The sequence below is a fragment of the Neisseria sp. 83E34 genome, assembly GCF_001308015.1.
Lineage (GTDB): Bacteria > Pseudomonadota > Gammaproteobacteria > Burkholderiales > Neisseriaceae > Neisseria.
In genome coordinates, this window is record NZ_LGYH01000004.1 from 1 (window position 1) to 57,671 (window position 57,671).

The following is a 57,671-nucleotide window of genomic DNA, read 5'->3' on the forward strand; positions in this document are numbered from 1 at the left end:
ACAGCTTTTATAGTTACTATTAGAAAATTTAATTATCTTTAATAATCTTTAAATAGGCGTTATGCATATATTGCTTTTGGTATTTGTTTTTAAAAAGATAAATTGTAAAGAGTAAAAAATAGATGCCTGTCTGAAAATGTTACAATCATGTTTTCAGACAGGCATGTTGAATTTATGGCAAAAGCACCGAAAACCGTTTACCAATGCAGCGAATGCGGCGGTACTACACCCAAATGGCAAGGCAAATGCCCGCATTGCGGCGAATGGAACACCTTGCAGGAAAGCCTTACTGCACCTGAGCCGAAAAACATACGTTTCCAATCGTGGGCGGCGGATACCGCGCAGGTGCAGGAGCTTTCCCAAGTTACCGCCACCGAAGTGCCGCGCGAACCCACCGGCATGGGCGAACTTGACCGCGTGCTCGGCGGCGGTTTGGTAAGCGGCGCAGTCATTCTGCTCGGCGGCGACCCCGGTATCGGTAAATCGACGTTGCTGTTGCAAACCGTGGCGATGATGGCGAAAAACCGCAAAGTGCTGTATGTATCCGGCGAGGAATCCGCCCAACAAGTCGCCTTGCGGGCGCAACGTTTGGGCTTGCAAAGCGAAGGCGTGAACCTGCTGGCGGAAATCCGCATGGAAGCGATTCAGGCCGTCTTAAAACAGCACGAACCCGCCGTAGTCGTGATTGACTCCATCCAAACCATGTATTCCGACCAAATCACTTCCGCGCCCGGCTCCGTATCGCAAGTGCGTGAGTGTGCCGCGCAACTCACCCGCATGGCAAAGCAGATGGGCATTGCTATGATTTTGGTCGGCCACGTTACCAAAGACGGTGCCATCGCCGGCCCGCGCGTGCTCGAGCACATGGTCGATACCGTGCTGTATTTCGAGGGCGACCAGCATTCCAACTACCGCATGATACGCGCCATCAAAAACCGTTTCGGCGCAGCCAACGAGCTGGGCGTATTCGCCATGACCGAACACGGCTTGAAAGGCGTATCCAATCCTTCGGCGATTTTTCTCGCCAGCTACCGTGATGACGTACCCGGCTCGTGCGTATTGGTTACGCAAGAAGGCAGCCGCCCGCTATTGGTGGAAATTCAGGCATTGGTTGATGACGCACACGGCTTCACACCCAAACGCCTCACCGTCGGCCTCGAACAAAACCGCCTCGCCATGCTGCTGGCCGTGTTAAACCGCCATGCCGGCATCGCCTGCTTCGATCAAGACGTGTTCTTGAACGCAGTTGGCGGCGTAAAAATCAACGAACCCGCCGCCGACCTCGCCATCATCCTTGCCATGCTTTCCAGCTTCCGCAACCGCCCGCTGCCTGAAAAAATGGTGGCCTTCGGCGAAGTCGGCTTGAGCGGTGAAGTCCGTCCTGTCGCGCGCGGGCAGGAACGCTTGAAAGAAGCGGAAAAACTCGGCTTCAAACGCGCTATCGTGCCTAAAGCCAATCTGCCGCGCAATCCCAAAGATTTTCCGGGTTTGCAGATTTATGGTGTGAGCAGTTTGCAGGAAGCGGTGGATATTGTGAAGTAACTAAAAACAATGGAATGCAGCCTTTGCGGCATTTTCAGATATTTTTTGTGATGTTGATCATCCGCTTTGCGGAGGAGAATGATTTTTTTCAACATTACACCTGTTACTATGTAAGTGGTTTTATTATAGCTGTTTGGGAGTTTTGAATACGGCGCTTTTTAAGTATATGTATATAGAGAATTTTTAAGTATATGTATATAGAGAATTTTTAAGTATATGTATATAGAGAATTTTTAAGTATATGTATATAGAGAAAAGGTTGGTTTTTCCGTTGGTTAAGTGTCGGGATAGCCGGCAGTATATTGATCGGTTTTATCATCGGTTCGTCTGCGCGGAGAATTATGCCGACTCGTTTTGGATTCGGGTTATTTCCAACAGCGCCATGGCCTTGCCGTATTATCCTTGGTTTTTTGATTTCTCTGCCAACATCGCCCGCAAACCGGCCAAATTGCTCTTGCCTTCCTCTTTGCTCACAATCGGTTCGCCGCCTTTTCTGCCGAGGATTTTCAAATCTTCCTGCGGCATTTCGTCGATAAAGCGGCTGGGGTCGGGAAACTGCCATGTGCCTTGGCGTTTGCGTTTCACACAATGGGTAAGCGTGAGCTGGCGTTTGGCGCGGGTGATGCCCACATACATCAGCCGCCGTTCTTCTTCGACGTTGCTCTCTTCAATACTGTCGGCGTGGGGCAGCATGCCTTCTTCACAGCCTACAAGAAATACATACGGGTATTCCAAACCTTTGGATGCGTGCAGGGTGGAGAGTTTGACCGCATCTGTTTCTTCTTCGTTTTTGCCTTCGAGCAGGGTCATCAGGGCGATGGTTTGGGCGATTTCGATGATGTTTTTGCCGTCTTGTTCACCTTTGCGCGCCAGCCAGTCGGTAAGGTCGGTAACGTTGCGCCATTTGATTTCGCCGGCTTTGCCTTCTTCATTGTTCAGCAGGTGGGCTTCGTAGGCGATGTCGGAAAGCAGGTTGTTGACAAGTTTGCCCGCATCGTCGTGTTCGGCACGGGCGCGGTAATCTTCCATCAAGGCCATGAATTGTTGCAGGTGCTCGCGGTTTTGTGTGTTTAAGACGGCCTGTGCTTCGGGGTTTAACGCCGCTTCATACAGGCTGCATTCGTGGTTGTGGGCATAAGCGTTGAGTTTGCCGAGCGTGGCTTCGCCGATGCCGCGTTTGGGCGTGGTAACGGCGCGTAAAAAGGCGGGGTCGTCGTTGGGATTGGCGAGCAGGCGGATGTAGGACAATATGTCTTTGATTTCGGCTTTATCAAAAAAACTCTGGCCGCCTGAAAGCTGGTAAGGCACGCGCGCGCTGCGCAAGGCTTCTTCAAATACCCGCGCCTGATGGTTGCCGCGGTAGAGGATGGCGAAATCGGCGTATTGGGTTTTGTCGCCGCCTACCAGTTTCTGTTTCACAATCTGGCTGACCACCCATTCGGCTTCGTGCTGTTCGTGCTGGCAGGCGACGATTTTGATGTGTTCGCCCATGCCGAACTGCGACCACAAGGTTTTTTTAAACAATTTGGGATTGTTTTCAATTACCTTATTGGCCACTTTCAATATCCGCGCGGTGGAGCGGTAGTTTTGCTCCAGCTTGATCACTTTCATTTGCGGATAATCTTCTTGCATTTGGCGCAGGTTTTCCATGTTCGCGCCGCGCCATGCGTAGATGGATTGGTCGTCGTCGCCCACGGCGGTAAACATACCTTCCGCGCCGGTAAGCAGTTTCATCAAAGTGTATTGGCAGGCGTTGGTGTCTTGGCATTCGTCTACCAGTAGATAGCGCAGGCGGAGCTGCCATTTGTGGCGTACGTCGCTGTTCTGCTGCAACAATATGGCGGGCAGGCGGATTAAGTCGTCGAAATCGACGGCCTGATAGCTTTCCAGCGTAGCCTGGTAACCGGCATACACTTTCGCCATTTGGCTTTCCCATTCGTTAGAGGCCGTCTGAAGAATCTCTTCGGGCGTTTTCAAATCGTTTTTCCACAAAGAAATCTGATGCTGGGCTTTGAACACGGCTTCTTTGCCGGTGCTGCCGAGCAGCTCTTTGACGATTTTTGCACTGTCGGTGCCGTCAAGAATGGAAAAATTTTTCTTGTAGCCGATGTTGGCGGCTTCTTCTCGCAAAATGCGCATGCCGAGCGAGTGGAAAGTACAGATGGTCAGGCCGCGCGTTTGGCTTTTCGGCAGCATTTTGCCCACACGCTCCTGCATTTCTTTGGCTGCTTTGTTGGTAAACGTAATGGCGGCGATGTGGTGGGCAGGGTAATTTACTTGGGTAATCAGGTATTTGATTTTCTGGGTAATCACACCGGTTTTACCGCTGCCCGCACCTGCTAGAACAAGTAAAGGGCCGCCGAGATATTGCACGGCTTGTTGTTGCTGGGGGTTGAGTTTCATAGAGCGGTCATCAGGAAGAAATGCGGCGGAAATTATATCATTGTGCATTCATGCCTGTCTGAAATGCGGTTTCAGACAGGCATTTTATTGATTACAATATCCAGATATCCGTTTGAAAAAAGAAAGCGCCCAATTATGCAGAAAATCACTTTGGTTGCCGCCTGCGCCGAAAACGGCTGCATCGGTATCGACAACACCATGCCGTGGCACATTCCCGAAGACTTTGCTTTTTTTAAAGCCTACACTTCGGGCAAACCTGTGGTTATGGGGCGGAAAACTTGGGAGTCGCTGCCGAAAAAACCGCTGCCCGGCCGCCGCAATATCGTGATTACGCGGCAGGCGGATTATGCCGCCGAAGGTGCGGAAACAGCCGCTTCTTTGCAGGAAGCGCTTACAGCCTGCGCCGGTACGGAAGAAATCATCATTATGGGCGGCGCGCAGATTTATGCCGAATCCATGCCGCTTGCCACCGATTTGCGCATTACCGAAGTGAAGCTCAATATGGCGGGCGACGCGTTTTTTCCGCCGATTGATCAAACCGTTTGGCAGGAAGCTGCGCGGGAAGAGCATGAAAGCAGCAAAGGCATAGCCTATGCTTTCGTGCACTACCGCCGAGCATGAATGCCTGTCTGAAACACTGTCTATCATTATGCAAAAGGATTTTAGGATGACACAACGATTCTTGTGCGCCGCCTTATTGGCCGCATCGCTCGCCGCTTGCAACGCAGCCCAAAACAAAGAAGACGCGCAAACCCTGCGCGCCCGGCTTGCCGAAGCAGAAACCGCCGCGCGGCTTTCCGCAGAAAATACCAAGCGCGTCGAAGGCATGTATTCCGATATTTACTTTGAACTCAACAGCTTGACCGTTGAAAATTTCGAAGCCAAAGTAAAGCGAGGCGACACGTTTTATGCCTATATCGGCCGCCCCAACTGCGGCGACTGCAACGCTTTCGAGCCGCTGCTCAAACGCTATGTCAGGCAGCATAAGCTGCAAAACAAGCTTTATTTTGTCAACGTGTACCGGCTGCACCAAGACAAAACCGCATGGGCTGCGTTTAAGCAGACTTACGGTTTGAGCGGCACGCCCGTGCTGGCGAAATACAGCAAAGGCAGGCAGGTGAACAAACTGGACTACGAAGACAACGGCGGCATTTCGGGCGATGACCTGGCGTCATGGCTCAAGCAGAACAAGCTCTAATCAGAAATGCCTGTCTGAAAAGGTTTCAGACAGGCATCAACCATCAAACCAAACAACTCATAAGGAGAAACCATGAGCGTTATCTTACAGTTCGATTTCGAACTGCCGCCCGAAGTGCTGGGCGACGCACTCACGGCCAGCGCGCAGGATTTGGCAAAATCCATCACGCAGGAGCCGGGTTTTATCGCAAAAATCTGGACGGAAAACCTGCAAACCGGCGATGCCGGCGGCCTGTATTTGTTTGAAGACGAAGCCAGCGCCTTAAAATATGCCGAAATGCACAGCGCCCGTGCCGTGCAGATGGGCGGCGTTAACCCGCGTTTTAAAATTTATACGGTCAACAAAACGCTCAGCGGCATCACTTCGGGCGACAAGTTTACCCGTATTTTGGCGGAATAACGGGCAGGGTTGCCCATTGTTTATTATGAGCCTGCTGCTTATTGATTTGTTTTAAGTAATTGATTTCAAAAAAATAACAAATGCCTGCCTGAAAACTCTTTCAGACAGGCATTTGTTGGCTTTACTGTGGCAAAAAATTATTTCTTGTTATGGTTTCATCATGCCAGGTCTGGCTCCGGTATCTCCTCACAAGTAACCGGAATTCGAGTTATTCCAATCAATCCCTATGTATAGTTAAAAAACTTAATTTTAGTAGCATTTCCGTCATACTCGGGCTTGACCCGAGTATCTCCTAAAGTTAGCGGAACTCAAGATACTCGGGTCAAGCCCGAGTATGACGAACGTACTATTTTTAAGTTGATCCACTATAACGCAATGTTGTTTCAATTTTATTGGTTGTGGATGTTTTTGAGCATCAAGACCGATTTTAAAAATGATAATAGTTTTGTAAAAACGAAAAATTATGTTAGTATTGATGCAAATCAATAATGATTTTTAATACTATAAAAAATTTAATGAAATATAACTATATAAATTAAAAATATAGTAAGAAAATGTAAGTTGGATTCATAGCTCAAATTCTGTAATTTTTAATTGATGATCAATCCGAATGGAGACAAATATGAAATTCAAGCAACTGCCTTTAGTTGCGGCAGTGTTAGGTGCTCTATATCCTGCGTCGGCATTGGCTGACACTGTTCAAGCCCAAGAAGCCCCTGAAGTTGAGGTAAACAGCGTACAGGTTACCGGCGACCGCCAAGGTGCGAAAGTGAAAACCAATGTGGTTACTACCCGTTCGAAAGACGAAAGCACGGAAACCGATTTGCGCGGCCTGTTTAAAGACGAGCCTGCTATCGGTATCGGCGGGGGTAACGGTACTTCGCAATATCTGTATATCCGCAATATGGGTCAAAACTCGGTGGATGTAAAAGTCGACAATGCCTACTCCGACAGCCAAATCCACTACCACCAAGGCCGGCATATGCTTGATCCTGCTTTGGTAAAAATCGTATCCGTGCAAAAAGGTGCGGGCAGCGCATCGGCCGGTATCGGCCAAACCAACGGTGCGGTGATTGCGAAAACCTTAGATGCCCAAGATTTGCTGAAAAACAGTACAAACCCTAATTTCGGCTTCAAAGTAAACAGCGGCTACAACACCAACGACGGACACAACTACGGCCTGACGCTGTTCGGAAAACCCGGAGCGGTCGATTTCGTGCTCTCCGGTAACCGTGTTAAAGAAAGCAACTACAAAGGCGGTTCGGGTTACCGCAACGGCTTGGACGGCGGCAAGCGTGTGCCGTTTAGCGCATTGGACAAAACCGGCTATTTGGCCAAAATCGGTATCGATGCAGGCGAAGACCACCGTTTTGTATTGAGCCATCTGAACAACGAGCATAAAGGTGACCGTGTAGTACGTGAAGAATTTGCTATAGGCGGAGAAAGGCTCACATTGGCACGCCAAGCGCCTGCCAAACGTAAAATGAGCATCAACCAAACCAACCTCGAGTGGATGGGCAAAAATATGGGTTTTGCCCAATCGGCATCTGCCAATATCTACCGCTTGGAAAAAGGCCGCTGGTCTGTTGACGACAGCAGGAACGGTTATGCTGGCGGCGACAGTAACACGGAACCCACCAAAACCAAAATCGAAACGGTTGGCGGTAATGTCAACTTCGATTCGCATCTCAATGACCGCATTCTGCTGAAATACGGTGTCAACTACCGCACCCAGGAAGTGAAACCCGACCAGATTTTCCGTGCGGGCGTAACCAGGCAGAAGAAACAGGATGTCGGCGTTTATGCTGAAATGATTACCGATGTTGTTGAAGATTTAACGCTAACCACCGGTCTGCGCTACGACCACTTTAATTTCAAAGCGATGGACGGCAAAAAAGTCAGTGATGGCTCTGTCAGCCCGAGTTTGGGTGTGATATGGCAGGTTATCCCTGATTTGAGCCTCAGCGCGAGCCACAACTATGCCACCCGCAGCCCGCGTATGCACGACGGCATTATGGCGCACGGCAAACGCGGTGTGGTTTCCATTGCCGACAACACTAAAGCGGAGAGAGCCAGAAATACCGAAATCGGCTTCAACTACGACAACGGCACATTCGGCGCGGACGGCAGCTATTTTTGGCAAAATATCGGCAACGCATTGGGTACGAGCACAGGCCGCAACAACCACTTGTGCGATGCGCCGACACCGCGAAATCCTAACGAATGCTATTCTGAAATCATTAATGCCGGCAAAGTTAAAAACTCCGGTTATGAGTTGGGTGCATCGTTCCGCAAAGGGGGCTGGACGGCACGCTTGGGCGTGGCCTACAGTAAGCCGAAATTCTACGGCGAGCGTTTGAGTGCAAATCCCGAATACGCCATGCGTATAGGCCGCACTTGGACAGGTTCGCTTGCCTACCGTTTCGGCAACCCCGACTTGGAAATCGGCGTACACCACCGCCAAGTTGAAGGTGTGAAGAAAGAAGACAACTATATCTTGGTCAATCGGGAGGTTACACCTGCCGACACCGGCAAAAAAGCTTACGGCGTAACCGATATTTCCGCCAACTGGAAACCGCTTAAAAACGACAAGATGAATGTAAACTTCGCCGTGAACAATGTCTTCAACAAAAATTATATTCCGCATGCCCAACGCAGCGATTTGCCCGGTGCAGGGCGCGAATACCGCGTAGGTTTGAATTACACCTTCTGATGAGTTTGCCAAACCGTCAAGAAACATTGGATTTGGCATATGGAGAAGCAACTTAAAATAGCACATTTGTCATGCTCGGGCTTGCACCAAGTAGCTTGAGTTACAGTAACTTTAGAAGATATTCGGGTCAGACCGGAGCATGACGGTGTTGTTATTATTTAAGTCGATTCATTATAGAGGCTGCTCGAAAAACATTTTCAGGCGGCCTCTTCATATTATTTGTGATAAAAAATGCCTGTCTGAAAACGGTTTCAGACAGGCATTTCGACAATCCATTACGCTATTGGGTGTGTTTGCCTTCGGCCTTATCGCGTAACACACGGCGCAGGATTTTGCCCACGTTGGACTTGGGCAGCTCTTCCCAAAATTCAATATCGCGCGGCACTTTGTAGGGCGTGAGCAGGCTGCGGCAATAGGCGATAAGCTCTTCTTTATTCAGCGATTCGTCTTTTTTCACCACAAACAGCTTCAATGCCTCGCCCGTTTTCTCGCTGCTCACGCCGATGCAGGCGGCTTCGGTTACTTTCGGATGGCCGGTTACCACATCTTCCACTTCGTTCGGGTACACATTAAATCCCGACACCACAATCAAATCTTTTTTGCGGTCTACGATTTTCAGCCAGCCTTTTTCATCCATCACGGCAATGTCGCCGGTTTCCAGAAAACCGCGCGTATCAATCACTTTGGCGGTTTCTTCGGGGCTGTTCCAATAGCCTTGCATAACTTGCGGCCCGCGTATCCATAATTCTCCGGCCTCGCCTTGGGCCACTTCGCTGCCGTCGGCGGCGCGCAATTCAACTTCCGTGCTGGGCAGAGGCAGCCCGATGGTGCCGGTGTATTCTTTGATATTCAAAGGGTTGCAGCACACGCCCGGGCTGGCCTCGGTAAGCCCGTAGGCATCCACGATGGCTTGGCCGGTGAGCGCTTTCCAGCGTTCGGCCACGGATTTTTGGGTGGCCATGCCGCCGCCCAAACACAGGTGCCAAGTGCCGAAATCCACCTGCTTTAATTCGGCGCGGCTCAAGAGGCCGTTGTAGAGCGTGTTCACGCCGATAAAGACGCTGACGCTTTCTTTTTTCAACTCTTTAATCAAGCCTTTTAAATCGCGCGGATTGGCGATAAGGATATTTTTCGCGCCGGCCTGCGTAAAAATCATCAGGTTTACGGTAAAAGAGAAAATGTGGTAAAGCGGCAGGGCGGTTACGACGGTTTCTTTGCCTTGCGCAAGCTTGGGTTTGATCCATTCGGCAGCCTGCATCATGTTGGCGCAGATGTTGCCGTGGGTAAGCATGGCGCCTTTGGCCACGCCGGTGGTGCCGCCGGTGTATTGCAGCAGCGCCAGGTTTTCGCGTTTCAGGTCGGCGGGTTTCAGGGTGTTTGCCATGCCTTCTTTCAAGGCCTGTCTGAAAGGGGTGAAATGTTTGATTTGGAAAGGCGGCACCATTTTTTTGACTTTGCGGACGATGAAATTCGCCAGCATGCCTTTGAATGTGCCGAGCATGTCGCCTATGCTCGCCATAACCACATGTTTGATTTGCGTGTTGGGCAGAATTTCGGCCAAGGTGTGCGCGAAATTTTCCAATACGATAATGGTGCTTGCGCCGCTGTCGTTTAGCTGGTGTTCCAGCTCGCGCGGGGTGTAGAGCGGGTTGACGTTAACCACCACCATACCGGCTTTCAGTGCGCCGAAAATGGCAATCGGATATTGCAGCAGGTTGGGCATCATCACGGCCACCCGCTCGCCTTGCGGCAGCTTGAGTTTGTTTTGCAGAAAAGATGCGAAGCGGTTAACGCATTCCGACATCTCGCCGTAGCTGATGCTTTTGCCTAAGCTTTTAAACGCCGATTGATTGCGGAATTTGGCCACGCTTTGCTCAAACACATCAATGATGGATTGGTAGCGGGTGGCGTCGATTTCTGCGTCAATTCCCTTTTCGTAGCTCTGTAACCAGATTTTTTCCATTCAGGATCCTTATTATGATGCCCGGCGGGCGGTTCGGGTGATTATAGCGGCTTTAATGTAAAGCTGTGAAAATAGCAATGCCTGTCTGAAACTTTTCAGACAGGCATTGAGGAAATATCCGGTTTGAATCAGGCATGTCGGGTAACGATAACCGGTTTGTCGGTGGCAATAATGATGCCGCCGCCCAAGCATACTTCGCCGTCATACAACACCGCCGATTGCCCGGGTGTTACCGCCCATTGCGGTTCGTCGAATATCAATTGCGCGGTGTCATTGTCTGGATAGCGCAGTTCGCAGGCCGCATCGGCCATGCGGTAGCGGGTTTTGCAGGTATACCTGCCGGCTTTGGGGCGCTCGGGCAGGGTGAAGCTCAAATCGTTCATGGTCAGGCTTTGGGTGTAGAGCAGGGGATGGTCATGGCCTTGCACCACGATTAATTCGTTGCTGGTCAAATCTTTGCCGGCCACAAACCACGGCTCGCCCGCGCCGCCGATGCCCAAGCCTTTGCGCTGGCCTATGGTGTAAAACATCAGGCCGACGTGTTCGCCCACTTTTTTGCCTTCGGGCGTAACCATGTTGCCGTTATTGGTGGGCAGGTATTTTTGCAGAAACTCGCGAAACGGGCGCTCGCCGATAAAGCAGATGCCTGTGCTGTCTTTTTTGGCGGCGGTCGGCAGCTTGGCTTCGGCAGCCAAGCGGCGCACTTCGGGCTTTTTCAAATCGCCCAGCGGGAAAATGGCGCATGCCAGCTGGTGCGGTTGCAGGCGGTAGAGGAAATAGCTTTGGTCTTTGTTGGCATCCAAACCTTTGAGCAAGTAATGCACGCCGTTGCGCACTTCTTTGCGTGCATAATGGCCGGTGGCAATCACGTCTGCGCCTTGCTCGATGGCGTAGTCGAGAAAGCATTTGAATTTGATTTCGGCATTGCACAACACATCAGGGTTCGGCGTGCGGCCTGCTTGGTATTCCTGCAGGAAATAGGCGAATACTTTGTCTTTGTATTGGGCGGCGAAATTCACGATGTCGATGTCTATACCCACAATATCGGCCACGGCAATCGCGTCGAAAGAATCCTGCTTGATGCTGCAATATTCGTCGCTGTCGTCGTCTTCCCAGTTTTGCATAAACACGCCGCGCACTTGATGACCCTGCTGCTTGAGCAGGTAGGCGGTTACGGAAGAATCAACGCCGCCGGATAAACCGACGATGATATTTTGCGGAGCGTGGGAAATGTTCATTGTGAAAATATGGGGAATCATGCTGAATTGGAAAGAGGCGTAACTTTAACATATTTTTCAGACAGGCATGGCCGGATAAAAAACCGGCGTTTTGCTTAAGCCAACGCCGGTTCGTTTTAAGAAGCTTCCGCCCGAATCTGTTTTAAAAAGCGGCGGGTGCGTTCGTGTTGCGGGCGCTCGAACAAATCTTTCGGTTTGCCTTGTTCGACAATCACGCCGCCGTCCATCACCACCACGATGTCGGCCACTTCCATAGCAAACTTGATTTCGTGTGTAACCACCACCATCGTCCAGCCTTCGCGCGCCAGCTCTTTCATGGTGTTTAACACTTCCTGCACAAGCTCGGGGTCAAGCGCGGAAGTCGGCTCGTCAAACAGCATTAATTCGGGGCGGATGGCCAAAGCGCGGGCAATGCCCACACGTTGCTGCTGGCCGCCGGAAAGCTGGAAAGGATAAAGCTCGGTTTTGTCGCCCAAACCCACTTTTTGTAAAAGCTTCACGGCCTCTTCACGCGCTTGGACGGCGGATTTGCCTTGCACGGCCACCGGCCCTTCCATCACATTTTCCAGTGCGGTTTTGTGCGGGAAAAGATTATATTGCTGAAACACCATGCCGGATTTGCGGCGCAGCGCGAGGATGTCTTTTTTACCCGGTTTTTTGCCGAAATCGATATTGAGCGGTGTTTCGTTGTCGAATTTAACCGTGCCGGCTTCCGGCATTTCCAGTGCATTGAGGCAGCGCAGAAACGTGGTTTTTCCGGAGCCGGAAGGCCCCAAAATTACCACGACTTGGCCTTTGGCAATATTTAAATCAATGCCGCGCAAAATGGTGTTTGGGCCGAATGTTTTTTGAATATTGCGGATTTCTATCATATCGGCTCCTTATTTCGCCACATAACGGTCAAGGCGTTTTTCCATTTTGCCCTGCATGTGCGTCAGCACTGTGCAGATTACCCAATAAATCAAACCCGCTTCGGTGTAGATCAGAATAAATTCGTAATTGCGCGCCACAATCACTTGTGAGGCTTTCATCAATTCGGGAATCAGAACCAACGAAGCCAGCGAGGTTTCTTTTACCAGCCCGACAAAGGTGTTTGACAAAGGCGGCACGGCCACGCGCAAAGCTTGCGGTAGCACGATGCGGCGGAAAGTTTGCATATAGGTCATGCCGATGGAAAAACCGGCTTCCCATTGCCCTTTGGGAATCGACAAAATAGCAGAACGCACTGTTTCGGAAGCATAAGCGCCGATATTGAGTGAGAACGCAATAATGGCTGTGGGCACGGGATCGAGCTTCAAACCGATTTCAGGCAGGCCGTAGAAAATGATAAAGAGCTGAAGCAGCAGCGGCGTGCCGCGGATAACCGACACATAAAAACGGGCAATGCCGTAGAAAAACTTGTGCACCAAGCCTTCCTGCGGCACCACGCGAATCAGAGCAACAGCCAATGCAATCAGCAAACCTATGATAAATGAAACGATAGAAAGCGGAATGGTATAAACCAAAGCCGCTTTCAATAAAGGCCAAAATGCGTCGATTACGATTTGGGCCTTCGCCTCATTCATAAACGGCAGAGCCGCCAGAATATTATTTAACACTTATGTCTTCACCAAAAAATTGTTCGCTTAGTTTTTTCAAAGTGCCGTCTTTTTGCAGCTCAACCATTGCTTCGTTCACTTTCGCTACCGCAGCATCTTCACCTTTGCGGAAAATCAGGCCGGAACCGCGTAATTCGCCGGCGTCGGCAACCAGTTTGATTTCCAAGCCGCTGTCGGTATGTTTTTTCAGGTAGTCCAAAATGGCCAGATGGTCGTTTAAGGTTAAATCCACGCGTTTTTGTTTAACCAATTCAATCGCTTGTGCCATGCCGTCTACGCCGGTGATTTTCGCGCCGTATTTTTCGGCCATTTCGCGGTAGTTGCTGGTTAACGATTGGGCGGCATCCAAGCCTTTGATATCGGCCCACGATTTAACGCGCGCATCGTCTTTGCGTGCCAATGCGGCAGGGCCGCTCCAGCTATACGGTTCGGATTTGTCGTATTTAGCTTGGCGCTCGGGTGTGGTAAGGCTCACTTGGTTAGCAACGATGTCGAAGCGTTTGGCATCCAAGCCGGCCAGCATGGCATCCCATTGGGTTTCTTTGAAATCCACTTTCACGCCCAGCTTTTCGGCTACAGCGCGGGTTACTTCTACATCATAGCCGGTAAGCTTGCCGCTTTCATCGTGGTAGGTGAAGGGCGCATAAGTGCCTTCGGTACCGACAGTGATGGTGCCTTTGTTATTGATGCGGTCGATTAAAGGAGCATCCGCGCTCACTTGGGTGCCTGAAGCGGCCTGATTGGTATCGTTTTTACTGCAGGCGCCCAATGCCAAAGCAACAGTTGCTGCCAGTGCGAATTGTTTTAACATGTGTATTCTCCAATTTGGGTAAGACGGTTTTGTCAAAAAATGTAATTTTACGCCAAGCGCGTTTCAACGCAAAGCACGCTTGGTTCTATGCTATAGAACAATTAATTCTAATGCCTGTCTGAAAATGTTTCACATTTTTTCAGACAGGCATTGGCATATTTAAACAAACGGCGGATTGTTTACGTTTTTTAACTTATTATGCATAATCAATACTCTACGCGCCATTCCACTTCGCCGCCGGCGCGCATAGGTACGAGTTCCCCGTCGCCGAAAGGAACGCTCTCAGGCACTTTCGTATTGTGTTTTATCAAAGTAATGGTGCGCGGATTCTCGGGCAAGCCGTAGAAACGGGCGCCGTTTTTCGAAGCAAAGGCTTCGAGCTTGTCGAGCGCACCGGCTTTTTCAAACACTTCCGCATAAAATTCAATCGCATTGATGGCGCTGAACATGCCCGCGCAGCCGCAAGCGTTTTCTTTAGCGTGTTTCGGGTGTGGCGCGGAATCGGTGCCGAGGAAAAATTTGTGCGACTTATCGCCTGTGATGGCGGCAACCAAAGCGGCGCGGTGGGTTTCGCGTTTCAATACCGGCAGGCAGTAATGATGCGGGTGCACGCCGCCCACCAATAAATCGTTGCGGTTGAGCAATAAATGTTGCGGCGTTACGGTGGCGGCCACGTTGTCGCCCGCTTTGCATACCAGCTTGGCGGCATCGGCGGTGGTGATGTGTTCAAACACCACTTTCAAGCCCGGCACTTTTTCTAACACGGGTTTCATCACGCGCTCGATAAACACCGCTTCGCGGTCGAAAATGTCGATATCAGGATCGGTTACTTCGCCGTGTACCAAAAACAGGATGCCTTCTTCCGCCATTGCTTCCAACACGGGAATCAGCTTGAATAAATCGGTTACGCCGGAATCGGAATTGGTGGTTGCGCCGGCAGGGTAGAGTTTGAACGCCACGATGCCCGCCGCTTTGGCTTCGCGCACGGTTTCCGGTGTGGTGTTGTCGGTGAGGTAAAGCGACATCAAAGGTTCGAACGGCAAACCTTCGGGCACGGCATCGAGAATCTGCTGTTTGTAGGCCAGAGCCTGCGCCACGGTGGTAACCGGCGGTTTGAGGTTTGGCATAATCAGCGCACGCCCCATTTGGCGGGCGGTGTAGGGCACTACGGATTCCAATGCGGCGCCGTCGCGCACATGCAGGTGGAAATCATCGGGTTGGATAATGGTGAGGGTTTGCATGGTGTTCCTTTGCTTGAATGGAGGTTTCAGACAGGCATATGCCTGTCTGAAAAAGTTATTTGTGTTTCAAAACCAGTTTGAACACGCAGCCGTCTAAGGTTTCCGAAACCAAAAGGGCGTGGCCGGTTTGCTTGCAGAAGGCGGCAAAATCATCGGGTGCGCCGGCGTCGGTGGCTAAAACGGTTAGCTCGTCGCCCGTCTCCAAAGCGGCCAGCGCTTTTTTAGCTCTCAGTATCGGCAGTGGGCATTTCAGGCCGGTTACATCTAGGGTTTGTTCGGTCATGGTAAGTTTCCTTGTGTCTTATCTTAATATTATAGCTTGTTTCGCCGCGGCGTTTAAGAATGCTACAATGCGCCTTTCTGTTTGATTTCCCGCAAGGAAAACGATATGCAACGCTGGATTCTTCTGTTGGCTTTGGCCGCCCCCGCTGTTTTTGCACAGTCGCGTACCGACAAAGATACGCTGGTTAACACGCGCTATGTCGAGCGTAATCCGAATGAAGCCGATGCTCAGTTTAAAGAAGCGGAGCTGGCATTGCCGCCTATGCCGGGCAAAGATGCGCAATGGTTTGATCTTTATATCAAACCCGATTTTCCGCAGCAGCCGCAAATCGATTTAAACAGCATCACGCTGGCGCCGGACAATACCGTGCGCTATGTGTTGAATATCCGTTCGGCGCGCGGGCATGATAATTTGAGCGCAGAAGCGCTTTATTGCTCCGAGTCTGCTTTCAGCGCCAAGAAAAAATCGTCTTATAAAGTGTACGGCTACGGTGATACGGTGAATAACCGCTGGATACAGCCGCGCAATCCGCAATGGAAGGAAATCGGCGCCATCCTCAATACTGCCGACCCCGTGCGCGGTGTGTTGTACCGCGCATTCTGTGAAGACGGTTTGCCGGGCAGCAAAGAAAAACTGGTGCAGCGCCTGAAAGAGCGCTCGGGTACGCAATCTAAATTTCATTGGACCAAATAACCTCCGCTGTTGATGGACGCCCATTTTCTTTTTCTGCTGCTTATCGGTTTTTTGGCCGGTTTGATGGATGCGGCGGTTGGCGGCGGTGGGCTGCTTCAGATTCCCGCGCTGTTTAACACGTTTCCCGCCGCCGCTCCGGCTTCGATTTTGGGTGTGAATAAATTCGCTTCCGTTTGCGGCACGTTTACCGCAGGCGTTCAATTTGTGCGCAAAATCCGCGTTCCGTGGAAAATGCTGCTGCCAGCCGCATTGCTGGCATATGTTTTTTCCTATATTGGGGCAGGGTTAACCAGCCATATCCCCGTGTATTACATGAAGCCTGCCATGTTGGTGGTGATGGCTGTAATGTTTGTGTACACATTTTTCAAAAAAAGCCTTGGGCAGATTGTGCGCAGCAGTGCGCTTAGCCGCAAAGAATATGCACTAGGCTTGTTTTTCGGTGCGCTTATCGGTTTTTACGACGGCATTTTCGGCCCCGGCACGGGCAGCTTGCTGGCTTTTGTGTTTGTACGCTTTTTCTCGTTTGATCTCATCACGGCCACCGCTTCTTCCAAAGTGATCAACATCACCACCAATCTGGCGGCTTTGAGCTTTTTTATTCCGAACGGCCACATAGTATGGGCATGGGCGCTGCCGTTGGCTGCGGCGAACTTGTGCGGCGGTATCTCCGGCGCGCACCTCGCTATTAGAGGCGGCACGCGGTTTTTGCGCTACGGTTTTATGGTGTTGCTGCTGGTTTTAATCGGAAGGTTCGGCTGGGATGTGATACAAACCATGCCTGTCTGAAATCTTTTCAGACAGGCATGGCCTATATTGTATAATGCAGCCTTTTTTAGCAATGAAATAAAGCACATGAGCCATCATAACGAACAGCAGACATCCGATATTCCCGAAGAACACAAACGCAGCATCCGCAGTTTTGTTTTGCGCCAAGGCCATATGACAGCGGCACAGCAGCGCGCGATTGATATCATGTGGCCGAAATTCGGTATCGATTATCAACACAGTATGGTTAATTTGAATGAAGCATTCGGGCGCGACAATCCGAAAGTGCTGGAAATCGGCTTCGGCATGGGGATGGCTACGGTGGAAATCGCCAAGCGCCTGCCTGAAAAAGACTTTTTAGCGATTGATGTGCACGGCCCGGGTGTGGGCAATATTTTGAAGCTGATTGAAGAAGAAAATGTTTCCAATATCAGGGTGATGCGTCATGATGCGGTGGAAGTGGTGGAAAATATGCTGGCCGACGGCAGCTTAGACGGCATTCATATTTTCTTTCCCGATCCGTGGCACAAGAAACGCCACCACAAACGCCGCCTGATTCAAGCGCCTTTTGTGGCCAAATTGTTGCCTAAATTGAAGCAGGGCGGCTATATCCATCTGGCAACCGACTGGGAAGAGTATGCGGTGCAAATGCTCGAAGTGTTGAGCGGCTTTGATGAGTTGGAAAACACCGCACAAGATTACGCACCCACGCCGGATTACCGGCCGGAGACCAAATTTGAAGCCCGCGGCAAACGGCTGGGGCATGGTGTGTGGGATTTGGTGTTTAAGCGCATCAAATAAGCGGCTTTCAAGCTTTATTGTTAACTGCGCATCCTGTGATCAGAACGTGAAGCCTGTCTGAAAACCATTTTTTCAGACAGGCTTTTTGTTTGCTTATCGCAAATAAATTTATTTTTCCACGGTTTCGTCATACTGTGGGGTAGTGTTTATTTTGTCATGTCTAAGACGTGTTGGAAAAAATGGAAAAGTTTTGATGAAACATTAGGTTAAGCGGGAAAGGAGTGGAAATTCGGAATGTGAAAAAATAGTGCAAAATTGCTCATTTTTGGGTTGATTTTGCACTATTTTTGTCATGTAAATTGTCAAAAAATAGATAGGATTTGATTATTTTGCGATGCCGCAGCTCCATAGGTAGCGTCCTAGTATCTCGAAGTCGTGCGGTTCGGCTTGGGATAAATCGAGTTCTGTTGTCGGGTATATGCCCTTATTAGGGTTGTCGCTGATGACGTTTAAAGAGTTGGTGTTCAGGCGTTGCAGGCGTTTTACCCGCAATTCTTCGCCTTGTCTGAACAGGTATATGCCCTCGCGGGTGTATTGGGTAACGGCATGCCACAGTACGGTGCCTTGGTCGATCAGGGTTGGGTGCATGCTATCCCCTTCTACACGCGTACAGAAACAATCGGCAGGCTTTAACCCTAAGTATTTAAAAAAGGAATCTCGAAACCACATAGCCTCGGGGTTGGTGTCCCACGGGATGGCGCCATTGCCTGCGCAGGCAAACACCTCCCTATAATATTTGACTGGTACGATGTGGTCGCGGTCTTGCACGGCCGCCCATGCTGCATACTCTATATGATCACAAGCCTCTGTTGTCTGATTAGCAGGCTGTGACTCTTGCGGGTTATCGCTCCCTATATCTGGTTCGCACTCTGCATTTTCAGATAATAATAGGTCTATCAAGCCTTTTTCTCTTAATTCTTCAACGATATAGCGCGGAATCGTATATAACTTTTTCATTCCGCCTCTACCGCCTTTCCCCGGCACTAACTCAAATGTCCAATTTTCACGCTCGGCTTTATCAGCAATTCCGGGTTTGCTTGAGGGCAAACCAGAAGCTATGCCCAATTCTTTCGCTTTTTTAGAAATCTCAATGATTTGCGCGATATCAAGTTTAAAACCAGCCATAAAGCAAACCTTTTTATTTACCTTACTACTATGTTGTTAAAGTAGCAAGATTAATCAAAAAATAAATATATTTTAAAAACAATATTTTGAAGAAAAGAAGTAAGGAAAGTTGTAAATAATTGTTGCGTTTAAAATCTTACTACTTTACTATGTTTAAAACAGACAAAAAAACGGCTTTAAACATTATAGCTTGATTTGTCACCGCTCTTTAACAATTTGGAAAAAAGCCGAAAAAACGCAGACAAACGGTCTTTTATGAAGAGACTGTTTAACAGGCCGTCTGAAGAATCGGGCGGCCGATTAAGCAGTTTTGACTGTATTTTGCGAGGCTTCCTCGCTACATATAGGAAAGAAAAATGAAATACGAAAAAAACGGAATCAATTCTCTTGTGAATAAGAATTCAAAGCAGCTATTTCTGCACCTGCATCGAAGCCGGTCGGAGGAAGGAGGTTCAAATGTCCGGCTTCGGCCAACAGAAGCTCAAAGAAATCTGCTGACTGCTCATACGCGCCTTTTTTCGAGCAGGCATCTGCATAACCGTATCGCGAAAGCAGGGTATTCAGCAGCAAACCGTCTTGCAGCCTCATCCATTGAGCATAAACAAATAAAGGGTAGTGTTCGGGGTAGGCTGCTATGGTTTCTTGCCGTGCTTTTCCGCCAGCCTTATAGGCTTCAAATGGCTCGCTATATTCGTCAAGCCATGAACGGAAAGCATCCCAATCATGGATGAAGCCATAAACAAACTGATGTTGCTCGGGATTGAGCTGCCACCAGTCGGTAGCCAACTCATAGAGCTGCACGACGCTTAAATATTGAGACGTTTTGTACTGGGGCATGACGCATCCTTTATTGTGAATGGAAATGCATTTTATATATCTTTAAAGACGAAAGGAAATAAAAAGCGATGAGCGGACTACATCCTGAACTTATCAGAGCGCATCTGCGTATCAAGGGCTATACGTTAGAGGATGTGGCGCGGGAGGCGGGAATCGGTGCGACAACGGTACGGGAAGCCCTAAACAAGCCCTCTAAAGCAGGTGAAGAGGCGATTGCGAAAATTTTAGACAAACCGTTGCACGAGCTGTGGCCGGAACGGTGGACAAAAGACGGAAAGCGCATCCGACCGCGCTACGCACATTTATATAAGGAATCGGCAGCATGAAAACTCACTATTCGATAGCCGAATTGCTCGACATGAAGCTTGACTGCTTGCCCGCGACAAAAGTTGGCTTAGGCGATAAGGCGAAAAGAGAGAGCTGGCCCTACGTTGAGGTAGCAGGCAAAGGCGGGCGCAACGGCAAACGCCGCGAATACACACCACCGCCCGAAGTGATGGCGCAGATACAAGAGCGTGAGATGGCTAAGGTGCTGGCAGAAACGGCACCGCAAGCGCTGTCGGTGTTGGCGGCAAAAAATACGGCGGTATCGACTGAAATACGATACACGCAAACCACCGAGACACAGCGCACCCGCGAGGGAGCGAGGCTCGGAGTGTTGAATGCGGTGGAACGGCTGATGGCTGAATCGAGTGTCGGTAAAGACGCTGCGATCACTACGCTGCTGACACAGGCAAAGCTGTCGCAGTTTGAGCATATCGCCAAGATGTTTGAGCTGGCGTTAGACGAGCGCGGTGCAGGCAGTTTGAAGTTGCCGAGCGCGCGAACCATCAAAAGATGGTTTGCCCAACGGGAAAGCAACACGCTGGTACCGAAAGTAGCAACTGCCGACATGAATATGCCTGATTGGCTGCCGCTGTTTTTGAAGTATTACCGGCAGCCGACAAAACCGAGCGTTCAGATGGCCTATGAAGCGTTTTTAGATGCGCTGGCGGTTGAAATGCCGCTGGTTAAGGTGCCGAGCATACACGCGGTGCGACGGGCGATGAGCAAGGTTGGCAATGTGGCCTTGCAAGACGGCCGCAAAGGCAAGCGTGAGCTGAAAAACGACTTGCCGCACAAACGGCGCGAGTTTCTGCACTTGCCGCCTGCTGCGATTTACACCGCAGACGGCCACACATTTGATGCCGAAGTGCTTAACCCGATGAGCGGACACCCGTTCCGCCCTGAGATCACAACGGTAATCGATGTGGCAACGCGACGCTGTATGGGCTGGAGCGTGGGTTTGGCAGAAAGCAGATTCACGGTGCTGGAAGCCTTATGCCATGCGAGCCGGTCGGCTATCGGTGCGGTGTGGTATGTGGACTGGGGTAAAGGCTTTGAAAACTTGATGATGACCGATGAAGCAACGGGGATTATGGGCAGGCTGGGTATGACGATGAAACACTCACTTGCCTATAACTCTCAAGCGAAAGGTGTATCGGAGCGAAGCCATAACATTTTTACCCGCGCAGCGCGAAAGCTGCCGACTTATGTGGGTAAAGACATGGATACGGAGGCGCGCAAATCGCTGTTTCATTGGACACGCAAGGAAATCAAGCTGCAAGGCAAGATTATCAACTCGCCAATCCCGACATGGGACGAGTTTAAAGCGTTTATCGAAGCGGAAATCGAAGCCTACAACAACCGCCCGCACCGCAGCCTGCTGAAGTTTACCGACGACGACGGCAAAAAACGCCATATGACGCCAAACGAAATGTGGGCGTTGAAGGTAAAAGAGTTCGGCGAACCGCCGAGAGTGTTGCCGGAAGACGAAGGCTGGCTGTTCAGACCGCAAAAAATGTGCACGGTACGACGCGGCGAAGTGCAACTCTTTAATAACGTTTATTTTTCAGCGGTTTTAGAAGAATTTAACGGCGAAGAGCTGCGGGTTGGCTACGACGTGCAAGATGCGCAATGGGTGTGGGTGTATGACGATGCAGGCCGCTTGATCTGTAAAGCGGAATGGCACGGCAACAGCCAAAGCTATATGCCTGAGAGCGTGATTGAGCAAGCACTAGACAAACGCAACGATGCAGCCCTGAAACGGGTGGAACTCAAGCGCGAAAATGTGTTGGCCGAGCGCAGACAAGCGGTTATCGGCTATTCCACTATAACAAACGCTCAATCGGCATCACGGAAAATATTTTGGAAATCAGACGTTTCCATAATTTCGCTTCCGGCTCGTGTTTGCTGACTTGATTATCCTGCGGGTCTTGCCATTGCAGGCGCTTATTCGAGCCGAGCGTAACTTTGTAGGCCATGCGCGGTGCATTTTGCCGGAGCGATTGCTGCATCAGTTCGGCCAGCCTTGGGTCTTCAATCACCACGCCCATTTCGGTGTTCAGGCGGGCGGAGCGTGGGTCAAAATTGAAGGAGCCGATGAATATGCGTTTGCGGTCAACAATAAAGATTTTGGCGTGCAAGCTGGAAGACGAGCTGCCAACCAAGCCTTTGTCGGTAATTTTGGGCACGGAATGGATGGCTTTCAGCTCATAAAGCTCAATGCCTGCCTGAAGCAGCTTTTTGCGGTATCGGGCATAGCCGGAGTGTACGGCGGCAACGTCGGTGGCCTGAAGCGAATTGGTAAAAACGGTAATGGCAACCTGGTTGCGGCTCAATTCGGCAAGGGCTTCCGTGCCTTGTTTGGTGGGAACGAAATAGGGCGATACGATATAGATTTCCTGCTCGGGCGAGCCTAAGGCTTCGTCGATTTTTTCGGTAATCAGGGGTTTGTTTTTGCTTCTATCCAAGCCTTTGGTCGGGTCATCACTGATGTATTTGGTGGGCGCGTAAATCCACGGAATGCCGCTTTCTGTCATCGCCTGATGCAGCGGCGATGATTGCAGCCTGCTTTGATAAAGTGCGCGTAATGCTTGGTCTTCTTCGCTAACATAATCCAACTCCGCCCTGCCTTTTTCAAGGTCGGCATTCTTGGCTATGTCTGCAATCGGGTAGCTGGATTCGCTGGCCCAATAGCGGTCGAAATCGCCGGAAACTTGGCCGACAACGCTGCCGGTTGCCAGGATATCGAGGTCGGCAAAGCCTACATCATTGGAAATATTGAAATATTCATCACCGATATTGCGGCCGCCGAGTATGGTGGCTTTGTTGTCGGCGGTGAATGTTTTGTTGTGCATGCGGCGGTTGAGGCGGGGAAAATCGTGCAGATAGCCCAAGCTGCGCATGCTTCTGCTGGCAAAAGGATTGAACACGCGGATTTCGATATTGGGGTGTTCGTCGAGCGCGGTAAGGATATTGTCCATGCCGCGCGTGTTGTTATCGTCGAGCAGGATGCGCACGCGCACGCCGCGTTTGGCGGCCGCTTCCACCATTTGCATCAGCAGTTTGCCGGATACATCGTTATGCCAGATGTAGTATTGGATATCGAGCGCCTCTTCGGCCGATTCGATAAGGGTCGCGCGGGCGATAAATGCGTCGTGCGGGTCACTGAGCAGATAAATGCCGGATATGTCTGCTTTGTGGGTTTGCGCCGGATTGCCGTTGTGCAGCACGTTGTGCACGCGCGTGGCGTTGGGCGCTTTGATGTAGCGGCTGCTGCTGCGCTTTTCCAGCGGCGGCAGTGATTGGCAGCCGGCAAGCAGAAGGGCGGTGAGTAAAAAAGCGGGAGTGTGTTTCATTACATCTTGGTTGTTTCAGACAGGGGTGGCCATGAGTGATGCCTGTCTGAAAATATAGGATAAATTTTGTTGTGTTATTGTAATGAAGAAAGCTTGGCTTGTTTCGTTGGTTATATTAAAGGGCTTGATTTTGGGATGTAAGGCGCGCTGGTGTTCGGCTTGGGCGCAATGCCTGTCTGAAAAGGGTTTCAGACAGGCATTGTTGTTACAGCACGGTATGCGGCGGCTCGTAGTGGATGATGTCGCGGATTCGGTTGTGTTCGTCGAGTAGAACCACTTTGGGTTCGTGCGCGGAAATTTCTGGTTCGGAAAGCATTACATACGACATGATAATCACGATATCGCCTTTTTGCACCAGCCGGGCAGCCGCGCCGTTTAGGCAGACCACGCCGCTGCCGCGTTCGCCGGGGATGGTGTAGGTTTCAAAACGCTCGCCATTGTTATTGTTGACGATTTGTACTTTCTCGTTAACGCAGATGCCGGCTGCATCCAATAGGTCTTGGTCAACGGTGATGCTGCCGACGTAGTTTAAGTCGGCTTCGGTTACGACGGCGCGGTGAATCTTGCCGCCGAGCATAGTGCGGAACATATTGGTTGGCTTTCTTGGGATGTGTGTGTTTGGAAGAGGCAGGATTATGCCTGTCTGAAAAATGCAAAGGCGGCATTGTACACGCTTGGCCGGAATATTTCTCAAGTTTGTTTCAGACAGGCATGCCGGTATCAGCAGCCCACCTGTTCTTTAAACCATTTCATATAAGGGCGGTGGCCGCGGTGTATCGGCAGCATTAGTATTTGCGGGCATTCGTAGCTGTGGTTTTGCTGGATGATTTTTTCGACCGCGCTGAAGTGGCAGCGGGCGCTTTTGATGGTGATGCGGATTTCATCATCGTTGCATATTTTGCCTTCCCACATATACTGGCTTCGGATGTTTTCGTATTGAACGCAGGCGGCGAGGCGGTTTTCTAATAACAAGCTGCCGATACGCTCCGCTTCTGCGGCTTCGGCAACCGTTGTGGTGATGATAACGGGTTTGAACTGGGGCATTTCAGATAACCTTATCTAAAATTCAACACAGGCCAGCCTTTTTCTGAGGCTTCTTGCTGCAAGGTTTCATCGGGGTTGACGGCTACGGGGTCGCTTACCAGGCGCAGTAGCGGCAGGTCGTTTTTCGAATCGCTGTAAAAATAGGTTTTGCCGTAGCTTTGCAGGGTTTCGCCGCGCGCTGCGAGCCATTCGTTCAGGCGGGTGATTTTGCCTTCCTTCAGGCTGGGCGTGCCGATGTAGCTGCCGGTGTAGCGGCCGTCCGAGCAGGTTTCAAGCTGGGTGCCGATAATATTAGTGATGCCGAAAAGGTGGCAGATGGGTGTGATGATGAATTCATTGGTGGAGGAAATCACCAAAAGTTCGTCGCCTGTGTCCCGATGGCTTTGAACCAGCATTTTGGCCATCATGGAAATGTGCGGCGCGATAAATTCGGCTACGAATTCTTCGTGCATCTTTGCCAGCTCTTCTTTACTGAAGCGGCTTAAAGGCTCAAGGTGGAATTTGAGGAATTCATCGATATTCAGGCAGCCGTTTTGGTAATCTTGATAAAATTTGTCGTTTTGCTTTTGGGTGTATTCGATATCGACCAAGCCTTTTTTCATCAGGTATTGCGGCCAGGAATGGTCGGAATCGGTGTTGATTAAGGTGTTGTCTAAGTCGAAAATGGCAAGGTTTTTCATTCTGCTTCCTGTTGTTTCAGAAGTTGGCGTAAAAGCGGCAGGGTGATGCGCTTTTTCATGGTGAGGGAATAATTGTCTAAGGCGTCGAGCATATTCATCAGGCTGCCCAAATCGCGCCGCCAATGCAGCAGCAGGTAATTGAAGATGGTTGGGTCAACGGGAATGCGCCGAGTGCGGGCGAGGCTTGAGAGGGCTTGGATTTTTTCTTCGTCGGTGAGCGGTTTCACTTCGTAAACCAGGCAATAAGCCATGCGGGTGCGCAAATCTTCGCGCAGGCACAAATGCTGCGGCTTTACATCGGCACTCAGAAGCAGGGAACCTCGGCTGCTGTTGCGATAGCGGTTGAACACGGCAAACAACAGGGATTGTTCTTCGGCGTCTAACAGCTCCACTTGGTCGATGGCCAGATAATCCGCTTCGCAGGCTTCTTCAGTGAGCGGAGCGGTGCGCGCATCAATATATCGGGCGTTTTTGCCGCTTTGCTGCGCTTTATCGGCCCAGGCGCGCAAGAGATGGCTTTTTCCGGAACCTTCTTCGCCCCAAACGTAGAGAAACTGGTTATCCTGTTCTTTCAAAACGTGTACCAGCTCGCTGTTGGCATTACCCAGAAATTCGTCGAAGCCGGGATATTCATGGCTGGCAAAATCGAAAATAAGCTGGTTCACGGCTGGCTCGGGTTGGAAAGGACACGGAATTGTACGTTGTTTTAACGAATAGCTGCAAGCGTGTGCGTTTATCTGAATGAATTTGGCAAGCGGGTAGGTTTGGCTTTAAAATGCGCCGATTTTTGCAAGATTTTAAACACCTTACATCATAGAGAATATATTGTGATTGCCACTGTTATTGATTTCATTCTGCATATCGATCAGCATTTGCAGGCTTTGTCTGCCGATTACGGCCCCTGGATTTACGGGATTTTGTTTCTGATTGTTTTCTGCGAAACCGGTTTGGTGGTCACGCCGTTTTTACCCGGAGATTCTTTATTGTTTGCGGCGGGCGGTATCGCGGCTGTGGGCGGTATGAATATCCATTTGATGGTTTTGCTGCTGCTGATTGCTGCGATTGTAGGTGATGCGGTTAACTTTATGATTGGTAAATATTTTGGTGCCAAGTTATTTGCCAATCCCGATTCCAAAATCTTCAAACGCAGCTATCTTGATAAAACCCATCAGTTCTACCAAAAATACGGCGGTAAAACCATTATCATCGCGCGCTTCGTGCCGATCGTGCGCACGTTTGCTCCGTTTGTGGCCGGTATGGCGCACATGAATTACGCCAGATTTATCCGCTTCAATATCATCGGCGCGGTTTTATGGGTGGTGCTGTTTTCTTATGCAGGCTATTTCTTCGCCAACATTCCCGTGGTTAAAAACAACTTAGGCTTGGTATTGGGTGCAATTATTGTTGTGTCTGTTATGCCTGCGGTGGTTGAGGTGGTTCGGGCCAGAATGGCGGCGAAAAAAAACTGAGCTGTGTTGAATAAATGACAATGCCTGTTTGAAAATCTTGCTGTGAAGCGCAGAGGTTTTCAGACAGGCATTCTGTTATCCGCTATAATTCCGTTCTTCCTGTTTTAAGTATTTCAAAAGATGAATGTTTCTTTGGTTTCGCGCATTGAATCGATTTTGCCGCAAACGCAATGCCGCGAGTGTGGTTATGAAGGCTGCAAGCCTTATGCACAGGCGCTGGCGCAAGGTGAGGCTGCGGTAAACCTGTGTGCGCCCGGCGGCAACGAAGTGATGCAGGATATCGCAGCTTTGTTAGGCCGTCCTGCGCTTGCTCCGGCTAAAATTCAAGAAAAGGTTTTGGCGTGGATTGACGAAGCGGTGTGCATAGGCTGCACGGCCTGCATCCGTGCATGCCCGGTGGATGCGATTATGGGGGCTTCCAAACTGATGCACACGGTGATTGCGTCTGAATGCACGGGTTGCGGCTTGTGCGTAGCGCCGTGCCCGGTCGATTGTATTTATATGCAGCCGGTTCAAGCTGATTATCTGCCGCTTGCCAGAGATCTGGCCCAAGATGAAGAACCGCGTTTTGCAGCAGCCGCTCATGCTAAAGCCCGCTATGAATGGCATGAGGTGCGTAAAACCCGCGATGCTGCCGAACGCAAGGCGTATTTGGCAGAAAAAGAAGCGGCGGCCAAAGCGCGTATGCAGCAATTCGCTGGGCAAGAGCAGCAGAAAGCTGCGTTTAATCCTGCCGACTTGATTGCGCAAGCCATGGCGCGTGCGCAAGCGCAGCAGGAGCGTCGCATTGTTCCGGTTAATAGAGAAACGTTCAAAGAGCAGCAAATCAGAGAGGCGAAAGAGCGCGCAAGTTACCGTCGTGCGCTGCGGGATGTGAAATATGGCAGTGAAGCGGAAAAAGCCGCTGCCATAGAATATTTGCGTGAATATAAGGCGGCGCAAGAAGCAAAAATGCAAGATAAAATTTGAAAGGCTGCTTGAGATGTATGCCTGTCTGAAAAATAAAATTTAAGGAAAAATATGCTCCCTTTTGATTCGGCAGCCCAAAGCCAACTGGCTGCTTTGCTCGACCCGAAAGCCGTAAGCGGCAATACGATGCGGCTGGACGAAGTGCAGGCATTCATGCTTGCCTTATTGAGCGGCCCCGATAAAACAGAGCCGCACATCTGGCTGCCCGAGGTTTTGGGTGGTGAAGATTTGTTCGACCGGAACGAAACAGAAGAAATCCAAATGCTGGTGTTGCGTTTGGCTTTCGATTTGAAGAAAAAGCTGGAAGCAGGGCGGTTGCCTGATTTATTGCTTTACGATGATGAAAACGGCCAAAGCGATTTTTATACTTGGTGTAATGCTTATCTGTATGCTTTGGATGTGGTGAAGACCGATTGGTTTGAAGCGGCGGGTGATGATGATTTTGAAGATTTGTTTTACCCAGTAATGGCACTTGGCGGCATGTATGACGAATACCGCAACGACAATGCCGTGCTCACTTTTACCGAAGCGGAAGCCGCTAAAATGGAGCAAGATCTGCCTTATGCCTTAATGGAAATCTATACCTATTGGCACAAGAAAAAATAGTCTGAATCGATAGAATGCCTGTCTGAAAGCTGTTTTCAAGCTTTCAGGCAGGCATTCTTGAAATATCCTGCGCCAAAATCCGCCAATTCAAGCGGGCTGCGGCTTTCACGTTTTCAGCAGGTTTCTAACTTCAGATTAAATCCACTATAATGCCGATATTATAAGGAAATTGATTACCCTCTATGACACAACAGAACGAACGTTTTATCGCGCCGGATTACGCAAACCACAGCCCGCTTACTTGGTATCAGGCAGCATCGACCAAGCCGGGCTTTATCCGTGATGATGCACAGAAAAAAGCCATCGAGCACCTTGACCGTCTATGGACGGAATTGATGATGTTCAAACGCAAGCGCAACCGTTTTCTCGGCCGCAGCCTGCGTTCCCCGCAATTGCCGAAAGGGCTTTATTTTTATGGCGGCGTAGGCCGAGGCAAAAGCTTTTTGATGGATGTGTTTTACGGCTGCCTGCCTTACCGCCGCAAGCGCCGGGTACACTTTCATGCATTTATGGCAGAAATCCACCGGCGCCTGCGCGGCCTGAAAAGCGAAGCCAACCCTCTAAAAGCAGTTGCTTCGGAAATCGCCCGGGAAACTCGGGTATTGTGTTTTGACGAATTTCATGTGAGCGACATTGCTGATGCCATGATTCTCGGACGTTTGCTGGAAAATCTGTTTAACGAAGGTGTGGTACTGGTTGCCACTTCCAACTATGCGCCTTCGGAGCTTTATCCGCAAGGGCAAAACCGCAGCAGTTTTCTACCTACTATTGCTTTGCTGGAAGATAAGCTGACAATTTTGAATGTGGATGGCGGTGAGGACTACCGTTTGCGCACATTAAGCCCGGCCGAGGTGTTTTATGTGCCCGCCGATGACGAAAACGAGCAGAAACTGGGTGCGCTGTTTGCCCAAGTTACCGCTTCGCAAAAACAGCTTGATAAAAAAATTACCATTCACGGCCGGGAGCTGGAATGTAAAGGGCGTACCGAACGGGTAATTTGGTTTGATTTCAGAACCTTGTGTTTCGGCCCGCGCTCGCAAGCCGATTATCTTTATTTGGCCGAGCATTATCAAATGGTGTTCATCTCAGGCTTGGAAAAACTCACGCCTGCCGAGCGTTCGGAAGCGCGCCGCCTAACCTGGCTGATAGACGTATTTTATGATTATCGCGTAAAAGTATGCGCCACCAGCGAAGTGCCTGCCGAGGAGATTTATATAGAAGGCGATTTTGCCAACGAATTTGTGCGTACGGTAAGCCGTATGGTGGAAATGCAGTCGGAAGAATATTTGGCTTTGCCGCATTTAACCCTTAAATAGCTTATTAAATCAGATAAATAAATTTACAAAAAATATTACAGAATGCATCTGCAATCTTGTACAATATAGAACTTTGCTTTTTACCAAGTCATTCAATATTAAGGAGCATGACATGACTATCCAACGTACTTTCTCTATCGTTAAACCCGATGCAGTAGGTAAAAACAATATCGGCGCAATTTACAACCGTTTCGAAGAAAACGGTTTGCGCATCGTTGCTGCCAAAATGAAGCAATTGAGCAAAAAAGAAGCGGAAGATTTTTACGCTATTCATAAAGAGCGTCCTTTTTTCCAAGAGTTGGTAGAGTTTATGACCAGTGGTCCTGTCATGCTGCAAGTTTTGGAAGGCGAAAATGCCGTAGCCAAAAACCGTGAAATCATGGGCGCAACCAATCCTGCCGAAGCTGCTGCCGGTACCATCCGCGCAGATTTCGCTGCTTCTGTTGGTGAGAACGCTGTACACGGTTCAGACAGCCTTGAAAACGCAGCAATCGAAATTGCTTACTTTTTCAGCCAAAGCGAAATTTGCTCACGCTGATCAGCGCATTGAAATGCCAAAGGCTGCCTGAATGGTTCGGGCAGCCTAAAGGTTTTTGAAATATATGAAAGCCAATTTATTAAATTATGATTTAAGCGGTTTAACCCAACATTTTGCTGAAATGGGTGAAAAACCGTTCCGTGCCAAGCAGGTTATGCGTTGGATGCACCAAGCAGGTGCGTCTGATTTTGCTGAAATGACCGATTTGGCAAAATCCTTGCGTGCAAAATTGCAGGACAAGGCAGAAGTCGGCGTGCCTGCGTTGATGGCTGCACAAGAATCGAGAGACGGCACCCGCAAATGGTTACTGGATGTAGGTACCGGAAATGGTGTGGAAACTGTGTTCATACCAGAAGCCGAGCGTGGCACTTTATGTATTTCCTCTCAGGTAGGCTGTGCGTTGGAATGCACATTCTGCTCCACCGGCCGACAGGGCTTTAACCGTAACCTGAGTGCGGCAGAAATTATCGGCCAGCTTTGGTGGGCGAATAAGGCAATGGGCGTAACCCCGAAAAATGAACGCGTTATTTCCAATGTGGTGATGATGGGCATGGGCGAGCCTTTGGCTAACTTTGATAATGTGGTTACGGCTTTGAGCATAATGCTGGATGACCATGGCTATGGCTTATCGCGCCGCCGCGTAACCGTTTCTACTTCCGGCATGGTGCCGCAGATGGATCGTTTGAAAGAAGCGATGCCGGTTGCGCTGGCTGTGTCCTTACATGCTTCAAATGATGCGGTGCGTGATGAGATTGTGCCGCTGAATAAAAAATATCCGTTGAAAGAATTGATGGCGGCTTGTCAGCGTTACTTGGTTAAAGCGCCACGTGATTTTGTGACATTTGAATATGTTATGCTTGATAGCATCAATGACAAACCACAGCATGCCAAGGAATTGATTGAATTGGTAAAAGATGTGCCATGTAAATTTAATCTGATTCCGTTTAACCCGTTTCCGAACTCGGGATATGATAGATCAAGTAACGATGCTATCCGTGTGTTTAAAGAGATTCTTCAAGAAGCCGGTTTTGTGGTGACGGTGCGTAAAACCAGAGGTGACGATATTGACGCTGCATGCGGCCAACTGGCAGGACAGGTTCAAGATAAAACACGCCGCCAGCAGAAGTGGCAGCAATTGCTGGTGCAACAATAAATTTCGATAATTAAGGTGAGTGTGATGAAGCAATTATGGGTCCCCGTTTTATTGGCTGTGCTGTTGGGTGCCTGTTCAAGCAAAGGGTTTAAAAAACCAACTGCTAAAGAGCGGGCAGTAGAAGTATCACAAATTCAGACCCAGCTGGCAGTGGAATACATGCGTGCCAAAGATTACCGTTTGGCAACGGCCAGTATCGAAGAAGCATTGAAAGCAAACAGTAAAAACGAGATGGCCTGGCTGATTCGCGCTCAGATTTATCAATTTTTGAAAGTGCCTGAGCGTGCTGAAGAAAGCTTTTTGCAGGGTTTGTCGATTAAGCCGGATAGCGCTGAAATCAACAATAACTACGGCTGGTTTTTGTGCAGTGTAAAAAACAATCCGAATGCTGCCCTGCCTTACTTTGATAAGGCGTTGGCAGACCCAACTTATCCGAGCCCTTTTATTGCCTATCTGAATAAAGGGGTATGCAGTGCGAAAATGGGTCAATATTCTTTAGCGCAAGCTTATTTGGAACGCTCAATTGCGGCGGCTCCCAATTTTGTTCCGGCTGTTAAAGAGTTGGCGCGTACTAAATTACTGGCCGGTGAATTAAACGAAGCCGATATGTATTTCAGACAATATCAAAGCAGGGTAGAAATGCTTTCTGCTGATGATTTGTTGCTCGGATGGAAATTGGCCAAAGCCTTAGGTAACGGCCAGGCTGCTTATGAATATGAAGCTCAGTTGCGTGCTTTGTATCCTTATTCGGAAGAGCTGCAGTCGGTTACCGGTGGCGGAATAAAGTGAGAGAATCATAAATGAACATTAATCCGGATGCTCAAGAGCTGGGCAAAATGTTGGTTGCTCTGAGAGAGCAAAAGGGCATGACTCTGGCAGAAGTGGCAGAGCGTTTGAAATTGCCGGTGGATAAGGTTGCCGCTTTGGAGATGGGTGATTACCGTCAGTTGCCGGATATGGTGTTTGTACGGGGGTTTCTACGTGCATACGGCCGCTTGGTTCAAGCGGATGAAGCTGAGTTAACCGGGCTTTTGGATAAAGTAGCTCCGGTTTCTGAAAAAAATATTTTCAGCGGTTATAAAAAGAGTGATAAAGAGCGCTATGCCTATCTGGAAGAGAAAAAAAGCTTTCCAGGCTGGATTGTTGCAGTATGTGCGGCGGCGGTTGCGGTAGGCGGCGTGTTTATCTGGCAGAGTAAGTCTGCCACTCAAAAAGCGGCAGATGATATGCAGGCGCAATCTTCTACTGAGCAGGTTATGCAGCGGGCCACGGAGCTGAAGCAGAAAAATGTCACAGTTGTACCGATGGAAGAAGGTAACGTGGCAGCATCTGCCGCATCAACCTCGGTGGTGTCGGCAGCTTCAGCAGCGTCGGCACCAAGTAATGAGCAGGAAACATTGGCGGTAGCTGCGGATGAGTTATACATAAAAGTTCGTTATCGAACCAAATTGGTTGTGAAAGATAAAACAGGCGCTGAACTGGTGAATCAGATTGTACCGGCAGCCAGCGAACATCGCTTCAAAGGTAATGCTCCGTATGATGTGCGCATTGGTGTGGTACACGGCAGCATTGTTAATTTCGGCGGACAGGAAATTAACTGGGCACCTTATCTGGTCGGTCGCACAACAGCAGTATTTAAAGCAGGTCAATAAACATGAGCCAATACACAATAAAACGTCGAAAAACACATCAAGTCCAAATTGATCATATAACAGTCGGTTCTGATGCGCCGGTGGTTGTGCAATCTATGACCAACACTGATACGGCGGATGCAGAAGCCACTGCGTCGCAGGTTAAAGAGCTTTCTGATGCAGGCTCTGAAATGGTGCGCATCACGGTCAATAGTCCGGAAGCGGCATCAAAAGTAGCAGAAATTCGTCAACGTTTGGACGATATGGGCTGCAACACACCGTTGGTCGGCGACTTTCACTTTAACGGCGAACGCTTGCTGGCTGAATTTCCGGATTGTGCGAAAGCTTTGTCTAAATACCGGATTAATCCGGGTAATGTGGGTAAAGGTGCTAAAGGAGATGAGAAATTTGCTTATATGATCCGCACGGCCGCGGAATACGATAAAGCTGTGCGTATCGGTGTTAACTGGGGCTCGCTTGATCAAAGCTTGGCCAAGCGTATGATGGATGAAAACATCGCAGCCGGTTTGCCGAAAACGCCCGACGAGGTAATGAAAGAAGCTCTAATTGTTTCTGCTTTGGAATCCGCTCAAAAAGCAGTAGATTTAGGCCTGTCTGAAAACAAAATCATTCTTTCCTGCAAAGTGAGTGCTGTGCAGGATTTGATTCAGGTTTATCGAGATTTAGGCAGCCGTTGCCAATATCCGCTGCATTTGGGTTTAACCGAAGCAGGAATGGGCAGCAAAGGTATCGTAGCTTCAACGGCGGCGCTTGCTGTACTTTTGCAAGAAGGAATAGGCGATACCATCCGCATCTCTTTAACGCCCGAGCCGGGCAGCTCGAGAACCCAAGAAGTTGTGGTTGGGCAGGAGATTCTGCAAACCATGGGTTTGCGTTCGTTTACTCCTATGGTTACCGCATGCCCGGGTTGCGGCCGTACGACCAGCACTGTATTCCAAGAGCTGGCCCAAGATATTCAGCGTTACTTACGCGAGCAGATGGCAATTTGGCGTTTTAAATATCCGGGTGTGGAAAACTTGAATGTGGCAGTGATGGGGTGTGTGGTCAACGGCCCGGGCGAGAGTAAATTGGCCGACATCGGTATCAGCCTGCCGGGAACCGGAGAAACGCCTGTCGCGCCGGTGTATGTTGATGGCGAGCGGAAAGTTACCTTGAAAGGCGATAATATGGCCGTTGAATTTCTAGAAATTGTGAAAGAATATGTAGAAAGCAATTATGGAGAAAACGGTAAAAAACGCTCTGTAAACCGTGTTATCCCTATTCAAGCGGCAAAATAAGCAAAGGATATCAATGCCTGTCTGAAAGCCTTTCAGACAGGCATCTGGGAAATCAATATCAACATATATAAAGAAGTTAAAATGGGTAACAAAATCCAAGCCGTAAAAGGTATGAACGATTTATTGCCGGTGGAACAAAAAGATTTCAAGCTTACTTCGGCATTTTGGCAGGTGTTTGAAGATGTGGTTGTCCGTTGGACGAAGCGTTTCGGTTACAAGCAAATCCGCACACCGATTTTGGAACAAACCGGTTTATTTGTACGTTCGATCGGGGAAGAAACCGATGTGGTCGGCAAAGAAATGTATACTTTTTCCGATTCCAACGATTCTATCAGTTTGAGTTTGCGTCCTGAAGGCACAGCCTCGTGTTTGCGTGCGGTGGTTGAGCATAATCTGCTTTACAACAGCCCTCAGAAGCTTTGGTATATGGGGCCGATGTTCCGTCGCGAACGCCCGCAGAAAGGCCGTTATCGTCAGTTTCACCAAGTAGGGGTTGAAGCGCTAGGTTTCGAAGGACCTGATGTTGACGCCGAGATGATAGCCATGTGCGCCGACTTGTGGAAAGAATTAGGGATCAGCCAGTATCTGACATTGGAATTAAATAATCTGGGCAATAGGGAAGAGCGGGCAGCTCACCGCAGCGCATTGGTTGATTATTTAAGCCAATATGAAAGCAGGTTGGATGAAGACAGCAAGCGGCGTTTGCATACCAATCCTTTGCGTGTTTTAGACAGCAAAAATCCCGATTTGCAGGAAATTTGCAATGCCGCGCCACGGCTTACCGATTATTTAGGCGAAGCTTCACTGGCACATTACAACGAGCTTAAAAGCATGCTCGACGGTTTGGGTATCCAATATGTAGAGAACCCGCGCTTGGTTCGCGGTTTGGATTATTACAACCAAACGGTCTTCGAATGGACAACCGATAAACTTGGCGCTCAGGCCACTGTTTGCGGCGGCGGCCGCTACGATGGTTTGATTGAAGAGCTTGGTGGAAAAAACACTCCTTCCATCGGTTTCGCTATGGGTGTTGAACGGTTATTGCTATTGGTTAATGAATACGGTTGTCTGAAAAGTGAATCCGCACCTGATGTTTACAGCATGCATCAAGGCGAGGGCGCTGCCTTGAAATCAATGCAATATTCACATTTATTACGTGAAAACGGATTTTGTGTGTTGCAGCATTCGGGCAACCAGAGTCTGAAAGCGCAAATGAAAAAGGCCGATGCGAGCGGCGCACGTTTTGCTTTGATTGTGGCGCAAAGCGAACTGGAAAGTGGTTCGGTTACTTTGAAAGATATGCAGGGTAATTTGGGCCAGCAAACAATAAATGCCGAACAATTATTGACAACTTTACAAGAATGGAAGAATACATAAATGGCATCACATCTTGAAGAACAACAAGAATTAGAGAATTTCAAACATTTCTGGAAAGGTTGGGGGCGTTGGATTTTTGCCTTATTGGTAGCGTGCAGCTTGGCTTATTTAGGTCTCGTACTCTATAAAAATTATCAAGCCGGTAAAAACGAAGAGGCGGCAGAAATTCTGTCGCAAATGGCCTCCAAAGCGCAAACCAGTAAAGATCCAAAGATACTGCATGTTGATTTGCTGAATCTGCAGCAAAACTACCCGAAAACCATCGCAGCTGCACAAGCAACCTTTATGGCTGCGGCTGCTGAGTTCGACAAAGGTAATTATGATGCAGCAACCAAGCATTTGAATTGGGTTTTGAAGAATCAAAAAACTTCTTTGGTACAGGCACTTGCCGCACAACGCTTAGCAACCGTGCAGTTGCAACAGCAAAAATTTGATGAAGCATTGGCTACTTTGAATACCCCTGTTGACGAAGCTTTTCAGCCGGTATTGTTGGAGCTAAAAGGCGATGTGCTGGTTGCGCAAAGTAAGGGCAAAGAAGCCGTTGCTGCTTATGAAGATGCACTAAACAAACTGCCGAAGGAAGCAGCAGCACGCGAATTGCTCCAGTTCAAGCTTGATCAATTGAAATAAACACTCAAAGGCTTACACTAAACCTGTAAGCCCTTGATCATTTAATGCCTGTCTGAAAAACGAAAGTTCATGTTACTTTGTCGTTATCGCAAATAAATATTATTTCTGCTACGGTGTTGCTGCGCCTTGCCGTACTACTTGTACTGCCTGCGGCTTGCTCCTTGTATCAAAAAATAAGTTTATTTACTATAGATGATAATCTTACTGATTTTAATAAAGCAGCCGAATATACTGAATAAAGGTATTACAATCGGCTGGTAGAGAATATCTTGATGAAACCCACAATCGCACTTGTCGGCCGACCCAATGTCGGAAAATCCACTTTATTTAATCGGCTGACCCGTACTAAAGATGCTTTGGTCGCAGATATGCCCGGTCTTACCCGTGATCGTCACTATGGACATGGAAAGGTCGGCAGCAAGCCTTATTTGGTTGTTGATACCGGTGGATTTGAACCTGTGGTAGATAGCGGTATTCTGCATGAAATGGCCAAACATACGTTGCAAGCGATTGATGAAGCAGACGCTGTTGTTTTTCTCGTAGACGGTCGAACAGGCTTAACGCCGCAAGATAAAATTATCGCCGACCGTTTGCGGCAAAGTCCTCGTCCGGTGTTTCTGGCAGTTAATAAAGGTGAAGGAGCAAACAGGAGTGTATTGGCAGCGGAGTTTTACGAACTGGCTTTAGGCGAGCCTTACGTGGTATCCGGCGCGCATGGCGACGGTGTATACAGCTTGATTGAAGATGTGCTGGAAAAATTTCCAGATGCTCAAGAAACCGAAGAAATTGCCAAACATCCTGTATTTGCTGTAATAGGCAGACCCAATGTTGGAAAATCTACTTTGGTTAATGCTATTTTGGGCGAAGAGCGGGTAATTGCTTTTGATATGGCAGGCACCACGCGAGACAGTATCCATATCGATTTTGAGCGTGAAGGTAAACCTTTTACCATCATCGATACCGCAGGTGTACGCAGGCGCGGAAAAGTTGAAGAAGCCGTTGAAAAATTTTCAGTGATTAAAGCTATGCAAGCAGTGGAAGCATCTAATGTAGCCGTGTTGGTATTAGATGCACAGCAAGATATTGCAGACCAAGATGCCACCATTGCAGGTTTTGCACTGGAAGCGGGTCGGGCTTTGGTCGTAGCGGTCAATAAATGGGACGATATTGATGAAGATAGAAAGGTTCAAATCAAACGCGATATTGCACGCAAACTGTATTTTTTAGATTTTGCCAAATTTCACTATATTTCAGCATTGAAAGAAAAAGGTATCGACGGTTTGTTTGCAAGTATTCAGGCGGCTTATGATGCTGCCATGATAAAAATGCCAACACCGAAAATTACCCGTGTTTTACAAAGTGCGATTGAGCGTCAAGCCCCACCCCGTGCCGGATTGGTTCGACCAAAGATGCGCTATGCCCATCAGGGCGGTATGAACCCGCCTGTTATCGTTATACACGGCAACGCCTTGCAACACATACCCGAGGCCTATACCCGGTATCTGACACAGACTTTTAGAAAAGCTTTTAATCTGCAAGGCACACCTCTGCGTATTCAATACAATGTGTCAGATAACCCTTATGAAAATGCGGATGAGAAGCCGAAAAACAAACCGTTACGACGAGTACAATTGAGCAATAGGATTGAAAAACGAGAAGGCAAAAAAGTAGAAAAAAACCGTCTAAAGAAAAAGCGCCAAGTAAGCATCAAGAAAAAACAAAGCGCAAACTAAGATTTTCAGACAGGCATTCAATGCCTGTCTGAAAAGAGATTTATCCGGCAAGCTGATTATGGTTAATTCAGATGCTGAATAAATGTTTTGCACATTCTTACCGAAAAAGATTGGTAAAAATGAGCATTCAAGGCTACAATTCCAAAGTAGTACAAATTATTACAATCAAAAATCATAAAAATGGAGTATTAAATATGACAGCTAAAGGACAAATGCTACAAGATCCTTTCTTGAATGCACTTCGTAAGGAACATGTTCCTGTATCTATTTATTTGGTGAACGGTATTAAATTACAAGGCCAAGTTGAGTCGTTCGACCAATATGTTGTGTTATTGCGTAACACTTCTGTAACTCAAATGGTTTATAAACATGCGATCTCAACAATTGTTCCTGCGCGCGCAGTAAGCCTACAACACGAGAATAAACAAGCAGTACAGCAACAAGCTGCCGCCTCGGCAGAAACGCCAGCAGCAGAATAAAGATTTATGTCAATGAAAAACCTTGTCGATAGACAAGGTTTTTACTTTTTGTAGTGCGTGACGCGACATAAATTTTGATTTTCAAAAATTAACAGTTATTATTTTGCTGAGCAAATATTCGGTTATGGCAAGAGTTATCGAAGTATTGATGTCTTAAGTATCATGCAAGGGAGTGTTGAACTAGGATTACAGTTTTTTGTCAAGACTGTCTAAAGCCAGAAAAATATTATATATTGTTGAAAAATAGTGTACCCATTAGAGACCTATTAAATTAATACTTGAAGTGACTTAGGATGAACTGATGAATGCAACAAGCAACCTGAAAGTGACCAAGCGTGATGGTCGTTTAGAAGAACTGAATTTAGACAAAATCCACCGTGTTATTACTTGGGCGGCGGAAGGTTTGGATAACGTTTCGGTTTCTCAGGTTGAATTGAAATCGCATATCCAGTTCTATAATGGGATACGTACAGACGATATTCATGAAACCATCATCAAGGCGGCAGCGGATTTAATTTCGGAAGAATCTCCCGACTATCAATATTTAGCAGCGCGTTTGGCCATTTTCCATTTACGCAAAATTGCTTACGGCCAATATGAGCCCCCACACTTATTCATCCATGTTTCTAAACTGGTGGCAGAAGGTAAATATGACAAACACCTTCTAGAAGACTATACCGAAGCAGAATTTAATGAGCTGAATGATTATATAGATCATGAGCGGGATATGACTTTCTCATATGCTGCTGTGAAGCAGCTTGAAGGCAAATATCTTGTACAAAACCGGGTAACACGCGAAATTTACGAAACCCCTCAGTTTTTGTACGTGTTAGTGGCTATGTGTTTATTTGCCAGATACCCTAAAGAAAGCCGCTTAAATTATGTTAAGCGTTTTTATGATGCTACCAGCCAATTTAAAATTTCATTGCCTACACCAATAATGAGCGGTGTGCGTACGCCAACACGCCAATTTAGTTCATGCGTATTGATTGAGTGTGACGACAGCTTAGATAGTATCAATGCCACTACCAGCTCAATCGTTAAATATGTTTCCCAGCGTGCAGGAATCGGCATTAATGCCGGCCGTATTCGTGGATTAGGCAGTGCGATTCGCGGAGGAGAAGCTCAGCATACAGGCTGTATTCCTTTCTTTAAAATGTTTCAGGCAGCCGTGAAATCGTGTTCTCAGGGCGGTGTGCGTGGTGGTGCCGCAACATTGTTTTATCCGCTTTGGCACCTTGAAGTGGAAAGCCTCTTGGTCTTGAAAAACAATCGGGGTGTAGAAGATAACCGTGTGCGGCATCTCGATTATGGTGTACAGATAAACCGTTTACTATATACACGTTTGATTAAGGGGGGAAATATCGCTTTATTTTCTCCTCATGAAGTTCCTGGCTTGTATGATGCATTCTTTGAAGATCAGGATGAATTTGAGCGGCTTTATACTAAGTATGAGCAAGATGAAAATATCCGTAAACGTGTTATTCCTGCGACGGACTTATTCTCCTTATTGATGCAAGAGCGAGCAAGTACCGGACGTATTTACATTCAGAATGTGGATCATTGCAATACGCATAGCCCATTTGACTCCAAGGTAGCTCCGGTTCGCCAATCAAATTTGTGTTTAGAAATAGCATTACCAACCAAACCATTGAATGACATCAATGATGAAAATGGTGAAATTGCTCTATGCACGTTGTCTGCATTTAATCTTGGCGCATTGGAAAGTTTGGATGAGCTGGAAAGCTTGGCTGATTTGGCAGTTCGCGCATTAGATGCTTTGCTTGATTATCAGGATTACCCTGTGAAAGCTGCTTATAATGCCACAATGAACCGTCGAACCTTGGGTATCGGTGTAATTAACTATGCCTATTATTTGGCTAAAAACGGAGTGAGATACAGCGATGATTCTGCCATTAATTTAACACACAGGACTTTTGAAGCTATCCAATATTATTTATTGAAAGCTTCAGTCGCTTTGGCTAAAGAATATGGTACGTGTCCTTTGTTTAAAGAAACCACTTATTCTCAAGGAAAATTGCCAATTGATACTTACAAAAAAGATTTAGACAGTATTTGCGATGAGCCGCTCCATTTAGATTGGGAGGGCTTACGTTCTGAAATTTTACAGTATGGTTTACGTAATTCCACATTAACCGCTTTGATGCCGTCAGAAACTTCCAGTCAAATAGCGAATGCAACCAATGGCATTGAGCCCCCGCGCGGGTTGGTTTCAATCAAAGCTTCTAAAGACGGAATATTAAAACAGGTTGTACCTGAATTTCAGCGTTTAAAGAATGATTATGAACTGTTATGGCAGATGAAAAATAATGATGGGTACATCAAATTAGTAGGGATTATGCAGAAGTTTGTTGATCAATCTATTTCTGCTAATACCAGCTATGACCCACAGCGTTTTGAAGGTGGTCGCGTGCCTATGAAACAAATGCTCAAAGATCTGTTGACAGCATATAAATATGGTTTGAAAACACTTTATTATCATAATACGCGCGATGGTGCGGATGATACACAAGTGGATTTACAGGATGATGGTTGTGCGGGCGGTGCTTGTAAAATTTGATGATATTGTAATATTTTTGATCAATTGGAAAAAATCATTGTAAGTATTGTTAAGGTATAGTTAAACCACTTACATAGTAACAATGTCATCATACTCGGGCTTGACCCGAGTATTTTGAATTTAGGTAATGTTGAGAAATGCTCGGTTCAAGCTCGATTATGACGTATGTATTTTTTCTTAAGTTGATTGACTATATAAGGCTTCCGTGATTTTTATTATTCCAAAAGCCCGTTAAATCTATGTTACATAGCTACAAAAAAGACCGTTCATTGAACGGTCTTTTATAATGAATATTGTAAATTATCCATGTAAAGCGCGTTTATCTACAGCTAGCGCTGCTTCATGCAATACTTCAGATAAAGTTGGGTGTGCGTGAATAATGCGGGCAATATCCTCACTGGATGCTTTGAATTCTAAACCTATAACACCTTCGGTTATTAATTCGCTAACCATTGGTCCAACCATATGTACACCTAAAATACGGTCAGTTTTTGCATCAGAGAGAATTTTTACCGTACCTTTTGCTTTGCCTAGCCCCAAAGCTCGGCCGTTTGCTCCAAAGCCTGAAGTTCCTTTTTTGTATTCTATACCTTCAGCTTTAAGCTGTTCTTCAGTTTTACCCACCCATGCAATTTCGGGGTCGGTGTAGATAACGAAAGGAATAGTGTTAGCATCTAAATGAGGTTTTTGACCAGCAATTCGTTCTGCGACAGCAACGCCTTCTTCGCTTGCTTTATGCGCTAGCATCGGACCGCGTACGACATCTCCGATTGCCCAAACATTCGGCAAATTGGTGCGGCATTCATCATCTACTTTCACAAAGCCACGTTCGTCTTTTTCCAAACCTATAGCTTCAACATTCAAACCGTCAGTATTGGGAATACGGCCAATGGAAACAATGAGTTTATCAAAAGTTTCTTTTTTGGCCTGGCCATCGGCAGTTTCATAATTGATGGTTACACCTTGCTTTTTGCTTTCGATTTCACCGATTTTTACACCCAGTTGAATATCTAAGTCTTGTTCTTTGGTGAAGTATTTGAATGCTTCTTTGGCAATCTGTTGATCTGCTACGGCCAAGAATGTGGGAAGCACTTCTAAAATAGTTACATCCGCACCCACTCGTTTCCAAACAGAACCCATTTCCAAGCCAATCACGCCGGCGCCGATAATACCAAGCTTTTTAGGTACTTTTGTTAAATTGAGGGCGCCTTCATTATCCAATACATTGATGTTATCAATAGCAATTTGAGGAAGTGGACGTGGCACAGAACCGGTAGCAACGATAACATTTTTGGCTTCAACCAAGCTTTTTTCGCCTTTATTGTCTACTTCGATTTGATACAGATCACCGTTTTTACCCTTAAATGATCCTTTACCATGAATGCTCTCGACTTTATTTTTTTTGAAGAGGAATGCGATGCCGCCGGTAAGTTTGGTAACGATGGCATCCTTGCGTTCAATCATCTTAGCTGCATCAAACTTAACGCTGCCTATATTGATACCGTGTTCGGCAAAATCATGTTGCGCAGCATGAAAATGTTCGCTTGATTGTAAAAGCGCTTTAGAAGGAATGCATCCGACATTTAAACAGGTTCCGCCAAGTGCAGGCGCGTCGCCGGCTTTATTGACACCAGCATCAATACAGGCAGTTTTAAAGCCAAGTTGTGCAGCTCGGATAGCAGCAATATAACCGCCAGGGCCAGCGCCGATTACAACAACATCATATTGAGACATAGTTTATCCTTAAAATATTTTAAATATTGGTTTTTGATATTTCGCAGCATGAAATTTAACGGCAAGTATAAGGGCTATATTCCGTAGCTTCATTACCATTTTTATCCCGAACGCGAATAATGGCGTTGGGATAGGTTTTGCATAATGTATCACGCATCATCGGAATACCAGCCTTATTCGAGGAAAGTTCGACTTTTTTTCCTAACATTCTACCTTTGGTCGTGTAAGCCGTAAGCGTGTATGCGGGGTTTGGTGTTGCGCAGGCAACTAAGGTTAGACTAGTAAATAATAAAATTAAACATTTCATGCTTGAACTCCTTTACGTAGAATTTCAGACAGGCATATTTTAAATATGCCTGTCTGAAATTGCTCTTATAAATCAAGCAGCAAACGAGTAGGATCTTCCAATAAATCTTTGATGGTAACGAGCGTTAACACAGCTTCTCTACCGTCGATGATTCGGTGGTCGTAAGATAAAGCTAAGTACATCATCGGGCGGACAACGACTTGGCCGTTTTCCACCACGGCTCGTTCTTTAGTTGCGTGCATACCTAAAATAGCAGATTGTGGCGGGTTGATGATCGGGGTAGACATCATGGAACCGAAAGTGCCGCCATTGGTGATGCTGAACGTACCACCGGTTAAATCTTCAATAGCAATTTTACCGTCTTTGGCTTTTACGGCGTAATCAACAATAGCTTTTTCGATGTCAGCGATGCTCATTTGATCCGCATCACGCAGGATGGGTACAACCAAACCACGTGGGCTGCCGATAGCGATACCGATATCGAAGTAACCATGATAAACGATATCTTTACCGTCAACGGATGCATTTACAACTGGGAATTTCTTCAAAGCTGCAACAGCTGCTTTAACAAAGAATGACATAAAGCCAAGTTTGACGCCGTGTTCTTTTTCGAATTTTTCTTTGTATTTATTACGCAAATCCATCACCGGTTTCATGTTCACTTCATTAAAGGTGGTCAGGATTGCATTTTCTTGTTGTGATGCCAGTAGACGTTCGGCAACACGGGCGCGCAGACGGCTCATCGGAACACGCTGCTCAGGACGTTCACCGACAGGTAGAGGTGCAGCCGCTGTGGAAGCTTTAGGCGCAGAAGGTGCTGCGTTTTGCACATCTTCTTTCAAAACTCGACCGTCACGACCAGAGCCTTGTACGTTGCTGATGTCTACGCCTTTTTCTGCCGCCAACTTGGCTGCAGCCGGCATAGCAACGCCGGATTGTGAAGAGGAAGCTGGAGCTGCACTAGCTTGCGCTGCTGTGGGTGGAGATTCTTGTGCGGGTGCTTCTTGAACAGAAGCAGCAGCTTCGGTATCAATTTTAGCTAAGAGCTGTTGAGTTTCAACGGTTTCACCGTCTTGTACGATAATTTCTACCAACACGCCTGCTTGAGGGGCGGGTACTTCTAATACGACTTTATCTGTTTCGATATCTACCAATACTTCATCACGAGCAACAGATTCTCCAACTTTTTTGTGCCAAGACAACAAGGTACCTTCAGTAATGCTTTCGGCAAATACAGGAACATTTACTTCAACAATCATTTTATTCTCCGGTTTTGGGTAAGCCTGTCTGAAAATGATGTTTTTCAGACAGGCATTTGTAAGATCAATTCAGGTTCATTGCATCATCAACCAACTGTTTAAGTTGGGCAACGTGCTTGCTCATATAACCAACAGCTGGTGAGGCGCTGGTCGGTCGGCCTGCATAAGATAGTTTTTGTGAAGCATTTAATACACGTTCAATGCGGTGGCGAATTTGGTGGAAGGCCCCTTGGTTGCGGGGTTCTTCCTGTGCCCACATAACTTCTTTTGCATTCGGATACTTAGCCAGTTCAGCTTGAATTTCTTCATATGGGAACGGATAAAGCTGCTCAACACGAACGATGGCAATATCATCAAGCAATTTACGCTCTTCTCGGGCAGCGGCCAAGTCATAATACACTTGACCTGCGCACAGAATGATTCGCTTCACGCTGTTATTGTTTTTACGTTGAACCATATCGCCGATAAGTGGGCGGAATTCAGAGCTTTCGGTAAAGTTTTCAAGCGGGCTCATTGAATCTTTAAAGCGCAGTAAGCGTTTAGACATAAAGATTACAAGCGGTCTGCGAAGCGATCTTAAAGATTGGCGTCTCAAAACATGGAACATTTGAGAGGCTTCTGAAAGCATAACAATTTGCATGTTTTCTTCTGAGCATAGTTGTAGCCAGCGCTCTAAACGTGCAGATGAGTGCTCCGGGCCTTGTCCGTCGTAGCCGTGTGGCAGAATGGTCGTTAAGCCGCACAAACGTCCCCACTTGGTTTCGCCTGAAGAAATAAATTGATCAATAACCACTTGTGCGCCATTGGCAAAGTCACCGAACTGAGCTTCCCAAATAACAAGTTTATTAGGTGCAGAACATGCGTAGCCGTACTCGTAGGCCATTACTGCTTCTTCGTTAAGAATGGAATCAATAACGGAAAAACTTGCTTGACCTTCACTCATATTGCGCAGAGGAATGTATGTGCCGCCATCTGACTTTTCACGATTTTGATCGTGGAATACTGCATGGCGGTGAGAGAATGTACCTCGGCCGGAGTCTTCTCCTGAAATACGGACACCGATACCATTAGTAACCAAACTTGCGTAAGCTAAAGTTTCAGCCATACCCCAATCGATCGGTTGCTCGCCGGAAGCCATGGCTTTACGGGAATCGATAACTCGTTTAATGGTGTTGTGCAAAGCAAAATTGTCAGGTATTTCAGTAAATTTATCCGCTAAGCGTTTAATATCGGCTGCAGGTAAACCACTTTCAACTTTTTCGCGCCAATCTTTGCTTTGGTATTTAGACCAATCAATACGGTGTTTGCTTTCGTAGTCGGTCAAACGGGTTTGCTCCACGTGCTCGCCTTTATCCAAGGCATCGCGGTATGTTTGAATATAGCTTTCTGCTTCTTCTTTAGTTACAACGCCTTCATTAATCAGCTTATCTGCATATAAAGCACGAGTGCCTGGATGCTGGCTAACTTTTTTATACATCATCGGTTGGGTTAATGTCGGGTCATCGCCTTCATTGTGACCAAGTTTACGATAACATACTAAATCAATAACGACATCTTTTTTGAATTGTTTTCGGTAGTCTAAAGCAGCCTGTACAACGAAACACACTGCTTCGGGATCATCTCCGTTTACATGGAATACTGGTGCTTCCACCATTTTTGCGATATCCGTACAATAAACGGTAGAGCGCACATCTCGTGTGTCTGATGTGGTAAAGCCGATCTGGTTGTTGATAACCAAATGGATAGTACCACCTGTGGTATAACCACGGGTTTTAGAAAGGTTGAATGTTGCTTGGTTGACACCCAGACCGATAAATGCAGAGTCACCATGAATCAAAACAGGAAGAACTTGTTCTTGACCGTTTTCGCCGCGACGACGTTGTTTTGCGCGTGTTGAACCTTCTACTACCGGATTTACAATTTCCAAGTGGGAAGGGTTGAATGCGAGTGAAACATGCATAGGGCCGTTTTGTGTGGCAATGTCGGAGCTAAAACCCATGTGGTATTTCACGTCACCGCTCGGCAATGTAATTGCAGCTTTGCCTTCGAATTCTGCAAATAAGTCGCTTGGTTTTTTACCTAAGGTATTAACCAATACATTTAAACGGCCACGGTGAGCCATGCCGATAATGACTTCTTCTACGCCATCTTTACCTGCATTTTGAATTAAATAATTTAAACCGGCGATTGAGCTTTCGCCACCTTCAACAGAAAAGCGTTTTTGACCGACATATTTAGTATGTAGGTAGCGCTCCAAAGTTTCAGCAGCAGTAACCTGTTTTAGAATATAGCGTTTTTGTTCGGTATTAAAAGAAGGAGTAGATAGTGTTCCTTCAAAATAATTGCGGATCCAGCGGCGCTCTTCTGTGTTGGCAATATACATATATTCCACACCGATATGCCCGCAATAGGTTTGCTTCAGTTTGCTGACGATATCAGACAAAGTCATTTTATCGTCGCCAGAGAAATCACCTTCTCCAACGCTAAAGCGTACAGCCATATCGGCATCGCTTAAACCGTGAAATTTTGGGTCGAGTGCATCAAGATTGCGAGGTGGCATGCGATTGAGTGGGTCAAGTTGCGCAGCACCTACACCTTGAATACGGTAGGCAGACATCAAACGTAATACACCAACTTGTTTTTTTAGCAGAGTTTCATCCAAGCCGCCAGTAATGGCTGCAGTGGCTTTTTGTTTTGCCAAATTAGCGAAAGACTCCTGAATCGGTCGGTGGGCAACATCACGTTCAACTGCACCGGGTTGGGCTGCCAGTTGAGAGAAATATTGCTTCCAATGATCGTTAACGGAATCCGGATCGTTCAGATAGTTCTCATAAAGCTCTTCAATATAGGGAGCATTGGAACCAAACAGATATGAAAAACTTTGTTGTTCATCCATCATAGCTATGTCTTTGCATTGAAAGTGAAAAAATTAGAATAAATCTAAAAATTGGTTTATTCGTTAGGGTGAATGGTAAGTGTGTGAATGCGATACGCTGCTAAAGTTTTTGAGTGTATTTTGATGTCAAATATAGTTTAGTTTTCAGACAGGCATTGATGATTCAAAAGTGCCTGTCTGAAAACTTATCAGTAAAATATTAACGTTTGTCTACTGGAACGAAGTCACGACGAGCCGAACCTGTGTAAAGTTGGCGTGGACGACCGATTTTTTGGTTCGGGTCGCTAATCATTTCATGCCAGTGTGAAATCCAGCCTACGGTACGAGCCAAAGCAAAGATTACAGTAAACATGGATACCGGGATACCTAAAGCAGACAGTACGATACCAGAATAGAAGTCTACGTTCGGATAGAGTTTACGCTCAATGAAGAACGGATCATTCAGAGCGATTTTCTCTAATTCCATAGCCAACTTGAACTTCGGATCATTCTCTAAGCCAAGTTCTTTCAAAACTTCATAACAAGTTTCGCGCATAATGCTAGCTCGTGGATCCATATTGCGATATACACGATGGCCGAAACCCATTAAACGGTATTTACGCTCTTTCACACCTTCCATGAAAGCAGCCACATTAGATACATCGCCGATTTCATCAAGCATTTTCAGCACGGCTTCGTTGGCTCCGCCGTGAGCAGGTCCCCACAAGCTTGCGATGCCGGCAGCAATACATGCAAATGGATTGGCACCAGATGAACCAGCTAAGCGTACAGTAGAAGTAGAGGCGTTTTGCTCATGGTCTGCGTGCAGAATAAAGATGCGATCCAAAGCTCTTACTAAAACAGGATTGGGCTCGTAAGATTCACAAGGAGTAGCGAATGTCATATACATGAAATTAGCAGTATAAGACAAGTCATTGCGAGGATAGTTAAAAGGTAAACCGTTTGAATAACGGTAGCACATCGCAGCGATTGTTGGAATCTTGGAAATCAATCGATAGATTGCAATTTTTCGGTGTTCTGGGTCAGAAATTTCCAAGCTGTCTTGGTAGAAAGCAGACAATGCGCCCACTACACCAACCATCATAGCCATCGGGTGTGCATCACGACGGAAGCCACGGAAGAACCAAGTTAATTGTTCATGTACCATGGTATGTTTTGTTACTGTGTTAACGAACTTCTCTTTTTGTTCTGCAGTTGGAAGTTCGCCGTAAATCAGTAGATAGCAGGTTTCGAGGTAATCGCTATGTTCAGCGAGTTGCTCAATGGGATAGCCACGGTAATAGAGTTGACCTTTTTCTCCGTCGATGAAGGTGATTTTCGACTCACAGCTTGCAGTAGATACAAAGCCGGGGTCAAAAGTAAACATATTTGAACCTTTTGTGAAGGTTCTGATGTCTACTACATCATGCCCTAAAGTACCTTGCAATACTGGTAACTCTAAGGTTTCTTTTCCTTCAATTTGTACTTTAACGGTTTTAGACATCTCTTAACTCCTTTATTCTTATGTTCGGGTTTTGTTGAAACCTCAGAAAGCCGCTTGGGTATATATAAATATATAATTTGTTTATATATGCCAAATCAAGCATTTCTGATTTTTTCCAGAATCAGTTTGAAATCATCGCGATCTGTTTGCTCTTTTTGATTAACCAAAGCTAAAAATTCTTGGTCTGGCAAATCTAAGATTTCCACAAATATCACAAGTTCTTCATCACTTAAGTGCTGGAATTCTGTTTCCATGAACCGCCCGAGCAAGATATCTAGCTCAAGCAGTCCACGGCGTGTGAGGAAACGGATGCGCCGTTTCGCAGATTCGTCAAAAGTTACCATATTTAGATGGCTCGTTTCAACATTATTTCTTTAATCTTACCGATAGCACGTGTCGGGTTGAGATGCTTCGGACAAACATCTACACAATTCATAATTGTGTGGCAACGGAACAACCGATATGGATCATTCAAATTATCCAAACGCTCATTGGTAATAGTGTCACGGCTATCAGCGATAAAACGATAAGCGTTTAACAAGCCTGAAGGACCGACAAATTTGTCAGGGTTCCACCAAAAAGAGGGGCAGGCAGTTGAGCAGCAAGCGCAGAGAATACATTCATACAGACCGTCCAATTCTTTACGGTCTTCCTGAGATTGTAAACGTTCACGCTCAGGTGCCGGAGTATCATTCACTACATATGGTTTGATAGAGTGATATTGTTTGAAGAATTGAGTCATATCCACAATCAAATCACGAATCACAGGCAAACCAGGCAACGGGCGCAGTATGATAGGTTGCGGCAGGCTACGAATATCCGTTAAACAGGCCAAACCATTTTTACCGTTAATGTTCATGCCATCTGAGCCGCAAATACCTTCGCGGCACGAGCGACGGAAAGAAAAACTGTCATCTTGAGCTTTGATTTTCACCATCGCATCTAACAGTTTAACGTCGGTCGGTTCAATTTCAATCTCATAATCTTTCATGTACGGCTTGGCATCCACATCAGGATTATAGCGGTACACTTTGAAACGTACTTTTTCCATGTTGTGTGTTCCTTAGTAAACGCGTTTAGCCGGCTCGATATAATCTACGGTAAGTGGTTTGGTGTGAACCGGTTTGTAATGAAGGCTGTTGTCTGCTGAATAAAACAGAGTGTGTTTCATCCAGTTTTCGTCATCGCGTTCAGGGTGGTCATCAGATGCGTGTGCGCCTCGTGATTCTTTGCGGGCTTCTGCTGAGATCAATGTAGCCTTGGCTACTTCCATCAGATTGTCCAGCTCCAAAGCTTCGATTCGGGCTGTGTTCCAAACTTGGCTTTTATCTTTGATTTCTGTGTTCTTACAGCGTTCATACAGATCCAAAACTTTGTCTACGCCTTCTTTCAGAATTGCATCGGTACGGAAAACGCCCGCGTGCAACTGCACAGTGCGTTGGAGTTCACGGCGTAATTCATCAACGTTTTCACCGCCGGATTGATTATTCAAACGATCCAAACGTTGTTTGGTAAATTCGCCAGCATTGTTTGGTAGAGGCTTCCAATCTGATTGAGTATTAATGAATTCAATCATGCTGTCACCGGCAGACTTGCCGAATACTACCAAGTCCAACAAGGAGTTGGTTCCTAAACGGTTAGCGCCGTGTACGGATGCACAAGCACATTCGCCAGCTGCGTATAAGCCTTTCACAACAACTTCAGGATTGCCGTTTTCTGGAACAACTACTTCACCTAAATAGTTGGTGGGAATACCGCCCATCATATAATGCGTGGTAGGAACAACGGGAATCGGATCTTTAATTGGATCGATGCCTGCGAATTGGATGGAAATTTCACGGATTCCAGGCAATTTTTCCATAATTTTTTCAGCACCAATGTGATCAATTTTCAGAAGAACGTGGTCTTTGTTTTTACCGCAACCGCGGCCTTCGTAAATCTCCATAGCCATAGCACGGGATACGACGTCACGTGAAGCCAAGTCTTTTACGGTTGGCGCATAGCGTTCCATAAAGCGTTCGCCGTCACAGTTCAGAAGAATGCCGCCTTCGCCGCGAACGCCTTCTGTAATCAATACGCCGGCTCCGGCCACACCTGTAGGGTGGAATTGCCAGAATTCCATATCTTCAAGGGGAATGCCGGCACGTGCGCAAATACCTAAGCCGTCACCTGTATTCATAAAGGCATTGGTTGATGAAGCGTAAATACGTCCCGCGCCACCGGTAGCAAATAATACGGCTTTTGCGTGGAAAATATATACGTCACCGGTTTCCATTTCCATTACGGTTACGCCCACAACACCCCCGTTTTCATCACGAATCAGATCAAGAGCAGTCCACTCAACGAAGAATTGGGTATTGGCACGTACATTTTGCTGATAGAGGGTATGCAACATGGCATGACCTGTGCGGTCAGCTACGGCACAAGCGCGTTCAACGGCACGTTTCCCATGTTCGGCAGTATGACCGCCGAAAGGGCGTTGGTAAATTTTGCCGCTTTCTACGCGGTCAAAAGGCATGCCCATATGTTCTAATTCAATTACGGCTTCAGGAGCGCGGCGACACATAAATTCGATGGCGTCTTGGTCTCCCAACCAGTCAGAACCTTTAACTGTGTCGTACATATGCCAATCCCAACGATCTTCTTGCACATTACCCAGTGAAGCAGAAATACCGCCTTGTGCAGCAACAGTATGTGAACGAGTCGGGAATACTTTTGATAAAACAGCGGTATTTAAACCGGCTTTGGATAATTGAAGTGCTGCGCGTAAACCAGCACCGCCGCCGCCTACAATAACGGCATCAAATTTGCGTACAGGAAAAGTCATCATTAACCCCAAATCACTTTAATTGAATAAACGGCGCAGCCCACCAACCAAACGATGGTTGCAGATTGTAGGAACAGGCGCAGACCAAACGGTTTGATATAGTCCATCCAAAGGTCGCGGATACCTACCCATGCATGTAAAAACACTGCAATAAAAGTGGTTTGGGTAAAGACTTTAACCCAAGTTTTGCCAAAAAACTGTTGCCATTCGGTGTAGTCATCAGCACCAAACATACTCAATAGAAAAAAGAAAAAGATGACGGTATAAACCAACATCACTACAGCGGTAATACGCTGCATTGCCCAATCGCGCAGGCCGTAATGAGCTCCGGCTAATTTACGGTTTACCATAATGCAACCCCCAATACCGAAGCAGACGCAATGCCTGAATAGAGTGCGATTCGAGCCGTTTTGCGGGCGGTTTGAAGCTCTAGGCCTTTGTGGGCATCCAATAATAAGAAGCGAACACCTGAGATCAAATGATGCATTAAGGCCCACAATACACCGATTAGAATAAGCTTAACAAAGAAATTATCGGCAAATGCCTTATAAGTTTCAAAGGTTTCTCCGTTGCTTAATGAACCGCTTAATAATGCCAGTAGAATCGGCAACATAATAAACAGAATAACGCCGCTGATCCGGTGCAAAATCGAAACAATCCCTGGAATTGGCAGCTTGATTTGCTGTAAATCCAGAAACACAGGTCGTTTTTTCGTCTGCATCTCAATTCCTCTTAATCAATTAATACTCAACACACTCAAAGCCACGCAGTTTCACAGCAACCGGAAAATTACAATAAACTACGTTGAGGCGTAATTTACTCTGTTTAAGTGAGATTGTGTAGTCTTTTTTGGTAAATAATTTTATGAAATTTACCAACAGCATTAAAAACTTAATGTTGTTATCTTACTGAATGAAAAAAAAGCTTAATGAGCATAATAATTTACAAGATTTTGAGCAAAATTTAAGCAATTGGGCAGATGGATTTTGTGGATGTGTTTATTCGGCATAATGTTACTCTTTATCAGCTGTTTGTAGATGATGTGTTGGAAGGTGTTTGAATAATTTTGTTAAAAATTAAATTACAAGTCCCTACATTTATTGGTATGATACACAATGTCGGATAGGCTGTACGTTTCAACGTTGGTCATTCGTTATCGTCAAAATGAAATGGAAATTGGATGTTGGCTTAACTATTTCAGCTGCGGCGGATTGTGATTGCTGCTTAAAATTTCTTTATCTATTGACATAATTACCATTAACATATGACAGAGCTTATGGTTTTGAGCTTTGTGCCTTTCAAAATAAACAATATTTACTCAGGAGAGTTTTAAATGAAAAAAGCCGTTCGTGTCGCCGTTACTGGTGCTGCTGGCCAGATTGGTTACAGCTTGTTGTTCCGCATTGCTAGTGGCGAGATGTTGGGTAAAGACCAGCCAGTAATTTTGCAGCTGCTGGATTTGCCGCAAGCACAAAATGCGGTTAAGGGTGTGATGATGGAGCTGCAAGATTGTGCATTCCCTCTGCTGGAAGGTATGGTGGCTTCTGATGATCCGGAAGTGGCGTTTAAAGATGCGGATATCGCTATTTTGGTGGGCGCGCGTCCGAGAAGCAAAGGTATGGAACGTGCTGATTTGTTGCAGGCCAATGCAGAGATTTTCACTGTTCAAGGTGCTGCATTGAATAAAGTTGCCAGCCGTGATGTGAAAGTTTTGGTAGTGGGTAATCCTGCGAATACCAATGCTTATATTGCTATGAAATCCGCTCCTGATCTGCCTGCGAAAAACTTTACTGCAATGCTGCGCTTGGATCATAACCGTGCAGCCAGCCAAATTGCTGAGAAAACCGGCAAATCAGTTAAAGATATTGAGAAACTGTGTGTATGGGGTAACCACTCTCCAACCATGTACGCAGATTATCGCTTTGCCACTATCAATGGTGAGAGCGTGAAAGACATGATTAACGATCAAGTTTGGAATGCAGAAGTGTTCCTGCCTACCGTGGGCAAACGTGGTGCCGCAATTATTGAAGCGCGCGGATTATCTTCCGCAGCTTCTGCTGCGAATGCCGCTATCGACCACATCCGTGATTGGGTTTTGGGCACAAACGGCAAATGGGTGACTATGGGTATTCCTTCTGATGGTTCTTACGGTATTCCTGAAGGCACTATGTTCGGTTTCCCGGTAACTTGTGAAAATGGCGAATACAAAATCGTTCAAGGTTTGGACATTGACAGTTTCAGCCAAGAACGCATTGACATTACTCTTAAAGAATTGGAAGAAGAAAAAGCCGGTGTGGCTCACTTGCTGTAATTTTCCGATTAATTTTTAGAAATTAAAAAATGCCTGTCTGAAAACTTTTCAGACAGGCATTTTGTTGGATAAGTAGGGTAAAAAAATCAGCATAAAATATGATGTTGAATTTTTATTGCCGTGCTTCTTTAGTATTATTTGCAACTAGTTGCTTTGGCTGAATATTAAGTTTTTCGGTTATAAATAATTATGTAAGGCTATGTGAATTTTTAATAAAGTTAATATTTTAAACTTGAAATTCAATGTCTGAAACGCTACTTATTTAGAGACATTATTTTAAGTTCAACATCATACAGAGGATAGTAAATGAACCACACTAAAAAGCCGGAAGATTTTATCCCTTCATTTCGTCGGCGCCAGCTTGATGAGCCTGGCTTTTTAAGAAAATTGGCGCGATTTGCAGCCCGGCTTGGCGGGCCAGCGGTCAAGCAGCTCTATGCATTATACTTTCTATACAAATCACCGGCCGTGCCTAAGCGTGCCAAGCTGATTATTGCAGGCGCATTAATCTATTTTTTTAGCCCGATCGATAGTATTCCTGATTTATTAGGTCCGTTGGGTTTTACCGATGATATCGCAGTGATTGCTTTGGTCTATGCGCAAATGAAAGCTTATATGACTGAAGATATTAAGGTCAGAGCGCAGAGAGCGACTGATCAGTTGTTACGTCGTTAAGTTGTCGAGTGCCTGTCTGAAAAACTGCAAGCTGTTTAAATAAAGCTTGCAGTTTTCTATGATGTTTTCATATAGGTATTAATTCGCCAGTAATTTTCTCCAACGGGCAATTTGAAAGAGAACCTGCTCCGGCGCCGTGCCTCCCAAATGATTGCGGGCATTCAGGCTGCCTTCCGGTGTGAGCACTTCATACACATCTTCTGCTATCAGAGCAGAAAAGCTTTGTAGCGTGTCTAGAGGCAATTCGCTCAAATCAACATTCTTTTCGTCCGCATGACGCACTGCTTGCGCCACCACTTCGTGGCTGTCGCGGAACGGCATGCCTTTTTTTACCAGATAATCGGCCAAATCTGTGGCAGTGGCAAATCCCTGCATCACTGCGGCACGCATATTTTCGGGTTTAACTGTAATACCTCGCACCATATCTGCATAAATTCGTAAGGTGTCAACCAAAGTATCTACGGTATCGAATAAAGGTTCTTTGTCTTCCTGATTGTCTTTGTTGTAAGCAAGCGGTTGCGATTTCATCAGCATAATCAGAGCAGTAAGATGGCCGATTACGCGCCCGGATTTCCCTCTTACTAACTCAGGTACATCCGGATTCTTTTTCTGCGGCATAATAGAAGAACCAGTACAGAAACGGTCTGCAATATCAATAAAACCGAAACGTGGGCTGATCCATAAAATCAATTCTTCACTCAAACGGCTCAAATGAACCATCAGCAAAGAGGCTGCTGCTGTGAATTCAATAGCAAAATCACGGTCAGATACGGCATCAAGTGAATTTTGGCAAATTTGTTCAAAGTCTAAGAGTTGTGCAGTAATTTCGCGTTTGATCGGGTAGGTAGTCCCTGCTAGGGCGGCAGAACCCAATGGCATGCGATTAACCCGTTTACGGCAATCGGCCATACGTTCGTCATCACGCCCAAGCATTTCAACGTAAGCCAGCATATGATGGCCGAAACTTACCGGTTGCGCCACCTGCAAGTGAGTAAAACCCGGCATCACGGTATCGGTATGCGCTTCGGCCAAATCTAACAAAGCAGATTGTAAAGCTTGAATCAGCAAGCGGATTTCGCTGATTTCATCGCGAAGCCAAAGGCGGATATCGGTTGCAACTTGGTCGTTACGGCTTCGTCCGGTGTGCAGGCGTTTTCCGGCGTTACCGATTTTATCGGTCAGGCGCCGCTCAATATTCATATGGACATCTTCAAGGTCAAGCGACCATGGCATCGTGCCGGCTTTTATCTCATTAAGGATTTCAGTCATGCCTTGTTGTATGTTGGCTACATCTTCATCGCTCAAAACGCCTGCCTGTCGAAGCATTTCGGCATGGGCTAAGGAGCCTTGGATGTCCCATTTGGCGAGCCTTTTATCAAAATCAATTGAACCGGTGTATTTTTTTACTAATTCTGACACAGGTTCGTTAAAACGACCTGACCAAGTTTTGCTATTATTCATTTTTACTTCCATAATGATGAATTATTAAAGAAACGTCACGAAGCAGACTGCCAAACTCATGCCGAATATTATACGTCACTTTCTGTCAAAATTCGCGGTGCCCAATATGCGGAATCTGGCCTCACAGGTTCGGATTATCCTGACTATTGCCGTGACTGTTTTGTTTCTGCCTCTGATTACCATTTCAGACAGGCCTTATTTTGATCAGGTTTTGGACTTAACTGACTGGGTGGCTCCGACGTTGCTGGCTATTCTGCTCAAAGGCTATCTGATGTATGACTATATCAGCAAGTTGCCGAGAGAACAGGAAGTCGTTATATCTTATCTTAGTAATCTGCTGATTTTTGTTTTGATAAATTATGTACTTTTTCAATCGCATGATAATTTTTGGGTACATTTTTGGCAGTTCAACATGACTGTGTTCGCACTGATGTTTTACGAAGCCAATAGAAGACAGTCGTTGAAACCGGCGTTGGCGGAAGCAAGATTAACTGCATTAACTGCCCGCATTCGTCCCCATTTTTTGTTTAACAGTTTGAACGCCGCTATCAGTTTAATCCGTTTGCGCCCTTACGATGCGGAAACGCTGCTGGAGAATTTGGCTAATTTATTCCGCGCACAATTACGCGACGGCAGTCAGAGCAGTACGCTTGGGCAGGAAATTGAATGGGCTCAGGAGTATATGGCGATTGAGCAGATTCGCATGGGGCCTACGCGGGTGCAGGTGATGTGGCATCATAATGCGCCGAATGATGCCGAAACGCCACATTTGTTGTTGCAGCCGCTGCTTGAGAATGCGGTATTCCACGGTATCGAGTCAACCCACCGTCCCGGTTGCATTACCGTGATTACGGAATTAAAAAACCGTTGGATCTACATTACCATTGAAAATCCTTATGTGCCGCAAGAAAGTGAATTAAACATTAAGCCGCACAAGGGCAATTCGATGGCTTTGAAAAATTTGAAAGAGCGGTTGGCATTGATGTATGACAACGATGCTACGGCGAGAACCGAGCAAACCGATGCGGTGTTTCGCATTCATATCCGATTACCTTATTATAAAAAAGCTTCTTCTTTAAACGGTTTGTTTGACGATTAATAAAGGTTTTGCTTAAAGCACAATGCCTGTCTGAAAATTTTTTCAGACAGGCATTGTGTTTGTGATTAGTTAAATTATAGCGATCAAGCTTAACTGCTGTGTAGAAAGCGCACAGCTTTTTCCAGATTGTCAGACATAACCAAAGGCAGGCCTTTGATAGATTTATGGATAGCTTCATCAATCAATTGCTTGTTTTCGCCGCTTGGTTTGTTTAGCACATAGCCGGTAACGAGATTGCGGTCTCCCGGATGGCCGATGCCCAAGCGTAATCGGTAAAAATCGGGTGTGCCGAGTTTGGCTTGAATGTCCTTCAAACCGTTGTGCCCGCCATTGCCGCCGCCGAGTTTGAAGCGGATGCGGCCACAGGCGATATCCAGTTCGTCGTGTACAACTAAAATTTCATCTGGTTTGATTTTATAAAATTGGGCAAGCGCGCCTACGGCTTTGCCGGAGAGATTCATAAATGTATTGGGTTTCAGCAGCCACACTTCACCACTTTCCGGCAAGCTGACACGAGCGACATCGCCGAAGAATTTTTTTTCTTCTTTAAACTGGGCTTTCCATGCCCAAGCCAACTCATCCAGCAGCCAAAAACCCGCATTATGACGGGTATGTTCGTATTCTTTGCCCGGATTACCCAGGCCGACAATCATTTTGATGGTCATCTTTTATCCTGTGTTAATGGTTTTATTTTCCACTATTTTTTACGGCCTGTTTGCCGGAAACACGCAAGCGACGCGCTTCTTTCGGATCAATCTGCAATGGCCGGTAAATTTCTACACGGTCTTTATCACGCAAAACCGTATCATCTTTTACTTCTTTGCC

General features: G+C 47.0%; 55 protein-coding genes (1 of these 55 running past the window's edge). 27 read left to right on the top strand and 28 right to left on the bottom strand.

The window, feature by feature from the left end:
- Nucleotides 1–174: 174 nt before the first annotated feature.
- Entirely contained in the window at nt 175–1,542 is a 1,368-nt protein-coding gene (gene radA / locus AKG09_RS04820; RefSeq protein ID WP_054618345.1) for a DNA repair protein RadA, read from the top strand.
- A 396-nt stretch (nt 1,543–1,938) separates the two neighbouring features.
- Here radA and rep read toward each other — a convergent pair whose 3' ends face one another.
- The gene (rep, locus tag AKG09_RS04825) at nt 1,939–3,945 is read right to left on the bottom strand and encodes a DNA helicase Rep (protein WP_054618527.1); all 2,007 of its coding nucleotides are present in this window, start codon (nt 3,943–3,945) and stop codon (nt 1,939–1,941) included.
- Nucleotides 3,946–4,080: 135 nt separating this feature from the next.
- On the opposite strand from rep, the gene AKG09_RS04830 reads away from it, so the two are divergent.
- The 4 genes from AKG09_RS04830 to AKG09_RS04845 all read left to right on the top strand — a co-directional run bounded on the left by AKG09_RS04830 (nt 4,081) and on the right by AKG09_RS04845 (nt 8,255).
- Nucleotides 4,081–4,566: a dihydrofolate reductase gene (locus AKG09_RS04830; RefSeq protein WP_054618346.1), complete on the top strand. Its 486-nt coding sequence runs from the start codon at nt 4,081–4,083 to the stop codon at nt 4,564–4,566.
- A gap of 46 nt (nt 4,567–4,612) precedes the next feature.
- A complete protein-coding gene (locus AKG09_RS04835; protein WP_054618347.1) occupies nt 4,613–5,143 on the top strand; it encodes a co-chaperone YbbN in 531 nt (176 codons plus the stop codon).
- Nucleotides 5,144–5,215: 72 nt separating this feature from the next.
- A complete protein-coding gene (locus tag AKG09_RS04840; RefSeq protein ID WP_054618348.1) occupies nt 5,216–5,542 on the top strand; it encodes a monooxygenase in 327 nt (108 codons plus the stop codon).
- A gap of 622 nt (nt 5,543–6,164) precedes the next feature.
- Nucleotides 6,165–8,255, top strand: coding sequence for a TonB-dependent receptor domain-containing protein (locus AKG09_RS04845; protein WP_054618349.1), 2,091 nt, complete (start codon nt 6,165–6,167; stop codon nt 8,253–8,255).
- 280 nt (nt 8,256–8,535) lie between these two features.
- On the opposite strand, the gene AKG09_RS04850 is transcribed toward AKG09_RS04845, so the two are convergent.
- The 7 genes from AKG09_RS04850 to AKG09_RS04880 all read right to left on the bottom strand — a co-directional run bounded on the left by AKG09_RS04850 (nt 8,536) and on the right by AKG09_RS04880 (nt 15,389).
- Entirely contained in the window at nt 8,536–10,218 is a 1,683-nt protein-coding gene (locus tag AKG09_RS04850; protein WP_054618350.1) for an AMP-binding protein, read from the bottom strand.
- Between the two features lie 128 nt (nt 10,219–10,346).
- Nucleotides 10,347–11,456, bottom strand: a complete 1,110-nt coding sequence (gene mnmA, locus AKG09_RS04855; RefSeq protein WP_054618351.1) for a tRNA 2-thiouridine(34) synthase MnmA — start codon at nt 11,454–11,456, stop codon at nt 10,347–10,349.
- Nucleotides 11,457–11,572: 116 nt separating this feature from the next.
- Nucleotides 11,573–12,328 carry an amino acid ABC transporter ATP-binding protein gene (locus tag AKG09_RS04860; RefSeq protein WP_054618352.1) on the bottom strand — a complete coding sequence of 252 codons (756 nt, stop codon included), beginning with the start codon at nt 12,326–12,328 and terminating at the stop codon, nt 11,573–11,575.
- A 9-nt stretch (nt 12,329–12,337) separates the two neighbouring features.
- A complete protein-coding gene (locus tag AKG09_RS04865; RefSeq protein ID WP_054618353.1) occupies nt 12,338–13,054 on the bottom strand; it encodes an amino acid ABC transporter permease in 717 nt (238 codons plus the stop codon).
- Entirely contained in the window at nt 13,044–13,865 is an 822-nt protein-coding gene (locus AKG09_RS04870; protein ID WP_054618354.1) for an amino acid ABC transporter substrate-binding protein, read from the bottom strand. Before AKG09_RS04870 ends, AKG09_RS04865 begins: the two co-directional genes overlap by 11 nt.
- Before the next feature lie 206 nt (nt 13,866–14,071).
- Entirely contained in the window at nt 14,072–15,106 is a 1,035-nt protein-coding gene (pyrC, locus tag AKG09_RS04875; protein WP_054618355.1) for a dihydroorotase, read from the bottom strand.
- A gap of 55 nt (nt 15,107–15,161) precedes the next feature.
- Nucleotides 15,162–15,389, bottom strand: a complete 228-nt coding sequence (locus AKG09_RS04880) for a sulfurtransferase TusA family protein (protein WP_054618356.1) — start codon at nt 15,387–15,389, stop codon at nt 15,162–15,164.
- Nucleotides 15,390–15,494: 105 nt separating this feature from the next.
- Between AKG09_RS04880 and AKG09_RS04885 the strand changes: the two genes are divergently transcribed.
- From AKG09_RS04885 to trmB, 3 genes are all read left to right on the top strand, one after another.
- Entirely contained in the window at nt 15,495–16,082 is a 588-nt protein-coding gene (locus AKG09_RS04885; RefSeq protein WP_054618357.1) for a CNP1-like family protein, read from the top strand.
- A gap of 6 nt (nt 16,083–16,088) precedes the next feature.
- On the top strand, nt 16,089–16,868 hold the full coding sequence (locus AKG09_RS04890) for a TSUP family transporter (protein ID WP_054618358.1): 780 nt from the start codon (nt 16,089–16,091) through the stop codon (nt 16,866–16,868).
- A gap of 66 nt (nt 16,869–16,934) precedes the next feature.
- Nucleotides 16,935–17,648: a tRNA (guanosine(46)-N7)-methyltransferase TrmB gene (trmB, locus tag AKG09_RS04895; RefSeq protein ID WP_054618359.1), complete on the top strand. Its 714-nt coding sequence runs from the start codon at nt 16,935–16,937 to the stop codon at nt 17,646–17,648.
- 324 nt (nt 17,649–17,972) lie between these two features.
- Here the strand turns inward: trmB and AKG09_RS04900 are convergent, their stop codons facing one another.
- Entirely contained in the window at nt 17,973–18,773 is an 801-nt protein-coding gene (locus AKG09_RS04900; RefSeq protein ID WP_054618360.1) for a S24 family peptidase, read from the bottom strand.
- A 378-nt stretch (nt 18,774–19,151) separates the two neighbouring features.
- Complete coding sequence (locus tag AKG09_RS04905; protein ID WP_054618361.1) at nt 19,152–19,610, bottom strand: hypothetical protein; 459 nt, start codon at nt 19,608–19,610, stop codon at nt 19,152–19,154.
- A 68-nt stretch (nt 19,611–19,678) separates the two neighbouring features.
- On the opposite strand from AKG09_RS04905, the gene AKG09_RS04910 reads away from it, so the two are divergent.
- Together AKG09_RS04910 and AKG09_RS04915 are read left to right on the top strand one after the other, a co-directional pair.
- Nucleotides 19,679–19,936 (top strand): helix-turn-helix domain-containing protein, encoded by a 258-nt coding sequence (locus AKG09_RS04910; RefSeq protein ID WP_054618362.1) that lies wholly within the window; start codon nt 19,679–19,681, stop codon nt 19,934–19,936.
- Complete coding sequence (locus AKG09_RS04915) at nt 19,933–21,846, top strand: Mu transposase C-terminal domain-containing protein (protein WP_054618363.1); 1,914 nt, start codon at nt 19,933–19,935, stop codon at nt 21,844–21,846. The genes AKG09_RS04910 and AKG09_RS04915 overlap by 4 nt, the downstream gene beginning before the upstream one ends.
- Here the strand turns inward: AKG09_RS04915 and AKG09_RS04920 are convergent.
- From AKG09_RS04920 to hda, 5 genes are all read right to left on the bottom strand, one after another.
- Nucleotides 21,761–23,290, bottom strand: coding sequence for a phospholipase D family protein (locus AKG09_RS04920; RefSeq protein WP_054618364.1), 1,530 nt, complete (start codon nt 23,288–23,290; stop codon nt 21,761–21,763). The genes AKG09_RS04915 and AKG09_RS04920 overlap by 86 nt on opposite strands.
- A gap of 205 nt (nt 23,291–23,495) precedes the next feature.
- Nucleotides 23,496–23,879 carry an aspartate 1-decarboxylase gene (gene panD / locus AKG09_RS04925; RefSeq protein ID WP_054618365.1) on the bottom strand — a complete coding sequence of 128 codons (384 nt, stop codon included), beginning with the start codon at nt 23,877–23,879 and terminating at the stop codon, nt 23,496–23,498.
- 131 nt (nt 23,880–24,010) lie between these two features.
- The gene (gene cutA / locus AKG09_RS04930) at nt 24,011–24,334 is read right to left on the bottom strand and encodes a divalent-cation tolerance protein CutA (protein ID WP_054618366.1); all 324 of its coding nucleotides are present in this window, start codon (nt 24,332–24,334) and stop codon (nt 24,011–24,013) included.
- A gap of 11 nt (nt 24,335–24,345) precedes the next feature.
- Nucleotides 24,346–25,014: an HAD family phosphatase gene (locus AKG09_RS04935; RefSeq protein WP_054618367.1), complete on the bottom strand. Its 669-nt coding sequence runs from the start codon at nt 25,012–25,014 to the stop codon at nt 24,346–24,348.
- The gene (hda, locus tag AKG09_RS04940) at nt 25,011–25,679 is read right to left on the bottom strand and encodes a DnaA regulatory inactivator Hda (protein WP_054618368.1); all 669 of its coding nucleotides are present in this window, start codon (nt 25,677–25,679) and stop codon (nt 25,011–25,013) included. The genes AKG09_RS04935 and hda overlap by 4 nt, the downstream gene beginning before the upstream one ends.
- Nucleotides 25,680–25,841: 162 nt before the next feature.
- On the opposite strand from hda, the gene AKG09_RS04945 reads away from it, so the two are divergent.
- The 14 genes from AKG09_RS04945 (at nt 25,842) to nrdA (ending at nt 40,794) form a co-directional block, all read left to right on the top strand.
- The gene (locus tag AKG09_RS04945) at nt 25,842–26,483 is read left to right on the top strand and encodes a DedA family protein (protein ID WP_054618528.1); all 642 of its coding nucleotides are present in this window, start codon (nt 25,842–25,844) and stop codon (nt 26,481–26,483) included.
- Nucleotides 26,484–26,603: 120 nt separating this feature from the next.
- Complete coding sequence (locus tag AKG09_RS04950; RefSeq protein ID WP_054618369.1) at nt 26,604–27,452, top strand: RnfABCDGE type electron transport complex subunit B; 849 nt, start codon at nt 26,604–26,606, stop codon at nt 27,450–27,452.
- Between the two features lie 51 nt (nt 27,453–27,503).
- Nucleotides 27,504–28,058, top strand: a complete 555-nt coding sequence (locus AKG09_RS04955; protein WP_054618370.1) for a UPF0149 family protein — start codon at nt 27,504–27,506, stop codon at nt 28,056–28,058.
- A 182-nt stretch (nt 28,059–28,240) separates the two neighbouring features.
- A complete protein-coding gene (gene zapE / locus AKG09_RS04960) occupies nt 28,241–29,374 on the top strand; it encodes a cell division protein ZapE (protein ID WP_054618371.1) in 1,134 nt (377 codons plus the stop codon).
- A gap of 112 nt (nt 29,375–29,486) precedes the next feature.
- Nucleotides 29,487–29,912, top strand: coding sequence for a nucleoside-diphosphate kinase (gene ndk / locus AKG09_RS04965; protein WP_054618372.1), 426 nt, complete (start codon nt 29,487–29,489; stop codon nt 29,910–29,912).
- Nucleotides 29,913–29,976: 64 nt separating this feature from the next.
- A complete protein-coding gene (gene rlmN / locus AKG09_RS04970) occupies nt 29,977–31,065 on the top strand; it encodes a 23S rRNA (adenine(2503)-C(2))-methyltransferase RlmN (RefSeq protein WP_054618373.1) in 1,089 nt (362 codons plus the stop codon).
- 24 nt (nt 31,066–31,089) lie between these two features.
- Entirely contained in the window at nt 31,090–31,854 is a 765-nt protein-coding gene (gene pilW / locus AKG09_RS04975) for a type IV pilus biogenesis/stability protein PilW (protein ID WP_054618374.1), read from the top strand.
- An 11-nt stretch (nt 31,855–31,865) separates the two neighbouring features.
- Nucleotides 31,866–32,717 carry a RodZ domain-containing protein gene (locus AKG09_RS04980; protein ID WP_054618375.1) on the top strand — a complete coding sequence of 284 codons (852 nt, stop codon included), beginning with the start codon at nt 31,866–31,868 and terminating at the stop codon, nt 32,715–32,717.
- A 2-nt stretch (nt 32,718–32,719) separates the two neighbouring features.
- The gene (ispG, locus tag AKG09_RS04985) at nt 32,720–33,994 is read left to right on the top strand and encodes a flavodoxin-dependent (E)-4-hydroxy-3-methylbut-2-enyl-diphosphate synthase (RefSeq protein WP_054618376.1); all 1,275 of its coding nucleotides are present in this window, start codon (nt 32,720–32,722) and stop codon (nt 33,992–33,994) included.
- A gap of 81 nt (nt 33,995–34,075) precedes the next feature.
- Entirely contained in the window at nt 34,076–35,371 is a 1,296-nt protein-coding gene (hisS, locus tag AKG09_RS04990; RefSeq protein ID WP_054618377.1) for a histidine--tRNA ligase, read from the top strand.
- Nucleotides 35,372–36,001: a tetratricopeptide repeat protein gene (locus tag AKG09_RS04995; RefSeq protein ID WP_054618378.1), complete on the top strand. Its 630-nt coding sequence runs from the start codon at nt 35,372–35,374 to the stop codon at nt 35,999–36,001.
- A gap of 272 nt (nt 36,002–36,273) precedes the next feature.
- Nucleotides 36,274–37,734 (top strand): ribosome biogenesis GTPase Der, encoded by a 1,461-nt coding sequence (der, locus tag AKG09_RS05000; protein ID WP_054618379.1) that lies wholly within the window; start codon nt 36,274–36,276, stop codon nt 37,732–37,734.
- A gap of 194 nt (nt 37,735–37,928) precedes the next feature.
- Nucleotides 37,929–38,213, top strand: a complete 285-nt coding sequence (gene hfq / locus AKG09_RS05005; RefSeq protein WP_054618529.1) for an RNA chaperone Hfq — start codon at nt 37,929–37,931, stop codon at nt 38,211–38,213.
- A 301-nt stretch (nt 38,214–38,514) separates the two neighbouring features.
- Nucleotides 38,515–40,794 carry a class 1a ribonucleoside-diphosphate reductase subunit alpha gene (gene nrdA / locus AKG09_RS05010; protein ID WP_054618380.1) on the top strand — a complete coding sequence of 760 codons (2,280 nt, stop codon included), beginning with the start codon at nt 38,515–38,517 and terminating at the stop codon, nt 40,792–40,794.
- 300 nt (nt 40,795–41,094) lie between these two features.
- On the opposite strand, the gene lpdA is transcribed toward nrdA, so the two are convergent.
- The 10 genes from lpdA to sdhC form a co-directional block, all read right to left on the bottom strand.
- Entirely contained in the window at nt 41,095–42,528 is a 1,434-nt protein-coding gene (gene lpdA, locus AKG09_RS05015; RefSeq protein ID WP_054618381.1) for a dihydrolipoyl dehydrogenase, read from the bottom strand.
- Nucleotides 42,529–42,583: 55 nt separating this feature from the next.
- Entirely contained in the window at nt 42,584–42,835 is a 252-nt protein-coding gene (locus tag AKG09_RS11615) for a hypothetical protein (protein ID WP_082391803.1), read from the bottom strand.
- Between the two features lie 65 nt (nt 42,836–42,900).
- A complete protein-coding gene (gene odhB, locus AKG09_RS05020; protein WP_054618382.1) occupies nt 42,901–44,094 on the bottom strand; it encodes a 2-oxoglutarate dehydrogenase complex dihydrolipoyllysine-residue succinyltransferase in 1,194 nt (397 codons plus the stop codon).
- A gap of 64 nt (nt 44,095–44,158) precedes the next feature.
- Nucleotides 44,159–46,993 (bottom strand): 2-oxoglutarate dehydrogenase E1 component, encoded by a 2,835-nt coding sequence (locus AKG09_RS05025; protein WP_054618383.1) that lies wholly within the window; start codon nt 46,991–46,993, stop codon nt 44,159–44,161.
- Nucleotides 46,994–47,189: 196 nt separating this feature from the next.
- On the bottom strand, nt 47,190–48,473 hold the full coding sequence (gene gltA, locus AKG09_RS05030; protein ID WP_054618384.1) for a citrate synthase: 1,284 nt from the start codon (nt 48,471–48,473) through the stop codon (nt 47,190–47,192).
- Nucleotides 48,474–48,568: 95 nt separating this feature from the next.
- On the bottom strand, nt 48,569–48,817 hold the full coding sequence (locus AKG09_RS05035; protein ID WP_009116986.1) for a succinate dehydrogenase assembly factor 2: 249 nt from the start codon (nt 48,815–48,817) through the stop codon (nt 48,569–48,571).
- A gap of 2 nt (nt 48,818–48,819) precedes the next feature.
- Nucleotides 48,820–49,524, bottom strand: a complete 705-nt coding sequence (locus AKG09_RS05040; RefSeq protein WP_054618385.1) for a succinate dehydrogenase iron-sulfur subunit — start codon at nt 49,522–49,524, stop codon at nt 48,820–48,822.
- A 12-nt stretch (nt 49,525–49,536) separates the two neighbouring features.
- Entirely contained in the window at nt 49,537–51,300 is a 1,764-nt protein-coding gene (sdhA, locus tag AKG09_RS05045) for a succinate dehydrogenase flavoprotein subunit (protein ID WP_054618530.1), read from the bottom strand.
- A gap of 2 nt (nt 51,301–51,302) precedes the next feature.
- Complete coding sequence (sdhD, locus tag AKG09_RS05050; protein ID WP_054618386.1) at nt 51,303–51,650, bottom strand: succinate dehydrogenase, hydrophobic membrane anchor protein; 348 nt, start codon at nt 51,648–51,650, stop codon at nt 51,303–51,305.
- Nucleotides 51,644–52,021 carry a succinate dehydrogenase, cytochrome b556 subunit gene (sdhC, locus tag AKG09_RS05055; protein ID WP_054618387.1) on the bottom strand — a complete coding sequence of 126 codons (378 nt, stop codon included), beginning with the start codon at nt 52,019–52,021 and terminating at the stop codon, nt 51,644–51,646. Before sdhC ends, sdhD begins: the two co-directional genes overlap by 7 nt.
- A gap of 612 nt (nt 52,022–52,633) precedes the next feature.
- Here sdhC and AKG09_RS05060 point away from each other — a divergent pair.
- Nucleotides 52,634–53,611 (top strand): malate dehydrogenase, encoded by a 978-nt coding sequence (locus AKG09_RS05060; protein ID WP_054618388.1) that lies wholly within the window; start codon nt 52,634–52,636, stop codon nt 53,609–53,611.
- Between the two features lie 306 nt (nt 53,612–53,917).
- On the top strand, nt 53,918–54,286 hold the full coding sequence (locus AKG09_RS05065) for a YkvA family protein (RefSeq protein ID WP_009116978.1): 369 nt from the start codon (nt 53,918–53,920) through the stop codon (nt 54,284–54,286).
- A 78-nt stretch (nt 54,287–54,364) separates the two neighbouring features.
- On the opposite strand, the gene argH is transcribed toward AKG09_RS05065, so the two are convergent.
- Entirely contained in the window at nt 54,365–55,747 is a 1,383-nt protein-coding gene (gene argH, locus AKG09_RS05070; RefSeq protein WP_054618389.1) for an argininosuccinate lyase, read from the bottom strand.
- A 58-nt stretch (nt 55,748–55,805) separates the two neighbouring features.
- Between argH and AKG09_RS05075 the strand changes: the two genes are divergently transcribed.
- Complete coding sequence (locus AKG09_RS05075; protein WP_054618390.1) at nt 55,806–56,846, top strand: sensor histidine kinase; 1,041 nt, start codon at nt 55,806–55,808, stop codon at nt 56,844–56,846.
- Nucleotides 56,847–56,935: 89 nt separating this feature from the next.
- Here AKG09_RS05075 and pth read toward each other — a convergent pair whose 3' ends face one another.
- Together pth and AKG09_RS05085 are read right to left on the bottom strand one after the other, a co-directional pair.
- Nucleotides 56,936–57,511, bottom strand: a complete 576-nt coding sequence (gene pth, locus AKG09_RS05080; protein ID WP_054618391.1) for an aminoacyl-tRNA hydrolase — start codon at nt 57,509–57,511, stop codon at nt 56,936–56,938.
- A gap of 22 nt (nt 57,512–57,533) precedes the next feature.
- Nucleotides 57,534–57,671: the 3' end of an RnfH family protein gene (locus AKG09_RS05085; protein WP_054618392.1), read on the bottom strand. The gene runs 165 nt beyond the window's last position; only the last 138 of its 303 coding nucleotides appear in the window; the start codon falls outside the window, past its right edge; it ends in the stop codon at nt 57,534–57,536.

Bases quoted from the DNA above. Each gene is read 5' to 3' on its own strand.
- AKG09_RS11615 (WP_082391803.1), bottom strand. From the start codon at position 42,835: ATGAAATGTTTAATTTTATTATTTACTAGTCTAACCTTAGTTGCCTGC.
- AKG09_RS04835 (WP_054618347.1), top strand. From the start codon at position 4,613: ATGACACAACGATTCTTGTGCGCCGCCTTATTGGCCGCATCGCTCGCC.
- AKG09_RS04885 (WP_054618357.1), top strand. From the start codon at position 15,495: ATGCAACGCTGGATTCTTCTGTTGGCTTTGGCCGCCCCCGCTGTTTTT.
- hfq (WP_054618529.1), top strand. From the start codon at position 37,929: ATGACAGCTAAAGGACAAATGCTACAAGATCCTTTCTTGAATGCACTT.
- AKG09_RS04845 (WP_054618349.1), top strand. From the start codon at position 6,165: ATGAAATTCAAGCAACTGCCTTTAGTTGCGGCAGTGTTAGGTGCTCTA.
- AKG09_RS04995 (WP_054618378.1), top strand. From the start codon at position 35,372: ATGGCATCACATCTTGAAGAACAACAAGAATTAGAGAATTTCAAACAT.
- AKG09_RS04980 (WP_054618375.1), top strand. From the start codon at position 31,866: ATGAACATTAATCCGGATGCTCAAGAGCTGGGCAAAATGTTGGTTGCT.
- ndk (WP_054618372.1), top strand. From the start codon at position 29,487: ATGACTATCCAACGTACTTTCTCTATCGTTAAACCCGATGCAGTAGGT.
- AKG09_RS04935 (WP_054618367.1), bottom strand. From the start codon at position 25,014: ATGAAAAACCTTGCCATTTTCGACTTAGACAACACCTTAATCAACACC.
- AKG09_RS04880 (WP_054618356.1), bottom strand. From the start codon at position 15,389: ATGACCGAACAAACCCTAGATGTAACCGGCCTGAAATGCCCACTGCCG.
- pyrC (WP_054618355.1), bottom strand. From the start codon at position 15,106: ATGCAAACCCTCACCATTATCCAACCCGATGATTTCCACCTGCATGTG.
- AKG09_RS04870 (WP_054618354.1), bottom strand. From the start codon at position 13,865: ATGTTAAAACAATTCGCACTGGCAGCAACTGTTGCTTTGGCATTGGGC.
- AKG09_RS05060 (WP_054618388.1), top strand. From the start codon at position 52,634: ATGAAAAAAGCCGTTCGTGTCGCCGTTACTGGTGCTGCTGGCCAGATT.
- rep (WP_054618527.1), bottom strand. From the start codon at position 3,945: ATGAAACTCAACCCCCAGCAACAACAAGCCGTGCAATATCTCGGCGGC.
- AKG09_RS05035 (WP_009116986.1), bottom strand. From the start codon at position 48,817: ATGGTAACTTTTGACGAATCTGCGAAACGGCGCATCCGTTTCCTCACA.
- AKG09_RS04905 (WP_054618361.1), bottom strand. From the start codon at position 19,610: ATGCCCCAGTACAAAACGTCTCAATATTTAAGCGTCGTGCAGCTCTAT.
- gltA (WP_054618384.1), bottom strand. From the start codon at position 48,473: ATGTCTAAAACCGTTAAAGTACAAATTGAAGGAAAAGAAACCTTAGAG.
- pth (WP_054618391.1), bottom strand. From the start codon at position 57,511: ATGACCATCAAAATGATTGTCGGCCTGGGTAATCCGGGCAAAGAATAC.
- lpdA (WP_054618381.1), bottom strand. From the start codon at position 42,528: ATGTCTCAATATGATGTTGTTGTAATCGGCGCTGGCCCTGGCGGTTAT.
- sdhA (WP_054618530.1), bottom strand. From the start codon at position 51,300: ATGACTTTTCCTGTACGCAAATTTGATGCCGTTATTGTAGGCGGCGGC.
- nrdA (WP_054618380.1), top strand. From the start codon at position 38,515: ATGAATGCAACAAGCAACCTGAAAGTGACCAAGCGTGATGGTCGTTTA.
- AKG09_RS04955 (WP_054618370.1), top strand. From the start codon at position 27,504: ATGCTCCCTTTTGATTCGGCAGCCCAAAGCCAACTGGCTGCTTTGCTC.
- AKG09_RS04840 (WP_054618348.1), top strand. From the start codon at position 5,216: ATGAGCGTTATCTTACAGTTCGATTTCGAACTGCCGCCCGAAGTGCTG.
- AKG09_RS05025 (WP_054618383.1), bottom strand. From the start codon at position 46,993: ATGATGGATGAACAACAAAGTTTTTCATATCTGTTTGGTTCCAATGCT.
- zapE (WP_054618371.1), top strand. From the start codon at position 28,241: ATGACACAACAGAACGAACGTTTTATCGCGCCGGATTACGCAAACCAC.
- AKG09_RS05065 (WP_009116978.1), top strand. From the start codon at position 53,918: ATGAACCACACTAAAAAGCCGGAAGATTTTATCCCTTCATTTCGTCGG.
- rlmN (WP_054618373.1), top strand. From the start codon at position 29,977: ATGAAAGCCAATTTATTAAATTATGATTTAAGCGGTTTAACCCAACAT.
- AKG09_RS05075 (WP_054618390.1), top strand. From the start codon at position 55,806: ATGCCGAATATTATACGTCACTTTCTGTCAAAATTCGCGGTGCCCAAT.
- AKG09_RS04950 (WP_054618369.1), top strand. From the start codon at position 26,604: ATGAATGTTTCTTTGGTTTCGCGCATTGAATCGATTTTGCCGCAAACG.
- AKG09_RS04920 (WP_054618364.1), bottom strand. From the start codon at position 23,290: ATGAAACACACTCCCGCTTTTTTACTCACCGCCCTTCTGCTTGCCGGC.
- AKG09_RS04860 (WP_054618352.1), bottom strand. From the start codon at position 12,328: ATGATAGAAATCCGCAATATTCAAAAAACATTCGGCCCAAACACCATT.
- ispG (WP_054618376.1), top strand. From the start codon at position 32,720: ATGAGCCAATACACAATAAAACGTCGAAAAACACATCAAGTCCAAATT.
- sdhD (WP_054618386.1), bottom strand. From the start codon at position 51,650: ATGGTAAACCGTAAATTAGCCGGAGCTCATTACGGCCTGCGCGATTGG.
- radA (WP_054618345.1), top strand. From the start codon at position 175: ATGGCAAAAGCACCGAAAACCGTTTACCAATGCAGCGAATGCGGCGGT.
- AKG09_RS04900 (WP_054618360.1), bottom strand. From the start codon at position 18,773: ATGGCTGGTTTTAAACTTGATATCGCGCAAATCATTGAGATTTCTAAA.
- mnmA (WP_054618351.1), bottom strand. From the start codon at position 11,456: ATGAACATTTCCCACGCTCCGCAAAATATCATCGTCGGTTTATCCGGC.
- der (WP_054618379.1), top strand. From the start codon at position 36,274: ATGAAACCCACAATCGCACTTGTCGGCCGACCCAATGTCGGAAAATCC.
- panD (WP_054618365.1), bottom strand. From the start codon at position 23,879: ATGTTCCGCACTATGCTCGGCGGCAAGATTCACCGCGCCGTCGTAACC.
- sdhC (WP_054618387.1), bottom strand. From the start codon at position 52,021: ATGCAGACGAAAAAACGACCTGTGTTTCTGGATTTACAGCAAATCAAG.
- AKG09_RS05040 (WP_054618385.1), bottom strand. From the start codon at position 49,524: ATGGAAAAAGTACGTTTCAAAGTGTACCGCTATAATCCTGATGTGGAT.
- AKG09_RS04830 (WP_054618346.1), top strand. From the start codon at position 4,081: ATGCAGAAAATCACTTTGGTTGCCGCCTGCGCCGAAAACGGCTGCATC.
- pilW (WP_054618374.1), top strand. From the start codon at position 31,090: ATGAAGCAATTATGGGTCCCCGTTTTATTGGCTGTGCTGTTGGGTGCC.
- AKG09_RS04915 (WP_054618363.1), top strand. From the start codon at position 19,933: ATGAAAACTCACTATTCGATAGCCGAATTGCTCGACATGAAGCTTGAC.
- AKG09_RS04910 (WP_054618362.1), top strand. From the start codon at position 19,679: ATGAGCGGACTACATCCTGAACTTATCAGAGCGCATCTGCGTATCAAG.
- AKG09_RS04850 (WP_054618350.1), bottom strand. From the start codon at position 10,218: ATGGAAAAAATCTGGTTACAGAGCTACGAAAAGGGAATTGACGCAGAA.
- argH (WP_054618389.1), bottom strand. From the start codon at position 55,747: ATGAATAATAGCAAAACTTGGTCAGGTCGTTTTAACGAACCTGTGTCA.
- hisS (WP_054618377.1), top strand. From the start codon at position 34,076: ATGGGTAACAAAATCCAAGCCGTAAAAGGTATGAACGATTTATTGCCG.
- cutA (WP_054618366.1), bottom strand. From the start codon at position 24,334: ATGCCCCAGTTCAAACCCGTTATCATCACCACAACGGTTGCCGAAGCC.
- trmB (WP_054618359.1), top strand. From the start codon at position 16,935: ATGAGCCATCATAACGAACAGCAGACATCCGATATTCCCGAAGAACAC.
- odhB (WP_054618382.1), bottom strand. From the start codon at position 44,094: ATGATTGTTGAAGTAAATGTTCCTGTATTTGCCGAAAGCATTACTGAA.